This window comes from Shewanella oncorhynchi (genome assembly GCF_030848765.1).
GTDB classification, from domain to species: domain Bacteria; phylum Pseudomonadota; class Gammaproteobacteria; order Enterobacterales; family Shewanellaceae; genus Shewanella; species Shewanella oncorhynchi.
Genome location: NZ_CP132914.1, coordinates 1,095,756 through 1,153,426, shown reverse-complemented (window position 1 = coordinate 1,153,426; position 57,671 = coordinate 1,095,756). Strand labels below are relative to the sequence as shown.

Annotated in this window: 51 protein-coding genes and 1 tRNA gene (2 of these 52 cut by a window edge); 21 read left to right on the top strand and 31 right to left on the bottom strand. The window is 46.0% G+C overall.

The annotated features are described in order from the left end of the window. The 6 genes from mltB to lipA all read left to right on the top strand — a co-directional run. Positions 1 to 431, top strand: partial view of a lytic murein transglycosylase B gene (gene mltB, locus RA178_RS05185; protein WP_168822784.1) — the 3' portion only. 646 nt of this gene lie to the left of the window's left edge; 431 of the gene's 1,077 nt are visible here — the last part of the coding sequence; its start codon lies beyond the left edge, outside the window; it ends in the stop codon at positions 429 to 431. Next, positions 415 to 1,260, top strand: a complete 846-nt coding sequence (locus RA178_RS05180; RefSeq protein WP_131523223.1) for a septal ring lytic transglycosylase RlpA family protein — start codon at positions 415 to 417, stop codon at positions 1,258 to 1,260. The genes mltB and RA178_RS05180 overlap by 17 nt, the downstream gene beginning before the upstream one ends. Positions 1,261 to 1,401: 141 nt before the next feature. Beyond that, entirely contained in the window at positions 1,402 to 2,577 is a 1,176-nt protein-coding gene (locus RA178_RS05175; RefSeq protein WP_028761483.1) for a serine hydrolase, read from the top strand. A 121-nt stretch (positions 2,578 to 2,698) separates the two neighbouring features. Further along, positions 2,699 to 2,965, top strand: a complete 267-nt coding sequence (gene ybeD / locus RA178_RS05170; RefSeq protein WP_006082758.1) for a DUF493 family protein YbeD — start codon at positions 2,699 to 2,701, stop codon at positions 2,963 to 2,965. 93 nt (positions 2,966 to 3,058) lie between these two features. Continuing rightward, the gene (lipB, locus tag RA178_RS05165) at positions 3,059 to 3,712 is read left to right on the top strand and encodes a lipoyl(octanoyl) transferase LipB (protein WP_173243224.1); all 654 of its coding nucleotides are present in this window, start codon (positions 3,059 to 3,061) and stop codon (positions 3,710 to 3,712) included. After that, positions 3,709 to 4,674: a lipoyl synthase gene (gene lipA, locus RA178_RS05160; protein WP_028761485.1), complete on the top strand. Its 966-nt coding sequence runs from the start codon at positions 3,709 to 3,711 to the stop codon at positions 4,672 to 4,674. The genes lipB and lipA overlap by 4 nt, the downstream gene beginning before the upstream one ends. A gap of 172 nt (positions 4,675 to 4,846) precedes the next feature. Here lipA and rimI read toward each other — a convergent pair whose 3' ends face one another. Together rimI and RA178_RS05150 are read right to left on the bottom strand one after the other, a co-directional pair. Next, entirely contained in the window at positions 4,847 to 5,434 is a 588-nt protein-coding gene (gene rimI / locus RA178_RS05155) for a ribosomal protein S18-alanine N-acetyltransferase (protein ID WP_306684833.1), read from the bottom strand. Between the two features lie 47 nt (positions 5,435 to 5,481). Further along, the gene (locus tag RA178_RS05150; RefSeq protein WP_028761487.1) at positions 5,482 to 5,847 is read right to left on the bottom strand and encodes a hypothetical protein; all 366 of its coding nucleotides are present in this window, start codon (positions 5,845 to 5,847) and stop codon (positions 5,482 to 5,484) included. A 243-nt stretch (positions 5,848 to 6,090) separates the two neighbouring features. Here RA178_RS05150 and dpsA point away from each other — a divergent pair, with 243 nt between their 5' ends. Beyond that, the gene (gene dpsA, locus RA178_RS05145; protein WP_028761488.1) at positions 6,091 to 6,558 is read left to right on the top strand and encodes a DNA starvation/stationary phase protection protein DpsA; all 468 of its coding nucleotides are present in this window, start codon (positions 6,091 to 6,093) and stop codon (positions 6,556 to 6,558) included. 94 nt (positions 6,559 to 6,652) lie between these two features. On the opposite strand, the gene RA178_RS05140 is transcribed toward dpsA, so the two are convergent. The 9 genes from RA178_RS05140 to RA178_RS05100 all read right to left on the bottom strand — a co-directional run bounded on the left by RA178_RS05140 (position 6,653) and on the right by RA178_RS05100 (position 17,259). Beyond that, the gene (locus tag RA178_RS05140) at positions 6,653 to 7,909 is read right to left on the bottom strand and encodes an acetyltransferase domain-containing protein (protein ID WP_306684832.1); all 1,257 of its coding nucleotides are present in this window, start codon (positions 7,907 to 7,909) and stop codon (positions 6,653 to 6,655) included. After that, on the bottom strand, positions 7,899 to 10,070 hold the full coding sequence (locus RA178_RS05135) for a TonB-dependent siderophore receptor (protein ID WP_306684830.1): 2,172 nt from the start codon (positions 10,068 to 10,070) through the stop codon (positions 7,899 to 7,901). Before RA178_RS05135 ends, RA178_RS05140 begins: the two co-directional genes overlap by 11 nt. An 85-nt stretch (positions 10,071 to 10,155) precedes the next feature. After that, positions 10,156 to 10,446 carry a DUF2607 family protein gene (locus tag RA178_RS05130; protein WP_028761491.1) on the bottom strand — a complete coding sequence of 97 codons (291 nt, stop codon included), beginning with the start codon at positions 10,444 to 10,446 and terminating at the stop codon, positions 10,156 to 10,158. 154 nt (positions 10,447 to 10,600) lie between these two features. Beyond that, positions 10,601 to 11,602, bottom strand: a complete 1,002-nt coding sequence (locus RA178_RS05125; protein WP_306684828.1) for a siderophore ABC transporter substrate-binding protein — start codon at positions 11,600 to 11,602, stop codon at positions 10,601 to 10,603. Beyond that, on the bottom strand, positions 11,599 to 12,381 hold the full coding sequence (locus tag RA178_RS05120; protein ID WP_263172687.1) for an iron ABC transporter ATP-binding protein: 783 nt from the start codon (positions 12,379 to 12,381) through the stop codon (positions 11,599 to 11,601). The genes RA178_RS05125 and RA178_RS05120 overlap by 4 nt, the downstream gene beginning before the upstream one ends. Continuing rightward, positions 12,378 to 13,328, bottom strand: a complete 951-nt coding sequence (locus RA178_RS05115; RefSeq protein ID WP_306684826.1) for an iron chelate uptake ABC transporter family permease subunit — start codon at positions 13,326 to 13,328, stop codon at positions 12,378 to 12,380. The genes RA178_RS05120 and RA178_RS05115 overlap by 4 nt, the downstream gene beginning before the upstream one ends. After that, entirely contained in the window at positions 13,325 to 14,233 is a 909-nt protein-coding gene (locus tag RA178_RS05110) for an ABC transporter permease (RefSeq protein WP_306685397.1), read from the bottom strand. The genes RA178_RS05115 and RA178_RS05110 overlap by 4 nt, the downstream gene beginning before the upstream one ends. A 105-nt stretch (positions 14,234 to 14,338) precedes the next feature. Continuing rightward, positions 14,339 to 15,049 (bottom strand): TetR/AcrR family transcriptional regulator, encoded by a 711-nt coding sequence (locus RA178_RS05105; RefSeq protein WP_306684824.1) that lies wholly within the window; start codon positions 15,047 to 15,049, stop codon positions 14,339 to 14,341. A 92-nt stretch (positions 15,050 to 15,141) separates the two neighbouring features. After that, entirely contained in the window at positions 15,142 to 17,259 is a 2,118-nt protein-coding gene (locus tag RA178_RS05100; RefSeq protein WP_306684822.1) for a TonB-dependent receptor, read from the bottom strand. Between the two features lie 319 nt (positions 17,260 to 17,578). Between RA178_RS05100 and RA178_RS05095 the strand changes: the two genes are divergently transcribed. Both RA178_RS05095 and RA178_RS05090 read left to right on the top strand, forming a co-directional pair. Continuing rightward, a complete protein-coding gene (locus tag RA178_RS05095) occupies positions 17,579 to 19,180 on the top strand; it encodes an ATP-binding cassette domain-containing protein (protein WP_306684821.1) in 1,602 nt (533 codons plus the stop codon). After that, positions 19,177 to 20,754, top strand: a complete 1,578-nt coding sequence (locus RA178_RS05090) for an ATP-binding cassette domain-containing protein (protein ID WP_306684819.1) — start codon at positions 19,177 to 19,179, stop codon at positions 20,752 to 20,754. Before RA178_RS05095 ends, RA178_RS05090 begins: the two co-directional genes overlap by 4 nt. A gap of 285 nt (positions 20,755 to 21,039) precedes the next feature. Here the strand turns inward: RA178_RS05090 and RA178_RS05085 are convergent, their stop codons facing one another. The 3 genes from RA178_RS05085 to RA178_RS05075 all read right to left on the bottom strand — a co-directional run bounded on the left by RA178_RS05085 (position 21,040) and on the right by RA178_RS05075 (position 24,392). After that, a complete protein-coding gene (locus RA178_RS05085; protein WP_306685395.1) occupies positions 21,040 to 22,449 on the bottom strand; it encodes an ammonia-forming cytochrome c nitrite reductase subunit c552 in 1,410 nt (469 codons plus the stop codon). After that, on the bottom strand, positions 22,433 to 23,644 hold the full coding sequence (locus tag RA178_RS05080) for an NnrS family protein (RefSeq protein WP_306684818.1): 1,212 nt from the start codon (positions 23,642 to 23,644) through the stop codon (positions 22,433 to 22,435). Before RA178_RS05080 ends, RA178_RS05085 begins: the two co-directional genes overlap by 17 nt. A gap of 671 nt (positions 23,645 to 24,315) precedes the next feature. Beyond that, positions 24,316 to 24,392: transfer RNA gene (locus RA178_RS05075), tRNA-Trp, on the bottom strand. A 381-nt stretch (positions 24,393 to 24,773) separates the two neighbouring features. Here RA178_RS05075 and RA178_RS05070 point away from each other — a divergent pair. Continuing rightward, positions 24,774 to 25,112, top strand: coding sequence for a PBPRA1643 family SWIM/SEC-C metal-binding motif protein (locus tag RA178_RS05070; protein ID WP_028761503.1), 339 nt, complete (start codon positions 24,774 to 24,776; stop codon positions 25,110 to 25,112). A 107-nt stretch (positions 25,113 to 25,219) separates the two neighbouring features. Here the strand turns inward: RA178_RS05070 and RA178_RS05065 are convergent, their stop codons facing one another. Genes RA178_RS05065 through RA178_RS05050 form a run of 4 tightly spaced genes read right to left on the bottom strand, consistent with a single transcriptional unit; the run spans position 25,220 to position 28,260 of the window. Then, positions 25,220 to 26,164, bottom strand: coding sequence for a hypothetical protein (locus RA178_RS05065; protein ID WP_306684815.1), 945 nt, complete (start codon positions 26,162 to 26,164; stop codon positions 25,220 to 25,222). A 40-nt stretch (positions 26,165 to 26,204) separates the two neighbouring features. Continuing rightward, positions 26,205 to 26,363, bottom strand: coding sequence for a hypothetical protein (locus RA178_RS05060; RefSeq protein WP_219251175.1), 159 nt, complete (start codon positions 26,361 to 26,363; stop codon positions 26,205 to 26,207). Further along, on the bottom strand, positions 26,360 to 27,292 hold the full coding sequence (locus RA178_RS05055; RefSeq protein ID WP_306684814.1) for a 3'-5' exonuclease: 933 nt from the start codon (positions 27,290 to 27,292) through the stop codon (positions 26,360 to 26,362). The genes RA178_RS05060 and RA178_RS05055 overlap by 4 nt, the downstream gene beginning before the upstream one ends. A 35-nt stretch (positions 27,293 to 27,327) precedes the next feature. Then, positions 27,328 to 28,260, bottom strand: a complete 933-nt coding sequence (locus tag RA178_RS05050) for a DUF808 domain-containing protein (RefSeq protein ID WP_306684813.1) — start codon at positions 28,258 to 28,260, stop codon at positions 27,328 to 27,330. A gap of 251 nt (positions 28,261 to 28,511) precedes the next feature. Here RA178_RS05050 and rpiA point away from each other — a divergent pair, with 251 nt between their 5' ends. Further along, positions 28,512 to 29,174: a ribose-5-phosphate isomerase RpiA gene (rpiA, locus tag RA178_RS05045; protein WP_306684812.1), complete on the top strand. Its 663-nt coding sequence runs from the start codon at positions 28,512 to 28,514 to the stop codon at positions 29,172 to 29,174. A 186-nt stretch (positions 29,175 to 29,360) separates the two neighbouring features. Here rpiA and RA178_RS05040 read toward each other — a convergent pair whose 3' ends face one another. After that, positions 29,361 to 30,551 carry a class I SAM-dependent rRNA methyltransferase gene (locus RA178_RS05040; RefSeq protein ID WP_306684811.1) on the bottom strand — a complete coding sequence of 397 codons (1,191 nt, stop codon included), beginning with the start codon at positions 30,549 to 30,551 and terminating at the stop codon, positions 29,361 to 29,363. A gap of 280 nt (positions 30,552 to 30,831) precedes the next feature. Further along, positions 30,832 to 32,037, bottom strand: coding sequence for an endonuclease/exonuclease/phosphatase family protein (locus RA178_RS05035; RefSeq protein WP_028761508.1), 1,206 nt, complete (start codon positions 32,035 to 32,037; stop codon positions 30,832 to 30,834). A gap of 782 nt (positions 32,038 to 32,819) precedes the next feature. Here RA178_RS05035 and RA178_RS05030 point away from each other — a divergent pair. The 4 genes from RA178_RS05030 to RA178_RS05015 all read left to right on the top strand — a co-directional run bounded on the left by RA178_RS05030 (position 32,820) and on the right by RA178_RS05015 (position 37,271). Beyond that, entirely contained in the window at positions 32,820 to 33,527 is a 708-nt protein-coding gene (locus RA178_RS05030; RefSeq protein ID WP_306684810.1) for a hypothetical protein, read from the top strand. A gap of 19 nt (positions 33,528 to 33,546) precedes the next feature. Then, positions 33,547 to 34,920 (top strand): magnesium transporter, encoded by a 1,374-nt coding sequence (gene mgtE / locus RA178_RS05025; protein WP_105251666.1) that lies wholly within the window; start codon positions 33,547 to 33,549, stop codon positions 34,918 to 34,920. Between the two features lie 272 nt (positions 34,921 to 35,192). Beyond that, positions 35,193 to 36,281 carry a methyl-accepting chemotaxis protein gene (locus RA178_RS05020; protein ID WP_263172711.1) on the top strand — a complete coding sequence of 363 codons (1,089 nt, stop codon included), beginning with the start codon at positions 35,193 to 35,195 and terminating at the stop codon, positions 36,279 to 36,281. A 216-nt stretch (positions 36,282 to 36,497) separates the two neighbouring features. Further along, positions 36,498 to 37,271, top strand: coding sequence for a substrate-binding periplasmic protein (locus tag RA178_RS05015; RefSeq protein ID WP_306684809.1), 774 nt, complete (start codon positions 36,498 to 36,500; stop codon positions 37,269 to 37,271). Positions 37,272 to 37,344: 73 nt separating this feature from the next. Here RA178_RS05015 and RA178_RS05010 read toward each other — a convergent pair whose 3' ends face one another. From RA178_RS05010 to RA178_RS04975, 8 genes are all read right to left on the bottom strand, one after another. Next, positions 37,345 to 38,076 (bottom strand): RluA family pseudouridine synthase, encoded by a 732-nt coding sequence (locus tag RA178_RS05010; RefSeq protein WP_263202232.1) that lies wholly within the window; start codon positions 38,074 to 38,076, stop codon positions 37,345 to 37,347. 129 nt (positions 38,077 to 38,205) lie between these two features. Then, complete coding sequence (gene carB / locus RA178_RS05005; RefSeq protein ID WP_168822749.1) at positions 38,206 to 41,430, bottom strand: carbamoyl-phosphate synthase large subunit; 3,225 nt, start codon at positions 41,428 to 41,430, stop codon at positions 38,206 to 38,208. 27 nt (positions 41,431 to 41,457) lie between these two features. Beyond that, entirely contained in the window at positions 41,458 to 42,618 is a 1,161-nt protein-coding gene (gene carA / locus RA178_RS05000) for a glutamine-hydrolyzing carbamoyl-phosphate synthase small subunit (RefSeq protein ID WP_263197289.1), read from the bottom strand. Between the two features lie 168 nt (positions 42,619 to 42,786). Beyond that, positions 42,787 to 43,599, bottom strand: a complete 813-nt coding sequence (dapB, locus tag RA178_RS04995) for a 4-hydroxy-tetrahydrodipicolinate reductase (protein WP_105251661.1) — start codon at positions 43,597 to 43,599, stop codon at positions 42,787 to 42,789. Positions 43,600 to 43,670: 71 nt separating this feature from the next. Next, positions 43,671 to 44,288, bottom strand: coding sequence for a BamJ family beta-barrel-assembly machinery protein (bamJ, locus tag RA178_RS04990; protein ID WP_006083907.1), 618 nt, complete (start codon positions 44,286 to 44,288; stop codon positions 43,671 to 43,673). 219 nt (positions 44,289 to 44,507) lie between these two features. Beyond that, the gene (locus RA178_RS04985) at positions 44,508 to 45,317 is read right to left on the bottom strand and encodes a M48 family metallopeptidase (protein ID WP_028759303.1); all 810 of its coding nucleotides are present in this window, start codon (positions 45,315 to 45,317) and stop codon (positions 44,508 to 44,510) included. 149 nt (positions 45,318 to 45,466) lie between these two features. Next, complete coding sequence (locus RA178_RS04980) at positions 45,467 to 46,051, bottom strand: GNAT family N-acetyltransferase (RefSeq protein WP_306684805.1); 585 nt, start codon at positions 46,049 to 46,051, stop codon at positions 45,467 to 45,469. A gap of 137 nt (positions 46,052 to 46,188) precedes the next feature. After that, positions 46,189 to 47,520, bottom strand: coding sequence for a DEAD/DEAH box helicase (locus RA178_RS04975; protein ID WP_306684804.1), 1,332 nt, complete (start codon positions 47,518 to 47,520; stop codon positions 46,189 to 46,191). Positions 47,521 to 47,832: 312 nt separating this feature from the next. Here RA178_RS04975 and RA178_RS04970 point away from each other — a divergent pair, with 312 nt between their 5' ends. The 3 genes from RA178_RS04970 (at position 47,833) to RA178_RS04960 (ending at position 50,710) form a co-directional block, all read left to right on the top strand. Then, positions 47,833 to 48,111, top strand: coding sequence for a DNA polymerase III subunit epsilon (locus tag RA178_RS04970; protein ID WP_263191184.1), 279 nt, complete (start codon positions 47,833 to 47,835; stop codon positions 48,109 to 48,111). A 609-nt stretch (positions 48,112 to 48,720) separates the two neighbouring features. Next, positions 48,721 to 49,533: a hypothetical protein gene (locus RA178_RS04965; protein ID WP_306684803.1), complete on the top strand. Its 813-nt coding sequence runs from the start codon at positions 48,721 to 48,723 to the stop codon at positions 49,531 to 49,533. A 538-nt stretch (positions 49,534 to 50,071) separates the two neighbouring features. After that, positions 50,072 to 50,710, top strand: a complete 639-nt coding sequence (locus tag RA178_RS04960) for a hypothetical protein (RefSeq protein WP_306684801.1) — start codon at positions 50,072 to 50,074, stop codon at positions 50,708 to 50,710. A 424-nt stretch (positions 50,711 to 51,134) separates the two neighbouring features. Here RA178_RS04960 and dnaJ read toward each other — a convergent pair whose 3' ends face one another. Continuing rightward, positions 51,135 to 52,271, bottom strand: coding sequence for a molecular chaperone DnaJ (gene dnaJ / locus RA178_RS04955; protein ID WP_113941183.1), 1,137 nt, complete (start codon positions 52,269 to 52,271; stop codon positions 51,135 to 51,137). A gap of 110 nt (positions 52,272 to 52,381) precedes the next feature. Next, positions 52,382 to 54,301 carry a molecular chaperone DnaK gene (gene dnaK, locus RA178_RS04950; RefSeq protein ID WP_105251655.1) on the bottom strand — a complete coding sequence of 640 codons (1,920 nt, stop codon included), beginning with the start codon at positions 54,299 to 54,301 and terminating at the stop codon, positions 52,382 to 52,384. A gap of 288 nt (positions 54,302 to 54,589) precedes the next feature. Here dnaK and RA178_RS04945 point away from each other — a divergent pair, with 288 nt between their 5' ends. The 3 genes from RA178_RS04945 (at position 54,590) to RA178_RS04935 (ending at position 56,630) form a co-directional block, all read left to right on the top strand. Beyond that, positions 54,590 to 55,510: a DMT family transporter gene (locus RA178_RS04945; protein WP_131523197.1), complete on the top strand. Its 921-nt coding sequence runs from the start codon at positions 54,590 to 54,592 to the stop codon at positions 55,508 to 55,510. A 119-nt stretch (positions 55,511 to 55,629) separates the two neighbouring features. Continuing rightward, positions 55,630 to 56,106 (top strand): Cys-tRNA(Pro) deacylase, encoded by a 477-nt coding sequence (gene ybaK, locus RA178_RS04940; protein ID WP_263161682.1) that lies wholly within the window; start codon positions 55,630 to 55,632, stop codon positions 56,104 to 56,106. Between the two features lie 215 nt (positions 56,107 to 56,321). Beyond that, the gene (locus tag RA178_RS04935; RefSeq protein WP_212599364.1) at positions 56,322 to 56,630 is read left to right on the top strand and encodes a hypothetical protein; all 309 of its coding nucleotides are present in this window, start codon (positions 56,322 to 56,324) and stop codon (positions 56,628 to 56,630) included. 104 nt (positions 56,631 to 56,734) lie between these two features. Here the strand turns inward: RA178_RS04935 and RA178_RS04930 are convergent, their stop codons facing one another. Next, positions 56,735 to 57,671, bottom strand: the 3' portion of a protein-coding gene (locus tag RA178_RS04930; protein ID WP_306684797.1) for a glutamate-5-semialdehyde dehydrogenase. 341 nt of this gene lie beyond the right edge of the window; only the last 937 of its 1,278 coding nucleotides appear in the window; its start codon lies beyond the right edge, outside the window; its stop codon occupies positions 56,735 to 56,737.

The following is a 57,671-nucleotide window of genomic DNA, read 5'->3' as shown; positions in this document are numbered from 1 at the left end:
CAAGTTACCGCCATTACGCCGTCGATTTCGATAACAGTGGTAACCGCGATTTATTGCAAAGCCCAGAGGATGCGATTGGCAGTGTTGCCAATTATTTCCATGAACACGGTTGGCAAGCCAATGCACCCGTTGCTTTGCCGCTGGTCAATAGCAGCCAAACAGCGCCAAAAGCGAAAGTATGGGCAGGCGAAAAGCTCAATTATAAAGTCGCCAATATTCTAACGCCAACCTTGTCCTTGGCTGATGCGAGGGACTTGGATGTCTCGCAAAAAGCCTTACTCATTAAACTGGAACAAGCCGATCACGATGATTATTGGCTTGGCTTAAACAATTTTTATGTAATCACTCGCTATAATCGCAGTCCTTTGTATTCAATGGCCGTTTATCAATTTAGCCAACAATTAAAGGAACAGCATGCCGCTAAAAAATAATCTTTTACAGCTTGTCGCTTTGGTTGCGTGCTTCACACTTGTTGCGTGTTCTTCGAGCCCAAACCAAGCTAGCTCCAGCACAAACAAAAAAAATATGGACCCCAACAAGGGGCGCTATTCGCTAAAGAATGACAAGTTGCCACTCAATCCACCCAATGTGGACCATGTGCCAAATGCCACGCCTAAGTACGAGCCCTATAGTCGCCGCGGTAACAAGCCCTATACGGTTTACGGCGAGTCTTACACTGTGATGAACACAGGCCAAGGTTTTAGTGAAACGGGCCGTGCCTCATGGTACGGTGAAAAATTTCATGGCTATGAGACATCCAATGGCGAACCCTATGACATGTATTCCATGTCAGGTGCCCATAAAACGCTGCCACTGCCAAGTTATGCTCGGATCACTAACTTAGATAACAATAAGCAAGTGATCATTCGTATCAACGATCGCGGGCCATTCCACTCAGACCGCATTCTCGACGTCTCCTACGCCGCCGCCTATAAACTCGGCATGCTCGGCAAAGGAACCGCGCGGATCAAACTCGATGTGGTGTATGTCGGCAGTGTCGCGGCCACTAATTCGGCTATTGCCAGCGCGCAAGATACAGGTAATCATTACATTCAGTTAGTCGCATCGAAAGATAAAGCCAAACTCAATACCATGGCGAAAAATCTGGAGCGAAAATATCAGGTCAAGACCCGTGTACAAGCCGCAAACAATATGTTTAGACTACAGCTGGGCCCCATAGGCCAACCTGAGTTAGCAGACAAACTGCTCAATAACGTCCAGCAAAATGGCTTTCCTGAGGGCTATATAGTCCATGAGTAATGACTGTTTGCTCGGACCAGAATTGATTTAAAAATAGAGATGAAGGAACCTTCACTAAAACCCACAGTCAGAAAGTGGTACACTGTTGGAGATCTTCTCGAATCCTTTCCATTTAATACAACCAAAAGACGTGCCAAGTTAATGATGAATTTTGTAAAAAGTCCCATTAAAACATTGCTGCTAATTTCCAGTGTGTCTCTCCCCGTTTATGCTGCGCAGCCTATTATTACACCTGATGCACCAGCAGTGGCCGCCAAGGCTTTCGTCTTGATGGATTATAATTCGGGCCAGATTATCGCTGAGAGTAACGCTTATGAAAGCCTTAACCCAGCCAGCCTAACTAAAATGATGACCAGCTATGTCATAGGTCAAGAAATCAAAGCGGGCAATGTCTCGGTCGATGATGATGTGACTATCAGTAAAAATGCCTGGTCTAAAAACTTCTCTGACTCCTCTAAGATGTTCATTGAAGTCGGAACTACCGTTAAAGTCGGGGATTTAAACCGCGGTATCATCATCCAATCGGGTAACGATGCGTGTGTGGCTATGGCAGAGCATATCGCTGGCACCGAAGGCGCCTTCGTTGACATGATGAACTCATGGACAAAACAGCTGGGTATGCGTGATAGCTACTTCGAAAACTCCCATGGCTTAGACTCAGAAAACCACAAAACAACTGCCTATGATATGGCATTGTTAGGTGCAGCCTTAATCCGCGACGTTCCAGAAGAATACCGCATCTATAGCGAAAAATTTTATACCTTCAACGGTATCAAACAATATAACCGTAATGGTTTGTTGTGGGATAACAGCATGAGCGTGGACGGTATCAAGACAGGCCACACCTCTGGTGCAGGTTACAACTTAGTCGCATCTGCAACCAAAGACGGCATGCGTTTGATTTCTGTGGTTCTGGGTACTCAAAGTGAATCAGCCCGTAAAGCTGAAAGTAAAAAGTTACTGACCTATGGCTTCCGTTTCTTTGAAACTGTCACGCCTTACAAAGCGGGTGATAGTTTCACAACCCAACAAATATGGTACGGTGACAAGAGCACTGTTGATTTAGGCGTCGCAACTGATACACCTATTACGATCAGCCGTGGCCGCGGTAAAGACTTGAAAGCAAACTTCGAATTGACTAAGCCATTAGATGCACCGTTGAAAAAAGGTGAAACTGTAGGCCGTCTATTCTTCCAACTTGATGGTAAAGACATTGCCCAGTTCCCACTGGTGACGTTGCAAGAAGTCAACGAAGGTAGCTGGTTTAGTAAATTAGTCGATTACTTTAAGCAGATGTTTTCTGGATGGTTTAGCTAAGCTAAGTCCCATAAATAAAGCCACCTTCGGGTGGCTTTATTTTTTTGGGGAGTGCATCGCCCTTGAATCGGGTATAATCGCCACCATATATATCCCAATATAGCCGCTAAGAGTACTGAGTATGTTAGACACTAAATTTGATGAACTGATGGATTTCCCTTGCGCATTTCCTTTTAAGGTCGTCGGTGAAGCCCACGAAACGCTAACTGACAAAGTCGTGGCTGTGGTACAAAAACATGCACCGGGTGATTATTCACCTTCGACAAAAACGTCGAGCAAAGGTAGCTATCACTCCATTACTATCCGCGTGACAGTGACCAGCAAAGACCATATCGAAATTTTGTACACTGAACTTGCCGCCATCGAAGGCGTACGCCGCGTACTATAAATATTCCTCAAGGCCATGAAATGTGATCTGTCTTACATTTATGGTCAAGAGGCGTATAATAGCGCCACTCAATTCTAAGGGGAGAGGTTGCCCTTGCAAGACACGACTTTGCACATTCGGCATCTTGGAAAACAAGATTACGAATCAGTGTGGCATGCTATGCAGCACTACACTGACACGCGTAATAGTGAGAGCCCAGATGAGCTGTGGATAGTAGAACACCCACCCGTGTTTACCCAAGGCCAAGCTGGTAAAAGCGAGCATATTTTGAATGCTGGCGATATTCCTGTGATCCAAGTGGACCGTGGTGGCCAAGTCACTTACCACGGCCCTGGACAACTAGTGGTATATCCTCTTCTCGACATAAAACGTAGTAAAGTCGGCGTGCGTCAACTCGTTACTCATATAGAGCAAAGCATTGTCGATATGCTCGCCAAGTACGAAATTAACGCTTATGCCAAGGCCGATGCGCCGGGCGTATATGTGGACGAACGTAAAATTGCCTCCCTCGGATTACGCATCCGTAAAGGCTGTTCATTCCATGGATTAGCCCTTAATGTCGATATGGATTTAGCACCATTTCGCCGCATCAACCCTTGTGGTTATGCCGGTCTTGAAATGGTGCAATGCAAAGCACTTGGCGGACCACAAACCGTGATTGAAGCGGGCGAGCAACTTACTATTACTTTTAGCCAATTACTGGGCTATCAACACCTAGTTCATCATCAAGGATTAGCAGCGTCATGAATAGGCCTGAACGTTTACAACCCGGAGTAAAACTAAGAGATGCCGATAAAGTGTCTCGTATTCCGGTCAAAATCGTCCCATCAGAGCGCGACACTATGTTGCGTAAACCCGATTGGTTACGGGTTAAACTGCCGGCATCGAATCAACGCATTTTAGACATCAAGCAAGCGCTGCGTAAAAATGGCCTGCACTCTGTCTGTGAAGAAGCCTCTTGCCCTAACCTCGCTGAATGCTTCAACCACGGTACAGCAACCTTTATGATTTTGGGTGCGATTTGTACTCGTCGTTGCCCGTTCTGCGACGTGGCCCATGGTCGTCCGCTTAAACCTGATGCTGAAGAGCCAGTTAAATTGGCGCAAACTATCCGCGATATGAAGCTGAAATATGTGGTGATTACCTCTGTAGATCGTGACGATTTACGAGATGGTGGCGCCCAGCATTTTGCCGATTGTATTCGCGAAATTCGCAAACTAAATCCGGACATCAAGATCGAAACCTTAGTGCCTGATTTCCGTGGTCGTATCGATGCAGCCTTAGATATTTTATCGACTGAGCCGCCTGATGTGTTTAACCACAACTTAGAAACGGCGCCCATGCATTATCGTAAAGCGCGCCCAGGTGCGAATTACCAATGGTCGCTCGATCTGCTAAAACGTTTTAAAGAACGTCATCCAAATGTGCCCACTAAATCAGGCCTGATGATGGGACTGGGTGAAACCAACGAAGAGATCGCTCAAGTACTGCGTGATCTGCGAGAACATAAGGTTGAAATGCTGACCTTAGGCCAATACCTACAGCCGTCTAAGTTCCATTTGCCGGTTGAACGTTATGTGCCACCAGCCGAGTTTGATGAGCTTAAAGCCTTAGCCGATGAATTAGGTTTTACCCATGCAGCCTGTGGTCCATTAGTGCGCTCAAGCTACCATGCGGACCTGCAAGCCCAAGGTAAAGAAGTGAAATAACCTTCTTGCTTAGATGCAGAGCTTAGGTGATGTAGATTTCAAGGTTATTAAAATAGAAAAACAGCGCTTAGGCGCTGTTTTTTATTGGCTGTTTTTATGACTGTTTTTATGACTGTTGTTTATGAAGAGTGGTTCGTATAGCTGTCGTTATACGACATGAACGCTAATGCTCTTATTCTTGGGTTATCGCTAAATCCATCAAGATAGCATCTTCTTTACCGCCCTCTATCGGGTAGTAACCTTTACGACGTCCCGACTCAATAAAGCCAGCCTGTTGATATAAAGCACGGGCGGCAAAATTGGACTCTCGCACTTCTAACATAAGCACCACAGCGCCCGATACCTTGGCCGATGCCATCACAGCCTTGAGTAATAACTTACCGTAACCTTTGCCCTGCTGACTCGGTAATAGGCAAATATCCAATAAAGTCACTTCATCGATAATTTGCTGCACTATCGCAAACCCTAAGAGTCCTTCGATGTGATAAGTATCTGAATCCGAAACGACGTCAATATTTGCCTCAGTATTTGCATCCATCTCTAAGTGAGTACTCAGCTTTAAACCTAGGACACGGTACAAGTGACCAAAACAATCGGCAAGATTCCCCTCACTCATGGGATGGCTATGGGCCAAGGATTCAAGCTGCACCATTTGGGGAACATCTTCAAGTGTGAGGGGCACAAGCTCAACAGGCAAACCTGCTGTCAATTGTGCTGCAAATTGTGTTGTGAATAGACTATCTACTGGTAGGATGTTCAACGTCGGTATTCCAAAGTATTGGTTATTAATGTATTTACGAGTAAAGCTTAAGACTTGCTTGGCGCTTGGCCGCTAACTTGGTCGCGCCATTGGTAAATCTGCTGCCAGAGCGCGCTTTTAGCCTGCCAACCCACCAATAAATCAGCCAACGGCTCAGACACTAACCATGCGGTACGTGGCCTGACTTTGTGACGTCGCAGATCCCAAACGATCTGTTTACCTGTATGGGGCTCACAGTCAAAATCACATTCATCCCGCTTTATGTCGATAAGCGTTAGCACAGCGTCGATAAGCGGCTCTGCTTCTGGTAACTCACCGTTTTCATCCCAAATCACTAAATAAGGTTTCACCTTAGTGTCGCGCACTCGCCAAGTTGTCACATTCATGGCGGTTAAATAGGCTGATTTATTCATTAGGGTCAGTTTTATTCAATTAAAGTATCGACTCACAATATGCCGCTAGGATAGCAGTTCTGCCATGGCATTGTTACTGCAGCACGGCGAAAGGAGATGATATCTGGCTTTATCGCTTACGAGATTTAACACTCGAAAGTTCAATCGGATTTATAGATTTACAAAATCTAATTTACTCATTTTACATTTAATATCAGAAGATTAGACTAAACACACTCAGTAAGACAATAGAAGGAAAACGCCATGATTAACATAGGTATCAATCAAGCTCACAGAGAAGAAATCGCCGCAGGGCTAAACCAACTATTGGCTGACAGCTACAGTCTTTACCTTAAGACCCATAGCTTTCACTGGAACGTTACTGGCCCAATGTTCACTAGCTTACACTTGCTATTTGAACAGCAGTATACCGAACTTGCCCTTGCGGTCGACCTTATCGCAGAGCGTGTACGTGCATTAGGCGCCAGAGCACTCGGCTCATATTCAGCCTATGCCGCGCTGACCGAGATAAAAGAAGATCAAGGTGTCACTCAAGCCGAAACCATGATCCGCGAACTATTAAGCGATCAGGAACTGGTGATCCGCAATGCCAGAGCCTTGTATCCGCTGGTGAATCAAGCGAATGATGAGGCAACTGCGGACTTGCTCACCCAGCGCATCCAACTGCATGAGAAAAATGCCTGGATGCTACGCAGCTTACTCGCAGAATAATCGCTAAATAGATGATTGCTCTAACCAAAACAAAAAGTCGCCAAGTAAACACTTGGCGACTTTTTGCCTTTAAAGCTTGATCACGCAAAATAGATTAGAGGTACTTAATCCAAGCCTGAGTGCTGTGTTTTTTATACTCGCTAAATCGCTTAACGGGATAATACAACGCGATGGCTAACACGCCCGCAATGAACCAAACCCATCCTATATTGCTCACGCCAAAGTACTCACCATGGTTTGCGCCAAAGATGAATTTCGCTAAAGTATAAAGCAGTAACAGCACGTACAAATGTAAGATATAGAAGAACATAGGGACTGAGCCAAACACAGACAACCCATGGCCCACTCGCGCGAATCTCCCACCCACTTTCCCACTTGATGCAAAATACCGCTCAAAGGCCACTAAGCAAAAGAACATGCCGCCTAAGGTCACCAGTAAAAAGCTTAGTGATGGCGGGTATTTCGTTAAATTGAATACCGACATCAAGGTTTCACCCAAATGTGCCCCCGACAGCCAAGGCAAGGTTTCGCCATAAAGGTTAAACCCACGTAGCACCGCAAAAAGTACCCAACAGCTGATCCCTAAAAACAACAGCTTTTGCTGGCGAGCCGATGTATCAAGATGGCTTCCGTTCGGCTTATTACTAAAAAGTGGCCCTACAGCATAACCCAGTAAAATCACCCCAATCCAAGGCAGCACGGGATAACTCACCTTAACCCTAAGCGCACCTTCGCTGACGAGATAACCGCGGTCGTGCAATATGGTCCACAGACCGTAAGCCCACTCACTGGGCTGAAAACCAATTGGCGTCAACAGATTATGGCCAAAAACAATCGCAAATCCTAAAAGGGCCATCCAAGGTCTAGGCAGGTTTATCATCGCAGCGAGCGCTAACATACTCAGGCCAATCACCCAAATCACCTGTAACCAGAGGGTGTAATAGCTGACCATCCAAGAGAGGTTAGAGAAGTTAATCACTAAAATTTCCAGCGCGATTAAAAACAGCCCGCGTTTAATCAAAAACATACGTGCTGAACGTGGCTCGCCATGGCTACGATTGGCATAAAGCCATGCAGAAACCCCAGTTAAAAACACAAAGACTGGCGCACAAAAATGGGCGGCAAAGCGACTCACAAAAAGCCCCCAAGAGGTCGAACTCAAATCCATAGGATCGCTCACCTGCATGTGAAAGAAAAACCGCTCCCGCACATGGTCGAGTAACATGATAAGCATCACGGCGCCGCGCATCATATCGATACTATTGATCCGGGTGCGGCCAATAGAACGACCCAGTTCTTGCTCGGCAAAACCTGAAGATAACGCTGGGTTAGCACTGATATTAGAATTCATAGCTGACACTCACTTTAATGCTACGTGGTTCACCCGGCACGGCCCAAAGAGCGGAATAGCTACTCGCGATGTAATGTTCATCCAGTAAGTTATCCAGATTCACTCCAAGGCTTAAGTTGTCGCTTAAGTGGGTGTTCATAAACAACCCAACTAACTGATAAGAAGGCAATTGAAAACTCGGATCGGCAGAATCACCGAGGCGCGAATCCACATAACGCCAGCTAAGCCCTAGATGACCATCAATAGAAAGCCTATTCAAATCCTGTTTCAGAATCACGCTCGCGGTATGCTTTGGCACATTAACCAGTGGACTGCCTGCAGGAATGAGCACGCCCCAATCAGGATTCAAACTGTCATTGGCGGTACGGGTATTAAGATAGGCATAGGATAATTTTGCTTGTAAATCCTCCGTCAGTTCGGCGGCTAAATCGAGTTCAACCCCGCTACTTTTAGCTTTACCTAAGGTGGCAGAAAAACCAACATTGATAGGATCTGAGGTCAAGATATTGCTCTTTTGGGCATCGAACACGGCTAAACTACCGTTTATAGGAAGATCGTTTAACCAAGTACCATTAAACTTCATCCCCAGTTCAACCGACTGACTCTCTTCCGCTTCGAAGGGCTTACCCGCAAAGTCGGTTCCAGAAAGCGGTAAAAAGCCTTCAGAATAAGAGCTATAGAAACTTAAGGCATCGGACCATAAATACACCAGACCCACCTTGGGGCTGACTCGACTATCGGTTTGCTCTGACAGAGTATCTTTCGCGACTTCACTGATATCTTGCTGATAACTATCGAACCTCAACCCAAGATGCAGCTTCCACTTTTCAGTGAGATCCATTTGATCTTGCAGGTATGTGCCCCACGCCTTTTGGGTTTCGTTATTCTCATACAACAAACTCACCTCAGGCTGAGGCCCACCATATTGAGGCTCATAAATATCAATGGCATATTCGCCCTTTTTGCCGCGATAGCGATACAATCCTGTCTTTAAACTGTAGTGATAGGCGTCAGCACCGAGCAGCAAATTGTGGCGAATAAAACCCGTATCCACATGACCACTTAACTCTAGGCGCAGTGAATTATCCTCGGAGGCATAATCTCGGTATCTGTGCTGCCGGGTAAGCGTGCGACCATCATCAAATAGCGATTGTCGACCCTTTGCTAACTCGGCATCAGACGAATACCCCTTCAAGCTAGAGTCTCGGTAGTTATAGCCAGCAGTTAATGACCAATCATCATTTAATTCATAGTCATAGGTCAGCTGATGCCCTGTGGCATTCACCTCCGTTGCGCCATCATTAGGCTCACCTAAATAACGCGAGCGGGGTACGGTATTAATATCGTTATTGAGCACAATAATGCCGCGATCGAATAGCTGTTCCTGCTTGAGGTATTCCATTTCATACAGCAAGGAAGCTTTTTCGGAAATCTGCCAACGCACAGACGGCGTAACGATTTTTTTATCGCTAAACACATAATCACGAAAACTATCGTGTTCCTGCCAAGCGCCATTAATCCGAAATGCCAAGTTATCGGTTAAACCTGAGGTCACATCACCTTCTAACCGATATTGGTCGAAACTCCCAGCCGATGCTTTTAAATAACCACTGGTTTCATATTGGGGTTTCTTAGTGACGATATTAACTGTGCCACCGGGCTCCGAGCGGCCATAAAGTGCCGAACCTGGGCCTTTTAAAATCTCGACATAGGCAACGTTTGATAAATCTCTATGACCACTAAAACCTCGGCCACCATTAAAGCCATTGATTAAATACCCCGATGGCATGTTTTCGTTGCCCGGAAAGCCGCGTAGGGAAAAACTATCCCATAAACCGCCGCCATTGTTTTGCCGCGCCACACTCGCGGAATAGTCCAGTACATCTTGAAACCGCGTCAGCCCCGCATCTTTTATCAATTGCTCGTCTAACACACTGATCGCTTGGGGAAGTTCAGTTGAGGACACATTGCCACGATAGGCTTGGCGATAGTGGATACTTAAACGTTCAATGTCAGTGTCAAGCACTGCGTCACTCACAGTATCAATAGCTTGTGAACTCGATTGACTGCTTTCTGCGGCCAACAACATTGAAATAGGATTGAGCACAAACAAGGCGCCCAGCAACAGCGCAGTGCGCTTAGGGACATAAAAAGAAGTCATTTTCACTCCGAAAATAAACAGCATCGGCGCCTTAGCTAAGCCAAGGCGCTCAAAGTTAATTAAGATAAATTGAATAAACAGTAACTTATGCTGTTATGGGCGGAGCACGACTATTGAAGAAACGACTAAAAGGTCGCTTAAAGGAAACGGCCTGAAACTCAACCGAGATATAACCCTGCTGAGCGAGTTGAAAATGAAAGGGGGTACTGGTTAGCGCATGTTGCAACTGGTGCTGATGTAAGCACAGCGAACAATTGGCCTTAGAGTCTTCACTAGCATGGGAAACACTGTGAACAGCAATGGCAACAGACAATAGCACCAATATGGCAGCAAGCCATATCGCTAGGGTGCGTCTTGTTTGTATCACACTATTCAAACCCTACTTCCTCAGATAATTTGGCAGGCGATTGTATGTTAAGCACTACTAAAGTTGCAAACCGATTTACCTAAGCCGTAGGGCTTAAATGTTACAAGAGGTAACTTATCTCATGAGTCATTAGCTATGCCGTCCATAGACTATTTGCAGCCATCTACTTTACATAACCCTTTAACACATCATCAATCATAATATTAAGGGATGTTATGCCCGCCCCAGTTATATACCAAGCCTCGGGATCCACAAAAATAATGTTCCCCGTCTTCCAAGCGTTAGTTTCACGCAAAAGAGGATTATCAATAGATTGTTTATCCAATACGGGGCTTCGCTCCATCACTGCGGTTCTGTCAACCACGTAAATGATGTCGGGATTGTTTTCAAGAATAAACTCGCTTGATACAGGTTGACCGTGCAATCCCATCTGCTCTGAAAGGCTAGCGGGTTTCACCCCTAGCGCGCTGTAAATAAACCCATAGCGAGAACGAATACCTAAAAATCGAAAAGCGCCGTTATTATGTAGCACCACCAAGGCTTTTTCAGGCCTGTCCTTAATCACCATTCTGGCGGCTTGGATCTTAGTTTCCAGTTCATCCACTTTATGTTTTGCCAAGGTTTGCTTATCGAATAATTTACCCAGCATCAATAAGTGTTTTGTGACTATATCAAAGTAATCGCTGCTGCTGTCTTGATAATCAATATCCAAATGAATGGTTGGTGCCAAATTGGAAAGCGCTTGATAATGACTAGCTTGAACGGATGACATCAGCACCAAATCGGGTTTAAGTGCATAAATACGTTCCATATTGGGTTGAACGATAGCACCTAAATCAACGATATCACTATTGTTGCTGTAGTCTTTCAGGTAGTAAGGAACAAAATCCTTTGGCATACCGACAATCGGAACACCCAACTGTTCGAGATAGTCGACTTCATTCATATCTAGGGCCGCAACGCGTACTGGCCGTTTTGTAATAACAGTAGTGCCCAACTTATGCTCTACCTCTATCGGGGCAAACTCCAACTCAACCGTTGAAGCACTCGTATCCGATGATGCAGGCTGTAATGACTCGGTTTTATTGTCGCAGGCCAGCAAAAAAGCCGAGCTAAATAACAGAATCGCTACCACTTTAGTCCCACTTCTACATTTCGACGTCACTTGTATTCTCCTTGTAAGTTGAAGTTGAAATAATTACATACAGTTCCTTGACTCGTTTTCAGCACCTCAAGATCCAGTTCGTACAGTGCTTTTAACCTTTGTGCTGTGACGACCTCTTCAACGGGTCCAGCGCAGTGCACAACGCCTTGCTTCATACCGACAATATAGTCGGAGTAGTTAGCCGCAAAATTGATATCGTGAACCACTAACACTACCGTTCGTTTGTAATCGTCACACAGATGACGAAGCGCCCGCATTATGCTAACGGCATGTTTCATATCCAAATTATTGAGCGGTTCATCTAACAATAAATAATCCGTTTGCTGCGCAATCGCCATTGCCAGAAAAGCCATTTGGCGTTGTCCGCCACTAAGTTCATCAATAAATACATTGGCTAATGACTGTAAAGCTAAAAACGACAGCGCTTCATCAATGGCGCAATGATCTTCCTTTGTGAGTGCCCCTTGGCTATAGGGAAAACGACCAAATGCCACTAACTCCCTGACCGTCAGGCGTAAATTGAGGCTGTTAAACTGACGCATGGTTGCCACTTGCTTGGCATAATCCTTCAAGGGAATATTGTGGATAGCAGTACCTTTGAGTAATACCTCGCCCTGCTGGATATTCAGTAACCGACCAATCGACATCAGTAAGGTACTTTTGCCGGCACCGTTAGGGCCGATGAGAGAAGTCATCTGATGTTCGGGAAATTGTGCAGTGACATTTTTTAGCACAGGTTTCGCGCCATAAGACTGATATAAGTTATTGACGGTTATCACACTGCGCTCCGAGGTTTAAGAATTAAGACAAAGAAATAGGCGCCACAAAATAGATTAATTAACAGCCCAACACTGGTTTGATAATTAAACAGATGCTCAACGAGCATTTGCGCGATCAGAAAAACCGAGATAGCAACGGCGTATCCTGTTATCAAAGTAAATGAGTGCGACGGATGCCTTGCCAGTGCATAGGCCATGTTCGCGACAAATATCCCCATAAAAGCAGTCGGCCCCACTAAACTGGTTGATATTGCGACCAATACCGCGATAAGACCCAATAGCAGGCGCACCACTTTTTGATAATCAATACCAAGAGAGATAGCTTGCTCCCGCCCCATCAGTAATACATCAAGTACAGCGCGCACTCTCCAAGCGGCAATACACACGGCACTGACAAGCACTAGAGAGATAAGCAATTGCTCTGGTTGAGCGCGGTTGAACGACGCTAAGCTATAGCTCTGGAAAATAGAAAACTCACCGGGACTGATAGAATATTGGATTAACTGAGTAAAACTGCCTAACACCACAGTGAGCACTAAGCCCACAAGCAGTAGGAAGAACACATCATGTCGATCTCCACTAAATAGCCAGCGGTGAATCGCCGTTGAGTAAAGCAACATCACCACGACTGAGACAAAGAAATTGCTGTTAGCGGTGATCAGAATACTGCTGCCCGTCCCTAAGATAAGGATCAACAGAGCCTGCAAAATCAAGTAAACCCCTTCATACCCCATGATAGATGGCGTTAAAATGCGATTTCCGGCTAAGGTCTGAAACAGTATCGAAGAAAACGCAATACAGACACCACCAAGGCAAATAGTGCCCAAACGCACCAATCGATTCGGTATGACATAGTCAAAATCAAAGCCTGAGCCCATCAATAAAAATGTGACTGCCAACATAATAGGCAGCCCCCAGCTCAAAAAACGCCATGCACTGTCTTTCATTTGATTTTCCAAACGATAACTAAAAATATGAGTCCACCTAAACAGCTTGCCGTTAGACCTATAGGAATTTCAAAGGGATACAAAACAAGCCGACCAAGTAAGTCGCAGATAATCAGTAGTGTTGCGCCAGCAAAGGCGATAATAGGCAAGGTACGTTTTAAATTATCGCCGTAACGCATAGCGACAAGATTAGGAATAATCAAACCAATAAATGGAATGCTCCCGACTGTGATAACTGTGGTCGCTATGGTCAGGGAAACCAGCACTAACCCTAAGATAACTAGGTTGAAATAACTCAGGCCTAGTGTGGTAGCTAAGCCTTCGCCCATTCCTACAATGGTAAAGCGCTGTGCATAAAGGTAGGTCAGTATGACTACGGGAAGGATCAGATAGATGATTTCGTAGTTACCCTGCACGATTTTTGAAAAATCACCCAGCATCCATCCCTGCATACTCTGCATCATATTGTTTTGATAAGCATAAAGTTCCGCTATCGCACTGAGTACACTGCCAAACATAATCCCAATAATTGGAATGAGCACCGGACTCTTATACCGAATACCACGAATAATCAGAATAAAGGCTAAACTCGCAAGCAGGCAAAAAACCAAAGCCCCCAACATTCTGGCGGTAACCCCCATACTTGGGGCATGAATAATTGAAATTAATATGCCTAGTTTGGCGGCATCAAGCCCGCCACAAGTAGCAGGTTCAACAAACTTGTTTTGCACAATCTGCTGCAATATCACGCCACAGACTGCAAGCCCTACACCTGAGCAAATCAAGGCAAAGAGCCGCGGCAGACGACTCGCAGATAACACCAACCAGACATCATCCGAGAACGTCAGCATCTGCGCCACAGATGCATACTTTGCGCCTAGCAGCAATGAGGCAAAACAAAGCACAAAAAAGCACGTCAGTGCATAAACCACCTTCACAAACTGATACTTCCTATACGCAATAAATCTTGTACTAATCTGCAGCCGCTATGAGGTTTTCATATCGACGCGCTATGTTTGAGCCTTATCAGATCCCCCTGCCTTTTGGGCATGGGTAACGGCAATACCCGCTAACACTAAGTCACGTTTTCGCTCCCACCATTTGCGGGCGCCCACCTTCATAATGTCTACCATCGCATTTATCTGCTCAGCTTTATCAGGGAGCTTGGTGGCTTCATCTTCCCAAATTGCGATAATTCGCTCTTTACGTGTCCGACCATCGGCTTCTGGTTTAGTGGTTGACCACCATCCCAAAAAGCACTCCCCCACCATGTCAACTAAGATATCAACGGCCAGCACTGCTTCATCGAGGGAGAAGCCTTTTTGTTGCAGCTTTTCGACCGATTCAGCAAAAGAACGTATACCCGATGACGGCGTAACACTGGCCTGATGGATAGACTCAGCGAGGCCAGGATGACGCTCATAGAGTGCCCAAATGGCATCGGTCAATATGATCAATTCGCTCCGCCAATCTGTGGCCACTGGCGCTCGCCAGTCCAGCTCATTAATTGCAAGCTCAGCGGCAATGGAGATAACATCATTCCGACCTGCTACGTGATGGTAGAGGGAAGAATGATCGACCTTTAAATGCGCCGCTATAGCTGGGATGGTCGCTTGATCAACCCCAATCTCCAACGCAGCTCTGGCGATAGCCTCACGGGAAATACGGCTAGGTCTACCACGCTGGCGTTTTTGAGTGGGTTGATCCGGTACTTGTGTCATATCGATAAGGTTTCCAAGGCAAAAAAGCCATTCTAACCGCTCTTGCTACCCGCTGCATGGCAATAGCCAATACCGCGGGTAGAAGCTAGCCGCTAAAACTTCGCCCTGACGCCTACACCTATTTCTCGAGGTTCAAGTAAATATGCATCCACGCCTCCGGTACTTCTGTCAGCCATTTTTGCCACAGGTGCACGTTCATCCAGCAAATTGCGTGCATAAACAAAGGCTTCAAAATATTGGTTGATTTGATAGGAAGAATTCAGGTTTACCGTAGTGTAAGATCCCACTCTTAACTCTGGCTCATTGGTATCCGTTGAAAAGTATCCATCTGTATGGCGCACATCACCGCTCAGTTTGATAGTGTCTGTAATTGAATAGTCAAACCCTATATTGAACATATATCCCGGCGCTTTACTAAACTCGTTGCCAACAAACTCCTCGCCACGGTAGTCATTAAATTCACTTATCTCAGTTTCAAGTAAACCCAGCCCACCATATAGGCTAAAACTATCGGCAACTTTAAAGTTCCAATCTAATTCAATCCCATAGCTTTGCGCTTCATCGGCATTAATAATGACAGAACCAAAGGGACGTCCATCGAGGTAGTCAGTAACTGAACGTTGTGAATCCTTAAAGCGGGTGTAGAAGAGATTGCTATTTATGATTAAGCGTTGTTCAAGCAGATCGATACGGGTAAAAAGTTCATAGTTCCATGCCGATTCGGCATCAAAGGTATAATATTCGCCGCCGCGGAAGTTAATACCTGTGCCCCCAGGAATGTTACCTTCACTGATCATAGCGCCGATTAAGACGTTATCTGTCAGATCATAGGACAGGGCAACCTTAGGTAACAAAGCCGTAAACGTCTCTTCATATTGATGGCGCACACCTGGGATGTAGCTGGCAATACCATCGTGGCTAATTTCATCAGACTGATAACGAAGAGCGCTGGTGAATGCCCACTTGGGTGAGAAGCGCCATATGACTTCACCGTAGGGGGCAAAACTGGTATGTCTCAGGTCTGCGTCGGCATTACCAAATACGTTGTTCAGCTTGTTGTTGGTTTTATCATCCCAGTAGAAGACACCGGCAACCCCACTAAACTCTGAACTCTTGTCACCAAAGTTCAGCCTTATATCATTCGAAAAGTTTTCATTATCTCGTTTTGCAATCCCTTGATAAGGTGCTGCGAAGCGATAATCAAACTGCCCTTCTGAATACTGCAGTTGGTTATGCAACTTCATCCCATTGTCGAACACATATTCAAGATCAAAAATTCCAACATGATTGCTGACTTCTTGATTGTCCTGAAAAATTGAACGATTTTCTAAGTCATCATAGGGTTCTGATACCACCTCGTTTCTGGGACGTTTAGCCTCAGTGGAGGAATAAGTCAGCATGGTGGAAAAGTTACTGAATTTTTCGGGTTCCCATAGTAACTTCGCCCGTAGATTTTGGTTTTTAAACTCAAAATCCAAATCATGGGCAGTAAATTCTGGGTTAACGTAATCAACAAAGGTATCTCTAGCGCTGTAATCTGCGCTAATTCTTGCGGCAAAGTCACTACTTAGCGCACCGGACGCCATGACCGAAAAGCGCTTCTTATCCCGACTGCCATAAAGTGCTTGCGCTGCAAATTCTGGCGTATAAGTGGGGTTATGGGTATGGATAACTACAGCGCCAGCAATACTGTTGGCTCCTTGACTGGTCGTTTGCGGACCACGGTAGACTTCAATAGACGACACATCCCACACGCCTGCGGCGCCTAAATCCAGTTCTGCGGGGCTCAGATATTTACCATCCACACTGATAGTTGCACCCGGCACAGGCTTAGATAAGTAGGCATTACCCGCTGCAACAGGCCCTTTAGTATCCGTACCGCGGATAATGGGCGCATCGGTATTTCCGGCATAAATTAAGTTTGGCGTACCGCCGAGAATTTCAGAAATCGTTGATTGGTCGGCATTTTTCCTCAACTGTTCTTCAGTGATCACTGTCACTGAGCTAGCCGTTTCTTTCAGCGTGCGCTCGATTTTCTGACCGTAAACTGTGATGACTTCAATATTTCCCGCTGCATCTTGTTGCTTGGATTGCTTATCTGGAGCAGTTCCACTGTCAGCAATAGTTGAGCCGGAAATAGCGCTAAGCCCCAGCGCAAGAGAACCGATAACCCACTTTGATTGTGGGTAAAACTTACCAAATCGGGGCATATGTAATAACTCCTTATACGAAAGATTTGTTGCCAATGAGAATAGTTATCAATTATATTATCGCCGTTCAAAACATTTATCAACACTGTGTTGATAAATAAAAGTGACCGCTTAATATGGTCGCCATCTCATGGCGGTTCAATTTTTATGAAACAAGGAATTTGGCTCGTGGATGTTCATTTACCCATAAACTCTGGCACTCAGACTATTTTTTACTCTGCAATATCAAGACTTCATCGCTTCATTGGCCTTGTGTTAATCACACTTTCCAGACCGAAGCCCAGCCTGTTCCACTTCGATTTTTTAGGTGAGCATTAAAATGCAGCGACTTTTCAGTCCCACTTCAACATTAGCCTTTACCCTACGTCCGGCGATTCCCGCACTCACTTTCGGAATGCTGCTAGCGGCAGGTGCTGGCGTGACGACACTAGGTGCACTCTGGTGCATGATTCAACTTATTGCAGGCCATCATTCGCTATGGTTAGCGGGGGCGCTCATATTTGGGGTCGTGTCAGCGCTGCTATCAGCTGGCGCATCTTGGGTTAACCACAATGCTGAGGCGCAATTTTCTGGAAGATTAAGGCGTCATATTGCAGCGCATCTTGTTAGGTTGCCACCAAGCACCTTGGTAAAATATAAGGGCGAAAAGTTAAAGCGATTAATGGTCGATGACATAGCGTCATTGCATCATATGATCGCGCATTTACCCTCTGAGCTAGCGACCTTTATCATTGTCCCTGCCATCACTATCGGTTTGCTGATCTTAAGCGCGGGCTTAGTGGCATTACTTGCCCTTATCCCAGGCCTAGCCGCCGCACTTTTCTATTTGGTGGTGATCCCAAGGCTTGCAGCAAAACAGGGGGAAGCACGAGTCAATGTGATGGGAAATATCACTGCAGCAGTAGATGACTACGCCCGTGGTGCGCCTGTATTTCGCATTTATGGCGTACAAACTGGTACTATGGCCGATTACCAAAAGGCAACGACACATTTTATTGGGGATATTCTTGAGCGGGTAAGCAAGGTATCCACTTCAGTCGCCGTGGCCACATCACTACTGCAGGCTGTCTGTACTTTTGCCATTGTCTATGCCATCGGGTATGAATGGCCCCCAGAAAACCTTGCTGCCGCCTTGTTCTTCAGTCTGGCCATAGTCACGCCAGCCCTAAAGCTCGGGCATGGGCTTGATTATCTCGCCACGGGCCGCGCTGCCGCTCAGCGGCTAACGGATTTTCTTGAGCAATCGAGAGTTCCTGTTGGTAACGGCAATATTGAGCTTAATACACCTATGCCGCTCACTCTCACCGATGTCGTGCCTTCAATGTCTACAAGCAGTAAAACAGTGCCCATTAACTATCAATTTAGATCTGGCAGAGTCACGGCAGTTACAGGGATCAGTGGTGTTGGCAAATCCACATTACTGCGCTTATTAGCTGGCATGGAGCAGCTAAATGCCGGAGATATTCGACTCGCTGGTATGGCACTCAAAGAGATGGATGAAGCCTCGATTAATCGCGCGATCATGCTATTACCACAAAGTGCGGGACTACTGGCAACCTCCATCGCCGACAATCTCGCGCTCACCGCACCTGATGCCACGGATGAAGATTACTTAGCAGCATTACACTGCGCGCAATTGGATAAACCCTTAAATACTCATGCAAGCGCGCTCTCTGGCGGTGAAATACAACGGGTTAATCTTGCCCGTGTGTTTCTTTCACCCGCTAGGGTGATATTGCTTGATGAACCCACATCGGCCCTAGACAGCGAAACGGCATTTAACGTGTTCACAGCGCTACGCCATCACGCAAAAACAAACCACAAAACGATTGTGATGGTCACCCATGACTTAACGCTTGCCGAGCTGGCGGATGACAAACTCACACTCAAGCATCATCACAGGGAAGGAGAAGGCCAATGATAAATCGTCCCCAAGATTACGCAGCCATAAAGCACTTAATACCTGTTGCCTGCGGTTGGGCTGTGACGGCCATATTGGAAGCGGCATGCTACATTCAACTGGCTTTAGCCATTATTGAGCAGCAATCACCGCAAAAAGTGCTATCGATTGCCACAATAACCATACTCACCACAATACTGGCTTCGCGTTCAGGTTTTTGGGCTGGCGCAAGGCTGGCCAATGCGCTCTACAGTGCATTAGGCACGACCATGCAACAAGCTAAACTATCTTGGTTTACACCGAGTGTCAGGACACTACTCATAGAAACTGTCTCTCGGAGTATTCCTGGCTTTATGAGTATTCCGGCACATCAATTTCAGGTATTTATTCATGCACCGCTTATTCCGCTCTGCATTACCTTTGGCATAGGATTGATCGGTGGCATACCACTGGTACTGATGTTGGCTAGCTTGTTGCTCGTGTCATTTGTGATTCAGAGTATGGCGCAACGAGCCCTTGCCCGCGCAGATATGGACCGAAACAACACTGAATTGGCAGCAGATCAGTCAACCCTTGAACTGATCGACCACTTAGAGTTACTGCGTACAGCAGCAGGATATAGCGGCGCAACAACACGGTTAGAGCAAAACTGGCAAACACAAGAAATCGCATTAGAACGAACTAATCGCGCCGCTGCTATAGCAACATTACTGTCGGCTATCGCCAGCTTTTTACCTATTGCAGGCATGGCACTCTATCTGGTGCTATCCGGTATAAACAATACGACAATGCTGCTCGCTGTTTTGATGTTGACCATGCGCGCGGCGGCGCCACTTGAGACTCTCGCCGTGGCGGCAATAAGCATTAATGATCAGCTAGCGGCTATTAAACACTATCGACAAGCGACTCATGCGCCAACGCTCAAAGAGCCAAGCCAAGCGCAGCAAAAGACACCGAACAATCATACAATCGAATTGAATAACGTAACATTTCCCCCTGCGGTGCAAAATATCAATGCCACTATCGAATCAGGTGAACGCGTGCTGATTGGCGGCCCGAGCGGTTCAGGTAAAACCAGCTTACTTAAGTTATTGATGCGCTTTGATGATCCCACCCTAGGCTTGATCACTTTGGGCAAGGTGCCACTCACGTCAGTCCCCGCTGCTGAACTTGCCCGCTTTTTCGCCTATGTGCCGCAGGATCCACTCATCTTTACCGGCACCATTGCCAGTAACATTCGTATTGGTAACCCTGATGCCGACGATCAAGCCGTAGATAAAGCGGCACGTCAAGTGGCACTGGATGAAGTATTAGATAGATCAGAACAGGGCATTTACCAAGAAGTCGGCTTGCAAGGCGCAGGGTTATCGGGAGGGGAACGCCAAAGGCTTGCCTTAGCACGCGCGCTTATCAAAAATGCGCCGATTCTGATAATGGATGAGGCCACCTCGGCATTGGATGAAGAGACAGAAAAGCGTGTAGCCAAGGCTATTTGCGAACAGAGTTGTACACTGGTTTTAGTTTCGCACCGAAACCAATCAGTTTGGCAGCCAACCAAGATAATAGAATTTCATCAATCACTTGCCTCAAAGTAAGATCGGATTTCTATGCATTAAAAAACTGAATTACAGATGTCTGACACAGATTATAGTGATTAATTTGTCGTTACAGACCAATATCTCAATGAGTTATGTACTGCAGCCGAAATGACATGAATCATTTCGACTGCAGTTATTGCTCGTGCAAAGAAGATGAGCATTACTGTAGAACCGACCAAGCCTTGTTGGCATAACGCTCACTGAATCAAAGCATAAATACTCGAGCTTCCTCTCGCTTTTGAGCTTTAAAATCCCTCAAATTATCAGCTACCCGTTAATAAACTAGTAACCATATTTTGCGACAGGGTGCCAGTTTTTATTAACATCCTCTTCAATAAACTTTTGTTTTTCTTTGATTAAATCCGATTCAACTAACCCTATCGCTTGATGGGCCTTTTCCTTAGTACTGATATCTGGATAAGTAACTTGAGTCACGTTAAGTTGCTTCAATATTCCAGCGAGCAGATGACGTGCTTCGTTCGCTTGTTCGATGGCTTTATCTAAAAGCTGCTTACCTTCTTGTGGATTATGTGCATACAAACCATGTGAGGACATGGCAAAGTCCCAGCGCCACTGACTGTGTCGTATCGCCATAATTGGCTCATTCATATTCTCCCATTTAGCACCTGCATCCCATGCCGCTTTGGCTTCATAGTGGGCTTTGACGAGCAGAGCTTCAACTTCGCGAGCTTTGGTCTCAATCGTTAATTTATTGGCCGCTAGCTTGGTTTCAATTTTGGTTTTACTGCTATGGCAGCCACTGCAACTGTTATCAAAATGCGGTAAGGCTTTATCAACTTTATGGCTAGTAAATTCAACACCTTTTGCATCCTGCTGGGTAGGCATATGGCAGGTAATGCAAGTGACACCGACTTCGGCATGTTTACTGCGACTCCAGTGTTCAAACTCAGGATGACGTGCTTTGAGTATGGGCGTTTTCGAAAGAGGATGGATCCATTCGAAGAAGCGGCGAGTGTCATAATATTTTTCAATATCGTCGGCTGTGCTGCCAAAAATCCAGGGAATATTAACAACATTACTTTTTTCCGGACGGAAATAGTAAGTGACATGACACTGACCACATACCTGCGCACCTTGCATATTAGTATCTTGTTTATCGAATGGCAGGTGAATTTTAGCCATAGCCTCTTGGGCATGGGGGCGAGGTAAAGTTAACTTATTAGTGCCAGATTCATGGCAATCACTGCAATACACTACGCTTTGGATCTCTTTGCCCAGATCAGTAAAGTTTTTAGCGGAGTATCCTTCAAATCCTAGTTGTTCAATCAATCTAGGGGCATCCGGTGTCTTGCAGGTCCAACAACTGGCGGATAATCCTTTCTCTCCTGCTTTAGGGGGGACACCTGTACGTAAAGTATGCGTCACATCAGCAACGGCAAAATGGTGCCCACGTGGGCTATGGTACTCTTTGGCATAGGAAGATCCTGCCCAGAGTATGATGCTGGCGGGATAATTGGCGAGCATATCTTCGCGTTCAACTTGTTCAGAGGTGGCTTGCCAAGATTGATATTGGTTAGGATATTTTTGTTGATTGCTAGTATCGGAAGCCGCTACAGATGTACATATAGTTATGGCGAGCAAGCAAATCATTTTTAGCAATGTGACTATTTTAAAATAAGTTTTCACTTTGTATCCTTTTGTCCTAACATCAATATTAACCTGGGCGCCCATCAATACGGGGGCGAGAAAGTATCGGCAAGTAATGCCATACAAACAGTGCAAATGCGATAAACCAGCAACTGCCAGCCAACCATAACCAGACTTGGGTGTGGGCCGGAAACCAGATGGGCATTAGCGCCCTGAGCAGTGCCGCTAACGGTAGGCAAATAAATGCCAAGATCATCTTAGGGCCCTCATAAATATTTCGACTTGTGTGCCCGAGTGACACTCTGGAAATCATCGAAAGACACAGGGTAGCCATACAACCAATAGCAAATAGGTGAAGCAGACTGCGATAGGCATATTCATTATCGAGATACCAACTCATGGCTAACAGGCAAAGAGGCAACATTAAATAGGCAAGATGCAAGGACCACAGCATAGGTTCTTTCAGTGTTTTATGGGGTAACCAGCGTGCAAATCGGACCAGCTGCAAGAGCCCCGCAATGAGCAGTAAGCCTCGCTCGACTTCCAGAGGTATAAGGTGGATGAGTGATTGAATGACGAGCAAGATCATCGTCAGGATCAGCGGGTATTCAATCCAAGTTAAGGGATCTGCTTTAGTGGCCTTAATGCGCATCGCGGTAAAGAATGGAATGACACGCCCACCGACTATGGTGATAAGTAAGGCTAACCACCATAACATCGCCTGCCAGATCTGGTTGGCAAGGATAAAATCGCGTTCAAATAAAGCGTAATAGCTGACATTGTTAATCACGAGTGCGGCAAACAACATGATCGGAAAACCAATATTGCGCCATTGCTTCACCTTATAAATGCAGCGCCATAGGGTAAGGCTTGCCATACCAAGGAACAATGAATCAAACAAGGCGGGCAAAATGAGCGGAACTTGTATTGGGAGTAAGAGTAATAATCGTGCCAGTAACCAGCAGCTAAAGGTCAATGCGAGTGGCCATCCCTTTAATGTGGGTTGGTTGGTCCAATTTTGAACGGCAGTCAGCAAAAATCCACACACAATTGCCATAGCGAAACCGAACAGCATTTCATGTGGATGCCACCATAGCGGCAATATCTTGCTCCAAAAGGATGAAGGGAAAAAGCTATATTGGGGAGTAAACCAAGTTAATAGCCACAAAGGGATATATAGCGCAGCTAATATGGCTCCCCCAAGGAAAAAAGGTCTAAAGCCTAAGCGCCATAATGCGTGAGTACATTCGGTTTGTGTAGGATCATCAATATTTAGCATAGTTGTTAGCCGAGTTGCAGAACGATGATGAACACACTTAAGATGCATTCAATATAGTCCTTATATTGTACTGTTATGACCTTCAATTCAAACTAAATCTTAGATTTTGGAACTAAGATCCCAAAGATGAACAAAAAATAAAGTGTCGTGGAATAATCATTTCTGACGGCTAATAGGCTTAATCAATGTACTGCGGGTTCATGACGGACAAAGGTTCAATGCAAACTTTTACACAGGTAACGGCACAAACAGTCACACATTGGTAAATTTTAGATGGGAGAAATACCGTTTTGATTTAAATAACCGTGGCTTTATTGGCCTATCTTATTTCGAACATAGCCAAGACTTTGATAGCACAGGCAGCTCGATTTATAACGGCGATAACAGTTGCAGATGATTATGTGGTAACTCGCTTTAGCGTCGATTATCAGGCTAAAAACTGACGGATTAGTGGCTTCGCCAACAACCTATTTGATGAACAAGCATTGACAGTAAATAGCCTACAAGCCGCAGTTATGTTGGAGGGTTACGACAGAAAAATGGAAATAGTACCAGCAATTGGTAGCGTTAAAAAATGGCGAGTTATTCAATCCGAGTAAAATCATTTTCTACGTTTTATTCTACGCAAAAGAAAACGGCTCGCATATTTCTATGCAAGCCGTTGTTTTATTTGGCAGGGGTGGCAGGACTCGAACCCGCAACCATCGGTTTTGGAGACCGCTGTTCTACCAATTGGAACTACACCCCTGTTGACGTGGGGCATTATGCTAAAAGCACTTCCAAAGGTAAAGTACTTTTTATGGCAAAACTCATTAACTGAAGGTTTTTCAAACAAGTTAGGCTATTGCAGTTGATTTAACTGCCGCTGAGATTAAAAAGCCATCGCATATTAGCGATATGACGTAGTAGATACTTAGTTTAGAGCCCATAGGTTAATAGTAACTCGACTAAATGATCCCACAACAAATCAGTTTGATGAGACCAAATAAGTGTGCCGTTTCGGCCATTTTGAGGTGCTTAAGGGTTAAAGACGCGCATTTATCGAAAAAAGATCTGAGTTCGATTTATAAAATCGGCGTTTTATAGTATAAGCATCGTCAATTTCATACACTGCTCGACGGAACCACTCATGTCTGACAAATTTTTCTTCAAGGGTCGTAAAACCCCTAAGCCGAAGCACGAAAGCTATGGCTACAACACTAAGCGTGCTGCTAAACCGGGTACAGAAGCATTACCATTACAATTAATTGTTGCCGACGAAGCGCGTAAACTCGAAGTTGCCGCGATTGTTGCCGAACACCAGCTGTTCGCCAATATCGAAGTCAATGCCGACGTCGCTGAAGATATTGTTGAATTAGAAGGTTTATTAAATAAGCCTAAGACCACGACTTTCGAGAAAAAACCGAATCGTAACGAGCCTTGCGTGTGTGGTAGCGGTCAAAAATTCAAGAAGTGCTGCGGCAAGTAAGCGCTTTCATCAGCGTGATATAGATAGGGACTTTTGCTGTAACGCTTTTGTGCGTCGGGAATCGCCCCTTTTCTCCCCTCTTTTTAGTTTCTCTCCCCCAAAGCCAATTAATCTTCCAACTTTGAGATAAAAATCCGCTGCAAATCGTTATTCCATAGCTGAATAATTTTGCGGGTCTTTTCTTTATTCCAAAAACATTTACCAAATAAAATCAAACCAGCACCTTCAAAGCAGCGTTTATCTTCTATTTCAAATTGCGCTAATAATGGCTGTTTTATCCCATCGATAGGAATGCCGATATCTTTGCTGTCGGCGGGGTTAAGCCAACTCATCGACGGGTCAGTGTGGGATATCGTGCCCCAATACATGTGGGGTTTATTGTCGCTTGGGTCCGCATCGGCAAAATTGACAAACAGGTTCTTCGCCCGCCAACGGTATTTTCGCTCAGCGTCTGTGTATACCCAGAGATCCGATTTCGCCAAATCTGTACCGCGCAATAAACTGTGGAGTAACTTTTCGAGCCCTTGGCTGGGCACTCGTTTTTCAGTGGTATGTTCAGCGGTGTTAACTTGGTAGCCTGTTTTCGACTCTTGTATCCGATCATCCACTGACGATGCAACAGACGCTTTCGATGACTCAGGCATAGAGGACAATTTAGGCGTTGGCTCAGTCTTGCTGCTTAATGCCTGTGTTGTCGAAACTTTGTTTGCAGGCGTATGGCGACGAGGTTTACGGCTAAAATCGATCATTAAAGCATCGGCGTCCACCAGCTGTTGCTGCACTTCAATGGCATCTTGCTCCTCACGGGACTTTTGTGCCGAAGGTTTAAATTCAATGCAATCGGCTTGGTGATATCGCGAGCCAAAACAAGCGGCTTTACCGTCTTTTGAGGCTTTACGGAAATATGCTTTACCACCGCAGGCAGGGCAAATTAACCATTGCCGCAAACGCTCGATATCCTCATCGGGTAATTGTTGAAACTTAAAAACACTATAAGTCGTTCTCGCAATTAAATGATCCTCTGTTTCGAGTTCACAAATAGCATCTAACATAGTGTTCTCCTTTATTTTCAACTGCTGGCAATACCGCTATCTATGCCCAAGCATTAATCCCAAAAGTGATAACACTTAACAGAAGCAAGATGCCAAGTACGCGATAAATCAAACCTAAAGTACTGGTGCCTTGCGAGCTCGCATCCGAATGTAATGGCATGATTTTAACTTTTGCGGCATCTTGGGTTTTGTGTTTCATTCTGCATCCTTAAAATATTTCGCCAATGGCATTATCAAACTTGAAGGAATTAATAATGCGGCTTTTACGGCACTTGATGCATGATAAAAGGGTGTCAGTTGAGTGATTAACGCGTTGAAGCATTTGAGTGCGGCCAAGGCATCGGCTGCGGCATAATGAATTTGCGCACTGGATAAAGGCACGAGCTGCCAATTCGATAAGGTGACTTTTTTAGGTTTGTCGATACGAGCACCCAAAAGCGCCGCAACTAATTGGCGCGTCCCCATTTCCTTCTCCGCTCCAAGTTGAGCCAGTGCCCAATTTAAATCTAATGTTGAGGCGACATTAATGCCCCATTGCCGCCTGAGAGCGTGTGCATCACTGCGTAAACCAACCCCGACTTTGAGTATGGTTTCATCTTCTAATAAGGCTTTTAACTGGATGAATTGCTCTCCCAAAATGGCATGCTGAAATAAATAACAGGTATTCGCTGTCGCGATTTGGATAAGACTCAAGGGGTGTTGCACGCCGCGCTCAAAGCTTGCACGGGTTTCAGTATCAAAACCTAAGACTTGCTCAGCCTGTAATAGTGCTAATACTGTATTAAACTCCGACGGCTCAACTACCTCGATGCGGACATGTTGAAATTCAAAAACAGCTAACGCTGCAAGTTCAATATCATCAATACGTGTAGTCAAAGCGATACGTTGCTGCAGCCACAAATATGCCCACTGACGCTGCGCTTGAAGCTGAGTTTTAGCTTTAATCGCATTTTCAGCCTCGGCCGATACCCGCTCACTTTTCTGCAGCTCGGTCAAGGCATTGAGGTTATCAAGATAAGCCGTGCCAGCAGCATCCATTGCCGCCATTAACCCATCGGCATCTTTGCCAAACTCTTTACGTAACCAAGCCAGCTTACTCGGGGAGACACAGTACTTCATTAACTTCATTGTGCTCATCCTTGATGGTTGATGCGCGCAGCTAGTTAACTACGCAATTTCTGTATTCCTGTCATCGCAATAAGTGCAACAGCGCCAGCAACGACACCAAATAAGCCATTAAGAATACTTGGCGTCAGCACAGCAAACACAGGCCCAACAACACTAATGGCAGCAACCGCTTGTTCAGCATGGTGGATTTGCTCGCCGACTAGGTGTAGGCCATGAGTTAAAATCCCACCACCCACCATAAACATGGCTGCCGTGCCAATAATCGTTAAACTTTTCATTAATACGGGAGCTGCGCTCAATAAACCAAAACCTAATTTACGGTTCATTTGAGTTAATACAGAGGCACCTTCACGTTGACTCAAGTACAAACCCGCATCATCCATTTTCACAATCGCCGCCACTAAGCCATACACGCCTATGGTCATGACGATCCCTATGACAGCTAACGTAAAAAACTGTGTCGATAGGGATTTGTCCGCCACGATACCAAGGGTAATGGCAATAATTTCCGCCGATAACACAAAGTCGGTACGAATCGCCCCTTTGACTTTTTCGGCCTCGTAGGCGGCGAAATCTTTAATCTCAGGTAACTCATTCTCTACTTGGGTTTCGTGTTGTTGCTGGCCTTTTCTATGGCTATAGCTGTGATGCAGTTTTTCAAACCCTTCGTAGCATAAAAACAGTCCACCAAACATTAATAAAGGGGTGACAGCCCAGGGAATAAAAGCACTGATAAGCATTGCTGCTGGCACTAAAATCAACTTATTACGGAATGATCCCTTGGCCACCGCCCACACTACAGGTAATTCACGATCGGCGCTTACGCCCGTCACTTGCTGGGCATTGAGGGCTAAATCATCCCCCAATACACCCGCGGTTTTCTTTGCCGCCACTTTACTCATTACCGCTACGTCATCCAAAATCGATGCGATATCGTCGAGTAAGGTTAATAAACTCGCGCCTGCCATGCTAAATCCCTCTACAAATCATCTATAAACCATTCTGCTTTTGCCATAGTAGCTTAGTTAGATTAGTTGCGTATAGCGAAATGCTTTCCAACTTAACTGCTTAAGTTACTTACGTTATTGGGACTGCTTGCTAATGTGAAAATGCCAGCAATCTAGATCACACCCACGGTGGAATTGCGCCACATTATTTATCGGAAAAGAGTATACTAAGCCCAGAATTTTTTACTCATTTGCCGTTACAGGATGTCAACATGACTCAAGATGAAATGAAAAAAGCTGCCGGTTGGGCCGCACTTAAGTACGTTGAAAAAGACAGCATTGTTGGTGTTGGTACGGGTTCGACTGTGAATCACTTTATCGATGCACTGGCGACCATGAAAGCCGATATCGAAGGCGCAGTCTCTAGCTCTGAGGCATCAACTCAGAAAATGAAAGCGCTGGGTATTCCCGTTTATGACTTAAACAGCGTCGATCGTTTATCTGTCTATGTGGACGGAGCCGATGAAATCAACGACCGTATGGATATGATCAAAGGCGGCGGCGCGGCATTAACTCGCGAGAAAATTGTCGCGGCTGTGGCTGAGAAGTTTATCTGTATCGTGGATAACACTAAGCAAGTCGACATACTAGGCGAATTTCCACTACCCGTAGAAGTCATTCCGATGGCACGCTCTTATGTGGCGCGTCAACTCGTTAAACTTGGCGGCGATCCTGTGTACCGTGAAGGCGTTGTTACCGATAACGGCAACATGATCCTCGATGTGTACAATCTTAAGATCCTTAATCCAAAAGAATTAGAAAGTCAGATCAATGAGATAGTCGGTGTAGTGACTAACGGTTTGTTTGCCAAACGCGGGGCGGATGTGTTACTCGTTGGCACCCCTGATGGCGTAAAAACCTTTACCGCCAAATAAGTTCTGCGTTTAAAGAATCCATCGCAGTCACAAGGCTGCTGATTGTAAAAATGCACAGTAAAAAATACGCTGTAAAAATGCCAGCCACTTTATTCAAAGTGGCTGGCATTTTTTATGGTTCTATTTAGGGTTCAATGTTATCTGACTCAGCAGCCCATCGCAGACAGCTGATATCAAACGCTTGGCTTACCAAGCTCTGGCGACTAGACCTTTTAAGTAGAATCCTTCAGGGAAGGCGCTACCGATAGGGTGATCGCTCGCTTGGCTTAAGCGTTCAATAAACTGGATTTCACGTTTCGCATCGAGCGCGGCATCGGCCACGATTTTTTGGAACAGATCCGCAGGCATTAATCCTGAGCAAGAGAAGGTCAATAAAACGCCGCCTGGATTCAATAACTGCAATGCAATCATGTTGATGTCTTTATAACCACGGCAAGCCCCGTTTAACTGCGCTTTGTTATCGGCAAACTTAGGTGGGTCGAGCACAATCACATCAAAGGTTTTGCCTTCATCACGGTACTGGCGCAACAACTTGAACACATCGGCTTCGTTGTAATGCACATTGTCATCACTAAAACCGTTCACTTGCATATTGAGGCGCGCTGTCGCCAAGGCTAGAGAAGACACATCGACGTTTTCAATACTGGCAGCACCTGCTTTCGCAGCGTACAGACCAAAAGTCCCCGTGTAGCAAAAACAGTTCAATACCGATTTATCTTTGACAAAACGGGCGGCAATGGCGCGGTTATCACGTTGATCGAGATAGAAACCTGTTTTATGGCCTTTAATCACATCGACAGCGATCTTGATGCCGTTCTCTTCGATAATCACCGGCATTTCTGGCAGAGTGCCGTGCAGTAAACCCGTAACAGGCAGCAGGCCTTCTTTCTTACGGGAATCCACATCAGAACGCTCATAAATAGCGCAATCAGGATATTGCTCAGCCAATAGCTCAACTAAGGTATCGCGCCATAAATCAGCACCTGTGCTCAGTAACTGGCACACCAGCACATTGGCATATCTGTCGATGGTGATCCCAGGTAAACCATCGGACTCAGCAGCCACTAAACGGTAACCTGTTAAGCCTTGCTCGCGGATTAAATCGTTACGGCCGATTTGCGCCCGCTGTAAACGTCTGGCAAAAAACGCGCGATCAATTTCCTCTTCGCGATCGAAAGTCCAAATCCGCACTTGAATTTGCGACTCAGGCGACCAAGCACCACGACCTAACCAATGACCATCATGCGCGACCACATCGACTGTCTCACCCGCTTCAGGTTTTCCCTTAATGTTATGAATAGCATTGGAAAATACCCAAGGATGGCGACGCTCAAGTGACTTCTCGCGGCCGGGTTTAAGTTTGATTCTGATAGCCATAGTTGCCTTTAAAAATAGGGCCGCCACTAAAAAAGGGCTGCTGTCTAAAAATGGGAAACGGATGATATACCCAATGCCACCTAAGTGCGAGTACCGAACACGCCGAAGCGCTTATTTATCATCATCCACGGGTGGCCGATCATACCTTATTTTAACGGTTAATTCTGAATGATATTCATGCGAAATGATGTTGGAATAGTTAATGAAACAACGCTAACAAAACCGTAAAGACAACTGACATGATTTGAAATAAGACGAATTAATCAGTAAACACGAGAACTTAGCTACGTAGCGCTAACTCAACAATGACGGGCGCATGGTCAGTACTGTAGGCGTCGCGTTCATATTCAGGTCTGATTAAGTGTCTATCGCAGGTCTGATAATCTACGACTTGCGCTAAACTGCGGCCATGGCTCGCATCAAACTCACTCGAAAGCAAAATATAATCCAGCACTGAACCTTTAGGGCCATAGTAATGGGTCGCCGCTCTGTGTTCCCTATGGTAAGCGGTATTACCCGTCAAACTGTCCCTCAAGTTCGCTTCAATAAATAACTCATAGGCATCCTTAAGTTGATACTGAGCAAACACCGCCGCTAACGCCGCATCCGATAAATGCCCAAGGCCAGCGGCTTTAATGTCATTACTGTGGATACTCTCGCCCTGTATCATTAACGCATCTAAGGCGCCCATTGTCAGACTGTCATTAAAGTCCCCCATCACGATAACGGGATGTTTAGATTCTTGCCTGCGTACCAATATGCCATTGAATAATAATGCTGCTTCTGCGCCGCGCTGCATGGTAGATGCCCAGCGGCCTAAGGCTTGCTCTGTGAGTAATTGGGTTTCTGAATGCAGTTTCATGCTCGCTGCGGGCGCTAAATTATCTAAACTAAGTGGCTGATGTTCGAGAGGTTGATGTTCAAGGGACTGATGTTCAAATAGCTTAGGTTCAAGTGCTAATCCGGCGCGTTTTGACTTAAAGTGCACCACATAATAGTCACACTTGCCGATATGTGGCACTTCAACGGTTGCGCGCAGCACCTTACGGCTAAAGGCAAATTCACTCGATAATCCCATGGCTGCCACTAAACGCGTATCAGGTTCGACACTGCTGATTTCCACTATGGGATACCGGGAGGCAAGCGCGACCACAGGGCTGCGATAAATGTAATCACTGATAAGAGTTGGCTCATCAACGACCGCAAAATACCCTAGACCTTGCTCGCGAGCGATTCGTTTGAGCGGTTCAGGGCTAAACACTTCTTGAAATCCCACAATATCGGGCTGGCGATGTGCGAGAAACTCACTCAACCACTGACACTTTTTCTGCCATTGCCCATGGCTATAGATATTTTCAAAATCATAGTAAGCCAAAGGCGGCTCAATAAAGTTAAACAGATTGATACTGGCGATCTTGATATTCGCGGTGCACTTATGATCGATAGGTGCAGCCATTGATTCCAACTCATCAATATTGTGTGCCACAGCTTAATCCCCCAAAATCTGAATACAGCAATCTATCTTAATCTGACTTAATCTGACTTAATCTGACTTAATCTGAATGAGCACAATGACTCACCGCAGGCACGACAAGGGTATACCCGAAGTGCACTAATGCCAAATCCCCCAATGGATAAAGTGTTAACTCATCTCTGGCGACTCAAACACAGCTTACTGAGATAAGTCATACCGTTAAAAACCACAATTCAATATCAGAGTTAAATCCGACAACAAAAATCAACCGCTACCAGCCAAAAAATAAACAATCAAACAACAATGATTAGCACGCAAAACCACCAGCATCCCCAACAAAATCACGCAAGCCCAGGAATGATCATAAAATTAACTTTTACTTAAAGTGTAAATTCAAACAAAAACATATGTAATAACATGTGCGGTTGACTTTACATTTCAGTCCCTTAGAATGTGGCGACTTTAATCATTGCGGAGACCCACTGTGGGCACACACATAAGCGACAGTAGATGCCCTGTCCAAAAGACAGGATTTAACGCCTAGCACTAGCCCGCAATATTTGCTGCTACCTGCTAAGCAGGGTAGTAGTGTGAACCATTCTTCACTCAGCCTCCCCCAAAATATCAATCACAGACAATAAGCCTGAGCCTATGGCTGCGCTTTAGCAATTCCAGCATTTTGCTGGGGTTCAGTTATGTGTATTTATTGCATCTCAAAGCAAGTTTTTTGCCTCAGTGGACTTCGTTTTCCCTATGGATTTACATCTATGGGTTTACATCTGAGGAGCCTAAATATGGCTTACATAAACAACACATCAATTTTGCGATCTTTATCCTGTGCAAGTATCAGCTTGTACTACAGCATGAGTGCGGCGGCATCCCATCTCGAAGTGGATGATCCTGTCCTCGCAGAGCGCTGTGAATTAGAAATGGGCTGGCAACAACCTAGGTCGGATCATGCTCGCCCACAATTAAACGCGGCCACGACTTGCAGCCGCAATCAATGGGAATGGCATTTAGGATTAGCGTCCAATGCCAATGACGATATTCGTGAGGAGCAAGCAGAGGTCGGCATTAAGCTACCGCTCAACGTAAACTCCCACTCAGATTCAGAGCAGCAACAGGATGATTGGCACAGCACACTGGTAATCAACTTGCAGAAAAACCTCGATGCCAGTAACGAATTAGCCACCGAAGTCTTCGGCATTTTTGGCAAAACCTTAGGCGATTCTGATGTCAGTCTCTATACCAATGTAGGTTTTACCCATGAATTTAATCAATCAACCCAATTACTTGTGGGTATCGCGGCAGCGTATGAACTCAGTAGTCACCATCGCGTGATAGCCGAGATTTATCAAAAAGAATTGAGCGAGACTACCTATCAGTTCGCTTATCAACACACGCCACAACAACAGCTACAGCTCGAATTGAGCTTAGGCAATGCCCTTCGTGGCAACGCGCTGCAACTTGGCGCAGACATCACCTTTTACTTTGGTCACTAGATCGTTGAGAGAATGAACTATGAACATGAATAACAGCACAAACAACACTAAAAAAATCATCCATAACCTGCAAATGATTATCGAGCAACGCAGTGCCAGCGCCATGGCTGAATTAGCCGAAAAACGCCACCCTGCCGATATTGCTGCCGTATTTAACGTCTTTAATCAAGCTCAACAAGTCCTATTATTGCAACTGGCCTCACCTAAGGTTTGCGCCAATTTGTTTCGCTATCTGACCGATGAATTGCAAGCCAGCTTAGTACAGCAATTAGATAAAACTACGCTATCTGCGCTGCTGGTTCACATGGCAGCAGATGAACGTGCCGACCTCTATAATCTGCTCGATGAAACCCAGCAAGCGGCCATTTTACCTGCGCTAGCATTGGCCAAACGGGAAGATATGCGCACCCTCGCCGCCTATGATAAAGCTAAAGTCGGCGCGGTCATGACCTCGGATTACACATTACTGAATAGCCGCCATACTGCGGCAGAAGCCATCGATACTTTGCGTACTGAAGCGGCAGATAAAGAAACGATTTATCAAACCTATGTGGTGGATATGTTAGGCCGCTTAATAGGAACTGTATCTTTAAGGCAGTTATTGCTGGCGCAGCCGCACGAGCGAGTGGTCGACTTTATGAAACCCGACCCTGTCGCGCTCGATGCCAATGCCTTTCGCGAAGAAGCGGTGCAGATGATCGCCCATTACGACTTAATGGCGCTGCCAGTAGTCAATGGCAAAGGCCAGCTCGTCGGTATCGTCACCTATGATGATGCTATGGATATCGCCAGCTCACAGGCGGATCTTGAGTTCACAAAAACTGCGGCCATCGGCAATATTGACCATAACCTCAAGACTGCCAGCATAGGCTTACTTTACCGTAAGCGCGTGGTTTGGCTGGTAATCTTGGTTTTTGGTAATATTTTCTCGGGAGCGGGGATCGCCTTCTTCGAAGACACCATTGCCAGTTATGTCTCTTTAGTCTTCTTCCTACCTCTGCTGATCGATAGCGGCGGCAATGCGGGCTCACAATCGGCGACCTTAATGGTACGCGGCCTAGCCACAGGGGAAGTGGTTCTCAAGGATTGGTTATCTATGCTAGGGCGCGAGTTATTTGTCGCCGGATTATTAGGAGCCAGCATGGCAGCTGCAGTGTCCTTGCTAGGATTTTGGCGCGGCGGACCTGAAATCGCGCTAGTTGTGGCACTCACAATGCAAATTGTGGTGATTATTGGCAGCTTGATTGGTATGTCATTACCCTTCTTGCTGAGCAAGTTAAAGATGGACCCTGCAGCCGCGAGTGCGCCACTCATCACCTCCATCGCTGATATCATAGGTGTACTCGTGTATTTCAGCATAGCCACAGTGGTGCTCGACTTACCTATGCCATAGGCCTAAGACCTAAGACCTAAGACCTCAAAGTGAACCAAGCTAAGTTAACCTTAGCGTGGTTCACTTATCATTCGATAGTACTAACCCATTTATGACAAAGCATAAAAGCTTCAATAACCTTAAAAAAATTAAGAATAAAGCTTAAAGATCAGTTAATATTTCCATACCTGAATCGTTTTACTTTTTATTAACATTGCAGTATTTACCGCTGAGCCCAGTCACAGTAAGTCGATAAGCAATAGTGATAGTCCTAGCGACTTGAGAGGTTTTATATGTGGTTTAATTCCCAGCTCAAAGCTGAAAACCAGGCGCTTAAAGAGCGACTCATCCAACTAGAACGCCAACACCAAAATGAAGTAGATGAACTGCGTGGCATGATCCGTGAAAATGAGACTATGCAGCAACAGTCGCGCCAAAATGCAGACCACTACACTGAAGTGATCGCCTGCCAAAACCTAGGCGGAGATATGCTTAATGCCGTGCGCGAAGGCTTAGCCAGCAGTGCCGAATTACTCTCTGCGGAAAAAGAATCACTGTCTGAACTCAATCACGTTTTTGATCAAACCCGTGTGGCCATTGCCAATTTAGGCACTAGAGCGACTTATATTAATGATCAAGCATCGAACAGCATGAAAGCTGTCACAGAACTCGATGCTACGACCTCTTCAATCAATCAATTTGTCGCGGCAATTCAAGGAATTTCAGAACAAACAAACTTATTAGCATTGAATGCCGCCATTGAAGCCGCCCGTGCAGGCGAAGCGGGACGGGGGTTTGCCGTGGTGGCCGATGAAGTGCGCCAGCTTGCAAGCAAAGCCCATGAAGCCAGTAGCCATATTGAAAAGCTCGTGAAACAAATCGTCGCGCAAGCGGCTGAGATTAAAGAAATTGTTCATAACAATCAAAGCAGTGCCGTTGATGTAGCCACCTCCTCAACCCAAATTGGTCAAGTCGTTGAAGATGTCCTGCAACGCTCAAAACAAATGCAGCACGTTATCCATAACGCAGCCACAGCGTCATTCTTGAATACCACTAAGCTCGACCACGCAGTCTGGAAAAGTAGTGTTTATCAATTAATTGAAAAACCACAGCATAACCACAATGTGAACTCACACACTGAGTGCCGCCTAGGGCAATGGTATTTCAAAGGATTTGGTGCAGAGAATTATCAGCATTTAAGTAATTTCAAAGCATTAGATGCACCACATAAAGCGGTACACGAGGCAGGAAAAGCGGCGCTCAATGCGAGACAAAAAGGTAATTTGCCTGAGATGGTCAAACAACTGCACTCAATGGAAGACGCCAGTATGCGTGTTGTGCATTGCATTGATAACCTTATGCGAGATGTATATCGAGCGTGATATACAGGCACAGAAAGATAAGCTATCGCCCATAAATAAGCCTACCTAAGAGCGCCATACTCGCGCTCTTTTTTTATCGTTCAAAACGGTATAGTAAATTTAATCTTAGAAAATGAACCCCTAGCTATACTTGATTTAAACACAGCCTTCATCTTTAATCGTTTCAAGAGCAAGCAGTGAGACTCAATTATAACATTCTAATTTTTAGGGTTATTAATGAAATTAGTCACAAGTTTATTGTTATCACTCACCCTTAGCAGCGCAGTTTCTCTTCGCGCGCAGCCGCTCAACATCTATACCGAAGAATGGTCACCAATCAGCTTTTCTGTCAATGGCAAACCCGATGGTTTAGCTGTACAGGTAGTACAAGAAATTCAAAAGCGCATAAAGAACCCAGATCCAATCAAGGTCGTACCTTGGGCTCGCGGCTGGAAAATGCTGACCGAGCAACCTAATACTGTGTTGTTTACTATGACGCGCACAGCAGAAAGGGAGCAAATGTTTACTATGATTGGGCCTGTTGCTGTCGGCACGACTAATTTTTATGCCTTAAAAAATAGCGGTATAAAAATAACCACTATAAATGATGCAAAGACAGCTAAGGCAATTGGTGTCTATCGTGCCTCGGTGGAAGAACGCCTATTGCTCGAACTGGGATTTACGAATGTTGCGGCCTCATCCGAGCCCTTATTGAGTGCCAAACAATTGATGAAGCAACGTGTCGATCTTTGGTGTAATGCCAATCTCACCGCGCCGAGTATTCTGTCGGATGCGGGCGCGAGCATTGATGATGTAGAGTCGCTCTTCACGATTAGTGCTAATCATCTTTACATTGCCTTCTCACAAGGCACACCCAATGATGTGATCGAACAGTGGAAAAACAGCCTAGAAGCGATAAAAGCAGATGGCACCTTCGCAACGATTTACCATACTTGGCTCCCCAACGATGCGCCGCCAATGAAGACCGAACGTATCGGGTTTAGCAACTAAACCCATTGCTCTAAATTCTACGTGCTAAGTGATGAGTGCTGAATGCTGAGTTTTATGACTATTAAGAAAGCACTTAGAAAGGACACTCACAAACCCAGTCAATACGCTCACCCGTGATAGGATGATTAAACGCTAAGCAGGTCGCATGCAGCATTAATCTGCTGCTCGTCGTATTAGTGATATCAGCTTCATCTGCATCAGCCTTATCAGTCACGCACTCACCCACGCCGCCGTAGAGATCGCACCCCAGTATTGAGTGACCCAATTGCTGACTGTGGATCCGCAGTTGATGGGTTCGGCCAGAAACAGGGATAAATTCGACCCGCGTGGCGAAAGGTTCGGTTAATCGTTCCAGCACCTGATATTCACTGATCGCAACTTTGCCTGTGCTATGGCAGATCTTCTGCAGTGGGAAATGCTCAACATCTTTAGCGATCGGCAGATTAATCACCCCGCTGTCAGCGGCTAAATGCCCGTGCAGCAAGGCGGTATAACACTTTTCAACCGTGCGCGCCTGAAACTGTTTTGTCAGCAAACCATTCACGCTTTTATTCAGCGCCACCAGCATGATACCGGAAGTGCCAAAATCGAGCCTGTGCAGCAAAGTGGCCGTCGGAAAATCCTGCACTAAACGATAATGCACCGAGTCGAGATTCAGCGGATTCTTTCCCGACAAACTCAATAATCCGCTCGGCTTATCAATCAGTAGAATATCGCTATCTTGATAGAGCACGCGTATTTGCCCGAGGCAAGGCGGCGCAATAAAAGTATCGACTTTGGCAAGGCTATCGGCTGGCGCTGACATAATTTTCTCAGGCAACATAAGTAGAAGATAAAATGAACGAAGCGCTCAAAATTGACGAAATAATAAGGCCGCATAACCTAAGTTATGCGGCCCTCTAATTAACGACATTAACAGCATTAACGCTATGGCTTATTTAGCCAGTACGCGCAGATGCAGTTCTTGTACTGACGTCACGTTAGTACGGTCATCGGCGGCATGGGCCATACAAGTGGCGAATGCAGCATTCATGGTCGTCGTGTAGTTAACTTTGTAACGCAGTGCACCGCGGCGCAATTGACGAGAATCTTCAATCGCTTGGCGACCTTCGGTAGTGTTCACGATATAAGTGTATTCACCATTCTTAATGCGATCGAGAATGTGTGGACGCCCTTCGTGCACCTTGTTCACTAAACGTGGATTGATACCCGCTTCGCCTAGGATAACCGCAGTACCATGAGTCGCATCGATTTGGTAACCGAGCTCAATTAACTTAGCCGCTAAATCGGCAACGCGTTTCTTATCGCTGTTACGCACAGACAATAATGCACGACCCGACTTAGGCACCTCAGAAGTCGCACCTAACTGCGCCTTAGCATAGGCTTCGGCGAACGTATCGCCCACGCCCATGACTTCACCAGTAGAGCGCATTTCTGGGCCTAACAGTGGGTCAACACCCGGGAACTTGTTAAAGGGCAACACCACCTCTTTTACTGAGTAGAAAGGTGGGATCACTTCTTTAGTGAAGTTTTGCGATGTTAAGCTTTGACCCGCCATCACACGCGCGGCGATCTTAGCTAAAGGCACACCCGTTGCTTTGGACACAAATGGCACTGTACGGGCAGCACGTGGGTTAACTTCAATCATATAGATTTCGTTATCTTTCACGGCGAACTGTACGTTCATCAGACCGACAACGCCGAGTTCCATCGCCAACTTGCCGACTTGAACGCGCATGCGATCTTGGATTTCTTGGCTTAGCGTGTAGGGAGGTAAAGAACAACCTGAGTCACCTGAGTGAACACCCGCTTGTTCGATATGCTCCATAATCGCGCCAATCACCACGATTTCACCGTCACATACTGCATCGATATCCACTTCAATCGCATCATCTAAGAAACGATCGAGCAATACTGGTGACGCGTTCGATACGCTCACGGCTTCGTTGAAGTAACGCAGCAAATCTTGCTTGTCGTAGACGATTTCCATCGCGCGGCCGCCCAGTACATAGGATGGGCGCACAACTAGCGGATAACCGATACGCTCAGCGGCAATCACAGCACCTTCAACCGTAGTCACGGTATCGTTTTCAGGCTGCTTCATCTCTAAGCGTTGAATCGCTTGCTGGAAACGCTCACGGTCTTCGGCGCGGTCGATTGCATCTGGGCTAGTACCAATGACAGGTACGCCAGCGGCTTCTAAGGCACGGGCCAATTTCAATGGTGTTTGACCACCGTACTGCACGATAACGCCTTTTGGCTTCTCGATACGGACGATTTCGAGTACGTCTTCCAGTGTGACGGGTTCGAAGTACAAACGGTCTGAAGTGTCGTAGTCGGTTGAAACGGTTTCAGGGTTACAGTTCACCATAATGGTTTCATAACCGTCTTCACGTAGCGCTAACGCCGCGTGTACACAGCAATAATCGAACTCGATACCTTGACCGATACGGTTTGGCCCGCCACCTAACACCATGATTTTGTCACGGGTCGATGGGTTAGCTTCACATTCTTCTTCATACGTTGAGTACATGTAAGCCGTGTCTGTCGCAAACTCTGCCGCACAGGTATCCACACGCTTATAGACTGGGTGCAGGTCGAACTTATCACGCAGCTTACGCACTTCGGCTTCGTTCACGCCTAATACATCGGCCAGACGCGCATCGGCAAAACCTTTACGTTTCAGCTTACGCAGTAAGTCGATATCCAGACCCGCCAGACCCGCTTCAGCAACAACGCCTTCGAGCTGAACCAGCTCTTCGATTTGCACGAGGAACCAAGGGTCGATATTGGTCAGTTTAAAGATTTCATCTAAGCTCAGCCCCGCACGCATCGCATCGGCTATGTACCAAATACGGTCGCAACCAGGCTCTTTCAGCTCGTGGCGAATACGCGACATCGCCTCAGGTTTAGACATGTCTGTGACAGGATCTAGACCGTTACGGCTAACCTCTAAACCACGTAAGGCTTTTTGTAGTGACTCTTGGAAAGTACGGCCAATCGCCATCACTTCACCCACAGATTTCATCTGTGTAGTTAAGCGATCATTGGCGCCGGCAAACTTTTCAAAGTTAAAGCGTGGCACTTTAGTCACAACGTAATCGATAGCAGGCTCGAATGACGCTGGCGTGCGACCGCCAGTAATGTCGTTCATCAGCTCATCAAGGGTGAAACCAACTGCTAACTTAGCGGCGATTTTCGCAATCGGGAAACCCGTTGCTTTTGATGCTAATGCTGAAGAGCGCGATACACGTGGGTTCATCTCGATGATAACCATACGGCCATCTTTCGGATTGATACCAAACTGTACGTTCGAACCACCCGTCTCAACACCAATCTCACGCAGTACGGCCATAGAGGCGTTACGCATGATTTGGTATTCTTTATCAGTCAGGGTTTGTGCTGGCGCAACTGTGATAGAGTCGCCCGTGTGCACACCCATAGGATCGAAGTTTTCGATGGCGCAGACGATAATGCAGTTATCGTTGCGGTCACGGACTACTTCCATCTCGTATTCTTTCCAACCGATCAGTGATTCGTCGATCAGCAGTTCACTCGTTGGCGATAACTCTAAGCCCTGTGAACAGATCTCTTCGAACTCTTCCCTGTTGTAAGCGATACCGCCGCCTGAGCCACCCATAGTAAAGGATGGGCGGATAATGCAAGGGAAACCCACTTGATCGAGCACGCCATAAGCTTCTTCCATATTGTGGGCAATGCCCGCGCGTGGACAGTCAAGACCAATACTTTTCATCGCTTTATCAAAGCGGCTTCGGTCTTCAGCTTTATCGATAGCATCAGCAGTCGCGCCAATCATCTCGACGTTAAATTCTTTCAGTACGCCTTTGGCTTCAAGTTCTAATGCGCAGTTCAGTGCGGTTTGGCCGCCCATGGTTGGCAGAATCGCATCTGGGCGTTCTTTAGCAATAATGTTACGGACCACTTCCCAGTGAATCGGCTCGATATAAGTAGCATCGGCCATTTCTGGATCAGTCATAATGGTGGCAGGGTTAGAGTTCACCAGAATGACACGGTAGCCTTCTTCACGCAGCGCTTTACACGCTTGTGCGCCAGAATAGTCAAATTCACATGCCTGACCAATCACGATTGGGCCGGCGCCTAGGATAAGAATACTCTTTATATCTGTACGTTTTGGCATTGCTTCTCTCTTCTCCTAGCTAGCGTACTACTTGGCGTTCTGACGGTATATGTCGATTAGCTCGATAAAGTGATCGAACAACGGGGCGGCATCGTTAGGGCCTGGGCTCGCTTCAGGGTGACCTTGGAAGCTGAACGCGGGCTTGTCCGTGAGATGGATACCTTGGAGTGAACCATCAAACAGCGACTTATGCGTCACCTTAATGTTGGAAGGTAAGGTCGTTTCATCGGCAGCAAAACCATGGTTTTGGCTGGTGATCATCACATTACCTTTCTCGATATTGCTCACTGGGTGGTTTGCACCATGGTGACCAAACTTCATCTTCAAGGTTTTTGCACCTGAGGCCAGCGCGAGTAGCTGATGACCTAAACAGATACCGAAAATCGGCGTGTCGGTTTTCAGAATTTGTTGAATCGCTTCAATCGCGTAATCGCATGGCTCTGGATCGCCGGGGCCGTTCGAAAGGAACACACCATCGGGATTCATCGCTAACACTTCGGCAGCTGAAGTTTTAGCAGGCACTACGGTGACGTCGCAACCGCGGTCCACTAACATACGCAGAATGTTTTGCTTAACGCCGTAGTCGTAGGCTACTACTTTGTATTTAAGCTCATTTGCTGGCGTATCTTCTGGTAAGCCGCCCACTAAACGCCAGCTACCTTTACGCCATGGATAGGCAGTTTTAGTCGTGACTTCTTTAGCGAGATCCATGCCTTTTAAACCGGGAAAAGCTTTGGCAGCGGCGAGCGCTTTTGCTTCGTCTAAGTCTGCACCTGCCATAATACAACCGGCTTGAGCACCTTTTTCACGGAGAATACGAGTTAACTTGCGGGTATCGATATCTGCTATGCCAACGACATTGTTCGCTTTGAGATAATCACTTAAGCTTTGTTGATTACGGAAACTACTTGCGATGAGCGGAAGATCACGAATGATAAGACCACAAGCGTGAACCCCATCGGATTCAATATCTTCATCATTGGTACCAGTGTTGCCTATGTGTGGGTAGGTTAATGTTACAATCTGGCGTGAGTAGGATGGATCAGTTAAAATTTCTTGGTATCCTGTCATGGAAGTGTTAAAAACAACTTCACCAACAGAGAGACCATCGGCACCAATTGCTGTGCCAGAGAATACAGTTCCATCTTCGAGTACGAGTAAGGCAGACTTTGTCAACGCGACCTCCATAAAGAGCCAAGCCACTGAAATATAATGTTTTTATGTTATGTTAAGATACCAATTTCCGCTAATTTACGAAATTTTGACAAATTCCAGCGAGTTTACAGTAAAAACGCGAAACCGTCCACCCACTGGTAACTGGGTGCAAAAAAAAACGCCATATCGGCGTTTTTAATATTAATGCAAACCTAAAACCTGCTGCATATCATACAAGCCCGGCTTTTGCTCCACGAGCCAGTGAGCGGCACGCATAGCACCATTAGCAAAGGTCATACGACTCGAAGCTTTATGGGTGATCTCTAAACGCTCACCGATATCGGCAAACATGGCCGTATGTTCACCAACGAGATCACCGGCACGAATAGTCGCAAAACCGATAGTTTCACGGTCACGTTCACCCGTGATCCCTTCGCGGCCATATACGGCACATTTTTCAAGATCGCGACCTAAGGTCTTAGCAATCACTTCACCCATTTTCAGGGCTGTACCCGACGGTGCATCTTTTTTGTGTCTGTGGTGGCCTTCGATAATTTCGATATCCGTGTAATCACCCATGACTTCGGCAGCCAGTTCGAGTAATTTCCACATCAAATTGACACCCACAGACATATTCGGCGCCATCACGACCGGCGTTTGCTCGGCAAAGGCATTGATCTGTTCTTTTTGAGCATGATTGAAACCCGTTGTGCCAATCACCATGGCTTTCTTATGGCGAACACACCAATCTAAATGGACAATACTGGCATCTGGCGCGGTAAAATCGATCAACACATCAAAATCATCGGTCGCATAATCGAGCGAATCCATGATCATGACGTTTAATTTACCCACACCAGCTAACTCACCCGCATCCACACCCACTAAACTTGAGCCTGCACGCTCAATGGCGGCACCCAGTAAAATATGGTCGTGATTGTAGGCCGCTTCAATAAGAGTGCGTCCCATACGACCACCGGCACCGACGATTGCCACTCTCACTTGTCCACTCATTTCAATCTCCTCAATCTTTCTTTGTATTCCATAAGAAAACGCCTAAGACAGGCTTAGGCGTTTTTTCAATATTAGATGATATCTAATAATTCAACTTCGAATACCAAAGTTGAATAAGGAGGAATCGATGCCCCCGCGCCGCGCTCACCGTAAGCTAAGTGATGTGGCACAAATAATTTCAACTTAGTGCCTACTGGCATCAGTTGCAGTGCTTCAGTCCAGCCAGCGATAACGCCAGAAACTGGAAACTCAGCAGGTTGGCCACGAACTACAGAGCTGTCAAACACATCACCATTGATGAAAGAACCATGGTAGTGAGTACGAACAGTATCTTCGTAAGTTGGAGTAGCACCGTCACCTTGGACTAATACTTCGAACTGCAGACCAGAGTCAGTCACAGTCACGCCATCACGCTTAGCATTTTCAGCTAAAAAGGCATCGCCTTCAGCAGACGCAGCAGCAGCAGCTTGCTCTTGAGCAGCTTGAATACGACCGCTAATTTCAGTGAAAGCAACTTGCAGATCTTGCATAGACACAGCACTTTCTAAACCGGCAAACGCATCGGCTAAACCCGCTTGAACGGCTGGAATATCCACACCATCAAAAGAATTGGCGGCCAGTTGCTCACCCATTTGACGGCCTACACCGTAGCTTGCTTGCTGTTCAACAGTACTGAATTTATCAGACATAATTAACGACTCTCAATTATCAGTGGAATTTTGCGCGCCAGTTTACCATAGTTCAGCGAGCTATGCTGATAAACTGACTGCTTATTTAACTAAGGAGGCTTTTTTACACACTTATTGCGTATTTATCCAAAAGCATAAATAGGTTAAGGACACGTATCTCTGCGCAAACGACAGCGAACACTCACCAAACGGGCACTTAGATCTTAAATAGACTTCAGCTTATTTCGGCGCCACACATTGATTCTTCACCTGCGCTTTAGCACTGGCATAAAGTGGCTGCATCTGTGCCTGCAATTGTTGTAGCTGAGCGATACGATTACTGTTCGATGGATGGGTCGATAATAATTCCGGCCCTTGGCTACCGCCCACCTTCGACATATTCTGCCATAACTCAACACTCTGAGCCGGATTGAAACCCGCTCGAGCCATTAGCTCTACGCCCATAATATCGGCTTCGCTCTCTTGTGCGCGGCCAAAGGGCAGAATAACCCCTACCTGAGCACCGAGTCCCAATGCCGACATATATAAGTCGCGATTCGACACACCACTCGCCCCTAGCGCTGCATCGGCAATCTGCATTCCAACGCCCGTTAACTGTCCACGGGAAACCTGCTCGTTACCATGTTGCGCCAACACATGCGCGACTTCGTGACCGAGCACAGTAGCAAGCTGATCTGGCCCCTTAGCGACCTTAAGCAATCCGGTATAAACCCCAATATGCCCACCCGGCAGAGCAAAAGCGTTAACTTGTTCAGAGTCAAACAAAACCACATCCCAGCGCTGGGTTTGGTCCGGCAGCACTGCGGTAATACGATTAGCGACACAATTGACGTATTGTGTCAGCTTTTTATCACTACTCACTTTTTGCTGTTTTTTCATTTCCTCGAAGGAGGAATCGCCCATCTGCTGCATTTGCGCCGCTGAATACAACAAGGTCTGCCCTCGCCCCGTTGGCGATTGCGTGGTCGCACAGGCCGATAATCCGAGCGCGACCGCCATCCCCACTAAGCCTAAACGCATTGATTTCATGTGGCACTCCTTAAATCCTATGACGGGCGTGAAGATCTTTGAGCCAACACGGGCTCAACTAATGGAAAGATTTTACTGAGATAGACAAGATAAGCCAAATAGAGAAACACTGGCGGCGCGCGTTAGCGATACTTTGCACCTAAAAGGAATTAATACTCCTCCTTTAACAAGGCATAGACGAACTCATCGCCCCACGCGCCTTTAAAGAAGATGTTTTTCACATAATGGGCTTCGCGCCTAAAGCGGAGTTTTTCGAGTAAGCGACAGCAGGCAAGATTTTGTGCATCGGTGAGGGCAATAACTCTATGCTTATGCAATTCAATAAAGAGGTAATCCAGCAATGCGCTGACGGCCTCAAAAGCAATATGTTTACCTTGATGTTCAGGCGCAATCGTAAAGCCAATTTCTACCTGCTGCTCATCAATAAAGTGCAGCGCCAGATCGCCAACTAATTGGGTTGGTGTAGTTCCCGACGCGCCACTGACAATCGCAAGCTGAAACCAAGTATCAACCGCACCAAATTGTGCATAATCCATCTTCTCGAACAACGCGAGTGCATCGCTATAGCTGTAATCTGTCCAGCTTTGATATTTGGCGACCTTAGGGTCGGCTCGATAGGCGGTAAAAGCCTCAAGATCCGCTCGCTGGAATGGCCTAAGTACAAAGTGCTCGGTCGTTAAACCGTTATTCACCACTTTATGAAGTGCTTTGCTTAACGCCAATGTCGATCCCATGACTTAGCTCCTTAATGTAAATAAGTCACTAAGTTACACCCAGAGCGAAAGTGATAACAGCGGCCAATGCGCTTTATTCTGTTATCTGTTTAGTGATTGTGGCACGCCAAACTTGAACGCTATGAATAGCTTCAAGCTCAGCGCTTACCTTTAAACTCTTTGGCGCTGTGCTTATTGATGCTACGGCGATTCGCCTGCTTATCCCGTGGTGGTCGCTTACGCTCAACTTGGATCTCAGTGGCGCCATCAGTGATTTTTTCACTCGGCTTATCCGTTACCGGAAACTCAGCCAATAATGCCAGCGGTAACTCCCGCGCGGTTAAACTGCGGATCGCCGTTAAAGTTGCCATTTCACCGTGGCACACGAGGGAAATCGCCAGCCCTTTTTCGCCAGCGCGGGCGGTGCGGCCAATGCGGTGCACATACACAGGCGCGCTCATGGGCAAATCCAAATTAATGACCACAGGCAAGGCATCAACATGAATGCCGCGCGCCATCAAATCTGTCGCCACTAATACTTGGATCCGATTGGCTTTAAAGTCGGCCAAGGTTTGGCTGCGAACGGTTTGCTCTTTTTCACCGTGTAGCGCGGCGACTTTCATCCCCGCTTTGGCGAGCCGTTTAGCGACGGCATCGGCATCATCACGGGCGCTGATAAACACAAGCACCTGCGGCCATTGATATTGTTTTAACAGCGCAATCAATACCGGCGCTTTACTGCCCTTGTTGACTAAATAAAGCTGTTCTTCGATTTCACCAGCTACAGAATTCACTTTGTGGGCTTCGACCCGCAGCGGCTCATTCACCAGCAGTTTTTCGGTTAATGTATCCAAAGCCTCGGGCAAGGTGGCAGAAAACAACGAGGTTTGCTTAAGCTTAGGCATAAACGCCATCAGCTTTTGCACATCAGGCCAAAACCCCATTTCCAGCAGGCGGTCAGCTTCATCAAGCACGAGATGTTTTATCGAATCGAGGCTGATGTGAGATTGTTTACATAAATCCAGTAAACGCCCAGGGGTTGCCACTAACACCTGCGGCTTGGCAGTGAGTTCGGCCAATTGGTCTTCCAATGCGACCCCGCCACACAGAAGCTGAATGTTCAACGGAGTCGATAATTGACCAGCCACGGTTTGCAGCGCCTCAGTCACTTGCAGCGCTAATTCCCGTGTAGGCACCAGCACTAACGCCAGTGCATTTGGAGGCTGTACAGACTTTGTGCCCTGCAACTGTGTTTGCTGTTGCAACAAAATTTGTTGTAGGAGTGGCAAACCAAAAGCTAAGGTTTTCCCGCTACCGGTTTGTGCTAAGGCTAACAAATCCCGTCCTGCAAGAATGGCCGGAATCGCCAATTGCTGCACCTTTGTCGGATGTTTAAGACTTGCAGGCAAGGCCTTAAGTAGCGCCGAATTTAAGCCAAGCTCAGCAAAAGTTAACGACTCAGGGGAAGAAGAAAGCTCGGGAAAGGTCATCACAACACCGGATCAAAACATGGGAGCGAAAGTTTACTGAGAGTTGCCTTTGAATACCAATGTTGTTTCGGCTTTTACGCAAGCTGTCGCTTCGGTGTTCGTGGTTTATCTTAAAAGTGACTCTAGCCGCATCTTTCTTATGTGCGCAAAGTTAACGCAGGTGATGGGATGGTAGATTTTAATCCCACAGCTTTCGTGAGCGCTTATGGTAGAATCCCGCCCAATCAGCTTTATGAATGTGCAACACAACTCATTTGTTTAACTGAACGTAGTGGAACACTACCGTGATTAACTAAATGAGGAGAACAGATTATGAGTAAGTTAAATGCCGAAGAACGTAAAGCCCGCGATAACGCCCGTTTTTCACAACGCGTCGATGAACGCCGTACAAAAGGTGAAGACGTGGTCGCCTACGTACTAGGCAACAAGCTCGCGTTTAAGTTTCTGACTAAACCAGAGAGACACGAATTTAAACAAAGAGAAGCCGCACTTGAAGAAGAAGCCAAACTTAAAAAGCAACAAGCGTTTCAGCTGAAAACCGAGCAAGAGTTAGAGAAAGCCGAAGCCGCATTTACTGTTTCAGAAGAGTAACCTCTTAGGTTTCCAAACTTCGTTTGGATTTTCGAATCAAAGTCAAAATCTACATCAACGTCGTGGCGCTTCACCCCTGATTTTTTATTAAGAAATCGACCAAGGAGGACTGCTCGTTATATCCTCCTTGGATGCTCCATGACGAAGAACCTCCATGTCTAACTGCCTGTTCACCATTCCAGACTCTCGTTCGAAACGCTGCTACGCAGCACTCACCCTAGCGAAGTTACATGCATTGCTCATTCATTAATAACAGCAAGGTCTCATACTCCAACAAAAATCGCCTAACGGCTCAGATGGCACATCCATGTGCCCCCGAGCCTGAGCCATCATCCATGATGTCGCCACGGCATTTTTATCTCCGCATCTCGACAACTTCGCAGGGAATAGGTGTATTCCGGCCACTTCAACATGGACTGTCGCATGAAAGAATTTAAAACAAGTATTTCCCAACTTTCTGTTTAACACACAACCTCGGTTTGATTTGGCGTTTAAAAATAATCAATTTGCTTTACATCAAAGAGAAATAAAATATAGGATGATATTAATCAATAACTTAAACGGCAGACTTTATCGAGCTTGCCGTTCAATAAGCTGTTAGGCTCACATATGGAATTAGATATAACCTTTTCCTGCAAATGCAGTGCGTTTCTTGATGAAGTTGTGTATTGCGATGGCCCAGATATTTCAGCAGCTACAGACGAAGAAAGTCTTCGCGAGTATTGGAAAACATTTATTTGTGATGGTTGTGGCCAAGAATATGATGCTCATATAGTATCCAGAATGTCAGAAACAGATATTTTTATCCCTAATATTATTGATTTAACATTTGATATTCTCGACCATTTTGGACAAGAAGAAGTCACAGCAGAAATTGAAAGTACGCAACAACTTGATATCTATAGAAAGGTTTCTACTGACGTTATTGCACTACTTCGCTATCAACATCACCAAGAGCATAAAGCAACGCTCAATAACATACTTTTCGCACAAGTAGTAACTGCAATTGAGGCCTATCTCGCAAGCAGCTTTATCTCAACAGTTGTGAATTCTGACTTACTAATCAGAAGGTTGGTGGAAACGGATCCTGAGCTTGCAAAGAGACAGTTTTCATTAAAGGAAATTTTCACACAGTGGGAAGACTTGAAATTCCTAGTTGCACGCTACCTTAAGGATCTTATCTTTCACGATTTAAAGAAAATAAAGCCGATGTACTTTTCTGTACTCGACATTGATTTTGGTAATATCGCGTGGCTTTTCAAAGCAATCCTCATCAGACATGATTGCATACATAGGAATGGCTTCGATAAAGATGGAAATCAGCATCAGATTGAGTCGAATGAGATCATCGAATTAGTAAAACAGTGCACGCATCTTGTTTCTCAGATAGAGGAGCACCTGAGTGCTCGGAAAGAAGCCTAACAATCGGTTAAAACCGTTAGCTAAACTCACTCGGACGGGCAAAAAACGCCCCTTAACCAAACGTTAGCTTTAAGGAGCACCATGCAACTTATCTTAATTGATAAAATAGAAGTTGCTAAGTGGCAGATAAAAGAAGCAGTAACTCTATTTTTAATAGTCGCGCTAAAATTCGGGCAGGCATAACTTTAATTCCTAAATAATTTACCTATAACATCAGAGTCTAAAGAAGACACCATCCCCTCGGAGTTGCCGCAAGGCGAATGAAAATCAGTGATTTTCGCGCTTATGAGCGAGAGGCAGGAATTGCCAAACTGGAGTGCTTTATATGGATGTAAAGCGAGGACTTCGGAAGCGATAGCAAATTTGGCAATGAGCATAAGGGGCTTTCAACTCCGTTGGGGGCGTCATGGAGCATCCTAGAAGGATAGAAAAAGATGTGGCAGTCCTTGCTTTCTAAGTAATTATTCGCTTGAGCACAAGCTGAAATAAAATTATCTTATTTTTTATAATCAGTATTAAAAGTTAAGAGAAGCAATTGATGGAAGGAAAACTAGAAGAACAGTTGGAGCTACTTCCAAAGAAGCAAGTGGATCTTAGGCTGCAGTTTATTCATCGCCCTATTAAAAAACGATGGTATGCAAGGCAATATCCATTTTTGATACAAAATGAACCCTTTGAGTATGGCCTAAGAATAAAAAACATTGGAACAGAGCCATTTTCTGGAGCGACAATATCTGACTTTGAGATCAGAACAGGTAGTTCGTTTGATGGTTTTGTACAACATGCTCTTTCTAAACCGAAAATTAAAGCATTAAACCCAAATGAAGAGTTTGAACTGTTTTTTGATAGATATACACTTTGGCATGATGGCTCTATAGGTACACGATGTTTTTTGATTCCAGATAAAGAAGGTGAAGTAATTAAAACTTATCAACATCATAAAGATCACAATATTGATGAACCGTATAGAAATGAAAACGAATGGTGGCACGACTACTATTGCCAAAGTCAGCAGCAATTACTTCAGACTCGAACCAATAATTTAATTTTAATGCTAACAATAATTACAGTGATAGAAGCTATATTTGGACTAAAGCACTCCCTAAAATTCCTTTTAAGTATGTTCGCTATAGGTCTCAGTCAAGTTGTAACTTTTTTACAATGGCTATCAAGTTAACAAAACCATCAAAAAAGATGGGAGATGCACAACTCTTTCAGGATTTACAGCCAACACCGAGACCACAGAAGTGCCCCCCTCGGAGTTGCCGCAGGGCGAATAGACAAATTGCGTGAGTCTCGCCATGGATGGCGAGCTAGCTTTCGCAGGTGCAGGGACGCATCCTTCGGAAGCGATAGCAAATTTGGCAATGAGTACAAGGGGCTTTCAACTCCGTTGGGGACGCCGGGGGATATCCAAAAGGGGAACAGGCGCTTTTCCCCTTTTGGTCGGGTGTGGGGTGAAGCCCCACGACTTTGACTTTTCTTTTAAAAAGAATCGAAATCTCACACTAGATTTGTGACATAAAAAAGCCCTGCAAGGTTAACCATTGCAGGGCTTTTTTCTTCTAATGCGCAGCTAGCCGCTGCGCCACTAGACCAAGTTAGCTATTCAGATCTTGAAAGAACTTTTTCACGCCATCGAAAAAGCCCTCAGCCTTTGGGCTGTGTTTTTTCGACTCACCAGTTAAGGTGGCTTCAAATTCGCGTAACAGTTCTTTTTGACGATCGTTTAAGTTAACTGGGGTTTCCATAACCACTTTGCAGAGCAAGTCGCCTACCGCATGGCTGCGAACCGACTTGACGCCTTTGCCACGTAAACGGAACATACGGCCCGTTTGCGTTTCGGCTGGGATCTTAAGGCTCACTTTACCATCCAGTGTTGGCACTTCAATCTCACCGCCTAGGGCTGCTTTACTGAAGGATATCGGCACTTCGCAGTAAAGGTTGTTGCCATCACGGACGAAAATCGCATGCTCACGCACGCTGACCTGAACGTATAAATCCCCTGGAGGCGCACCAAACTCACCCGCTTCGCCTTCACCCGCTAAACGAATACGGTCGCCCGTATCGACGCCAGCTGGGATTTTAACTGATAAGGTTTTGCTCTTTTCAACACGGCCATCGCCATGACACTTAGTGCAAGGATCTTTGATGATCTTGCCGCGGCCATGACAGGTTGGACAAGGCTGTTGCACCGCAAAGAAACCTTGGCGCATTTGGACTTGGCCTTGACCATGACAGGTGCCACAAGTGGTTGCAGAGGTGCCTTTTTTAGCGCCGCTGCCTTCACATAGATCGCAAGTCGCCAGTGTTGGGATACGCAGTTCTTTGGTTAAGCCTTTAACGGCTTCTTCCAGTGATAATTCTAGGTTGTAACGTAAATCTGAGCCGCGGGCCGCTTGGCGTTGACCGCCACCACGACGTCCACCGCCGAAAATATCGCCAAAGACATCACCGAAAATATCACCGAAATCGCCTTGACCACCACCGTAACCACCGCCACCGCGATTAGGATCCACACCCGCATGACCAAATTGGTCATAGGCCGCTTTTTTGTCGGCGTCGGTTAGGATCTCGTAGGCTTCTTTAATTTCTTTAAAGTTAGCTTCTGCGGTTTTGTCGCCTGGGTTGCGATCTGGGTGAAATTTCATGGCCAGACGTTTGTAGGCCTTTTTAATTTCACGTTCGCTGGTGTCACGACTGACACCTAATACTTCGTAATAATCTCGCTTTGACATAATCTCATGCTTCTCAGCTGGTGTTGAACAAACGGGCGTTAGGGTTGCCCCGTAACGCCCGCCTAGAAATTAACGCTTTGAAATCAATCTATTTGATTGAAAACAAGTCATTATTTCTTGTCGTCTTTCACTTCTTCGAATTCAGCATCGACAACGTCATCGGCAGCAGCGTTAGCCTGTTTGCCCGCGTCGGCATTGTCGCCGCCTTGAGCTTGAGACTTAGCTTGAGCGATTTCCATCAGCTTAGCAGATGCTTCGATCAAGTTTTGAGTTGCCTTTTCAATGGCTTCTTTGTCATTGCCTTTGCTGGCAGTGTCAACAGCGGCCATAGCAGCTTGGATTTTCTCTTTATCTTCGCTTGGCAATGCATCACCCGCTTCTTCCACTTGTTTCTTAGTCGCGTGGACTAAGCCGTCAGCTTGGTTGCGTGCTTGCACTAACTCTTCAAACTTCTTGTCTTCATCTGCGTGAGCTTCGGCATCACGTACCATTTGCGCCACTTCTTCTTCGCTTAAGCCAGAAGAGGCTTTGATGGTGATGTTTTGTTTCTTGCCGGTTTTCTTGTCTGTCGCAGACACATGCAGAATACCGTCGGCATCGATGTCGAACATCACTTCAATTTGTGGCTGGCCACGTGGAGCTGGCTCAATACCGTCTAAGTTGAACTGGCCTAATGACTTGTTCGCGCTCGCTTGCTTACGCTCACCTTGCAGTACGTGAATCGTCACTGCGTTTTGGTTGTCATCGGCTGTTGAGAACACTTGCTGCGCCTTAGTAGGAATAGTAGTGTTCTTTTCAATCAACTTAGTCATCACGCTGCCCATGGTTTCGATACCCAGAGACAGTGGTGTTACGTCTAACAGTAATACGTCTTTCACGTCGCCTGACAGTACGCCCGCTTGAATTGCAGCACCTACGGCTACCGCTTCGTCAGGGTTCACGTCTTTACGAGGTTCTTTGCCGAAGAAGTTTGTCACTGCTTCTTGAACCTTAGGCATACGTGTTTGACCACCCACTAGAATCACTTCGTTGATGTCTGTTACAGATAAATCTGCATCAGCCAGGGCAACTTTTAGTGGCTCTAATGTACGGATAATCAAGTCTTCAACCAGTGATTCCAATTTAGCACGAGTGATTTTAATCACTAAATGCTTAGGACCTGTTGCGTCTGCCGTGATGTATGGCAGGTTCACTTCAGTGTGGTTGGTGCTTGAAAGTTCAATTTTCGCTTTTTCTGCTGCTTCTTTCAGACGTTGCATTGCTAATGGATCTTTACGCAGATCTAAGCCTTGCTCTTTCTTGAATTCGTCAGCTAAGTAGTTGATCAAACGGTTGTCAAAGTCTTCACCACCTAAGTGGGTGTCACCGTTGGTTGCCAACACTTCAAATGTTTGGTCGCCATCGTTGCTGTCGATTTCGATGATAGAGATATCGAATGTACCACCACCTAAATCGTATACTGCAACAATGTTGTCGCCTTGTTTCTTATCGATACCGTAGGCTAATGCAGCAGCCGTTGGTTCGTTGATAATACGTTTAACATCAAGACCTGCGATACGACCCGCATCTTTAGTCGCTTGACGTTGTGAATCATTAAAGTAAGCAGGAACAGTAATAACCGCTTCTGTTACTTCTTCACCTAAAAAGTCTTCTGCGGTTTTCTTCATCTTTTTCAAGATTTCTGCAGAAACTTGTGGTGGAGCCATCTTGTTGCCACGCGATTCAACCCATGCATCACCGTTGTCGGCTGCAATGATTTTGAATGGCATGATGTTCACGTCACGTTGGACTTCGTCATCTTTAAAGCGACGACCAATCAAACGCTTAATCGCGAAGAATGTGTTAGTCGGGTTAGTCACAGCTTGACGTTTTGCTGGCGAACCGACAATGGTTTCATCATCTGTATAAGCGATGATTGACGGGGTTGTGCGATCGCCTTCAGCGTTTTCTAACACACGTGCTTTGCCACCATCGAGGACAGCTACACAAGAGTTTGTTGTGCCTAAGTCGATACCAATAATTTTACCCATGAGGTCCTCCGAAAAATTTCATTCAATCTAAATTTGTTTAGTTGGTTTTGATATGGGGCTAGACGGTTTAAATATCAAGTCCATCGTTGGCCACCTTCTCTGCCTTGATACCTATATTGGGACAGGGAATTTAATTACAAGGGCGAACAAAAAAATTTTCTGATTTATCTTTCTCGCATCTACAGCGGGATAAAATATCCAATCACATAAAATAGTCTTGCTTATCAACCAAAGCTGTTATTCAATCTGCCCACATTTGGCGGATGTTTATCCTAGTAAGGTAGCAGAGTGAAGTCTTCGAATTTAGCGTACGTGTATGGCATGGCGGCGGTCTTTCTCTGGTCTACAGTGGCCACGGCCTTTAAGATTGCCTTGAGTTACTACACACCGCTGCAGCTGGTGTTTGTTGCCGTACTCACTTCGATTATTGCCCTTGCCGGAATCCTTGCTTGGCAAAAAAAGCTTTCCTTACTCAAGCAACAGTTTTTACGCCGCCCCATGTTTTATCTGGTGACTGGACTCATCAATCCCTTCCTTTACTATGTCGTGCTATTTAAAGCGTATTCCTTACTGCCTGCGCAGCAAGCTTTGTCACTTAATTACACTTGGGCGGTATTACTGCCGTTACTGGCCGCGCCTTTGTTAAAGCAACATTTGCGTAAGAGCGACATAGCTGCCGCGCTGATTGCCTATACAGGCGTGTTTATCATTGCCACCGGCGGCGATATCAGCGGCTTTAGTTTTGATAGCCCGCTCGGTATCGGCCTTGCCCTCACCAGCACCTTACTCTGGTGCCTATATTGGATCGTCAACACCAAAGATCAAGGCGATCCCGTGGTGAGTTTATTATTGAGTTTTCTTATCGGCTTACCTTTTATTGCCGTCACCTTATTGCTGACAGATACCCTGCCCAGTTTTAGTCTTAAGGCGATATTTGCAGGTATGTATGTGGGCTTATTTGAGATGGGCATTACCTTCGTGCTCTGGTTAATGGCGCTGAAAACCGCCACTCGCACCGCGAACATCAGCACTATGGTGTTTTTATCCCCTGTGATGTCGATTGGTTTTATCGCGTGGATTTTGCAAGAAACGATTGCGATGGCAACCTATCTCGGCCTAGCCTTTATTTTATCGGGGATGATGTTGCAGCAACTTCTGCCCCGTTATTTAGAGCGTAAAAACAAGATAAGCACAAAGCTAGCGGAATAATCGTTGAGTAACAGCCTTAAATAATGTTAGCTCACGGCAATGAGCCAATTAAAAGAGCTGGCTAACATTTTAAGCCAAGATTAAACGCTAATATCCCCCATTTTGTGAAGGAGTATAAAATGACCCCGGCCGTCCGATTGGCGAAAAAAGCCAAAATTGCGTTTGATATCCTAGAGTACAGTCATGATCCACACTGCGCCGCCTACGGCGAAGAAGCCGCTAACACCCTAGGGCTTGAACCCGCGCAAGTATTTAAAACCCTTTTAGTTGCCATCGACAAAGCTCATGCGCCGATTGCCGTCGCGCTCGTGCCCGTCGATCATCAGCTTAATCTAAAAGCCGTAGCTAAATGCTTAAGACAAAAGAAACTACAAATGGCCGATGCCGACCTAGCACAAAAATCCTCAGGCTATCTGGTTGGCGGTATTAGTCCCTTAGCGCAAAAGAAACAATTGCCAACCTTGATTGATGCCAGCGCTCAAGGCTTCGACAGGATTTATGTCAGCGCGGGCAGACGCGGTTTAGAGATAAGCTTAGCGGCCACAGACTTAGCTCAGCTTTGCAAAGGCGAATTTGCCGATATCAAGACACTTTAAGCTATCCAGGCCACATTAAGCACAAGTCATTCGACGTTAAGTAAGTAATTCACTCCACTTTAAGTTGTACGCACTCATGTTAGATAAATGGTGAACAAGGCTCAAACGGCAACAAACTGGCCAGCGTACTGAGTCTAACAGTGGAAAGCGTTTGATAAAGCCGTGATATCCGTCTATAAATTGTACTGAGGTACAAATCGACTAAGGATAGTCAGATGGAAAAATCAACCCAATGGAATCCAGAAAATAGCATCAGCCCTATCAGTTGGTGCGCCATGCTACTCTGCATCGCCTTATTTATTTATGAGCATTTCTGGGGAAACAGTTTTACCACTATGGTAGTCATGCTCTATTGCAGTTTTATGCTGCCTTCGGTTTTACTCACTCGCAGAGTACAAGAAAAGTACTTTATTTATACCTTGGAATACATCAAGGCCTTTCGTAAATTCACTGTCGTTATGTCGACGATATTTTTCTGTATCTGGTTACTTGTTACTTATACCCCGCTCACCATAAGCAGCTAAACTCGTTAGCCAAACATATTGATGTCGCTATTCAGTTGGATACCGCAAACAAAAAAGCCGTCAACTCAATGCGTTAACGGCTTTGGGTTTATCAGTATTTACCGCTAAACACGACTGGTGTAATCACCCCAAGCTAACCACTTATATGTGGTTAATGCCTCAAGCCCCATTGGACCGCGGGCGTGCAGTTTTTGCGTGCTCACCGCCACTTCAGCGCCAAGACCAAACTGACCGCCATCGGTAAAACGAGTACTGGCATTCACATACACGGCGGCTGAGTTCACTTCATTCATAAAGTGCGCCGCTGCATGAATATCATCGGTCAAAATGGCTTCCGAATGGCCGCTAGAATACTGGCGAATATGGCTAACAGCGGCATTGATATCGCCCACGACTTTGATACCTAAGGTTAATGACAGCCATTCAATGCCAAAATCCTCAGACTTAGCAAGCGTCACATCGAACCCTAAACCATCCAGCAGACTAAAACTTGTGTCACAAACTGAAAAACGCACGCCTAGACGATGCAGATATTCGGCAATTTGCGGTACAAAACTGCTAGCCACGCGCTCATCCACCAGCAAGGTATCAAGGGCATTGCACACAGTTGGACGCTGCACTTTGGCATTAGCGATTACGCCTAAGGCACGCTCAAGGTCGGCATTTTTATCGACATACAAGTGGCAAATACCAATGCCGCCTAAAATCACTGGAATCGTCGCTTGCTCGGCACATAAGCGTTGCAGCGCTTGACCGCCACGCGGCACTATCATGTCGACATATTGATCGAGCTTAAGTAAACCTGTCACTAGGGCTCTGTCTGAAGAATCAATAAATTGCACCGCATCTATGGGCAAACCTTGGGCGACAATCGCGCCGCGGATCACTTCGCTGATAAGCTTATTCGATTCAAGGGTTTCTTTACCGCCACGGAGGATCACCGCATTACCCGTTTTAAGGGCGAGTACCGCGATATCAACAGTCACATTCGGGCGCGCCTCGTAGATAACCCCAATCACGCCCAGCGGTACGCGGCGACGA

What these genes read in the sequence shown, in the direction of transcription:
- ybeD (WP_006082758.1), top strand. Translation starts at nt 2,699, where the DNA reads ATGTTAGACACTAAATTTGATGAACTGATGGATTTCCCTTGCGCATTT.
- RA178_RS05115 (WP_306684826.1), bottom strand. Translation starts at nt 13,328, where the DNA reads ATGAAAGACAGTGCATGGCGTTTTTTGAGCTGGGGGCTGCCTATTATG.
- dnaJ (WP_113941183.1), bottom strand. Translation starts at nt 52,271, where the DNA reads ATGTCAAAGCGAGATTATTACGAAGTATTAGGTGTCAGTCGTGACACC.
- RA178_RS05055 (WP_306684814.1), bottom strand. Translation starts at nt 27,292, where the DNA reads ATGAAGTTAATGAAGTACTGTGTCTCCCCGAGTAAGCTGGCTTGGTTA.
- RA178_RS05085 (WP_306685395.1), bottom strand. Translation starts at nt 22,449, where the DNA reads ATGGGCGCCCAGGTTAATATTGATGTTAGGACAAAAGGATACAAAGTG.
- RA178_RS04980 (WP_306684805.1), bottom strand. Translation starts at nt 46,051, where the DNA reads ATGGGATCGACATTGGCGTTAAGCAAAGCACTTCATAAAGTGGTGAAT.
- RA178_RS04975 (WP_306684804.1), bottom strand. Translation starts at nt 47,520, where the DNA reads ATGACCTTTCCCGAGCTTTCTTCTTCCCCTGAGTCGTTAACTTTTGCT.
- dapB (WP_105251661.1), bottom strand. Translation starts at nt 43,599, where the DNA reads ATGAGTGGACAAGTGAGAGTGGCAATCGTCGGTGCCGGTGGTCGTATG.
- rpiA (WP_306684812.1), top strand. Translation starts at nt 28,512, where the DNA reads ATGACTCAAGATGAAATGAAAAAAGCTGCCGGTTGGGCCGCACTTAAG.
- RA178_RS05020 (WP_263172711.1), top strand. Translation starts at nt 35,193, where the DNA reads ATGTGGTTTAATTCCCAGCTCAAAGCTGAAAACCAGGCGCTTAAAGAG.
- RA178_RS04985 (WP_028759303.1), bottom strand. Translation starts at nt 45,317, where the DNA reads ATGAAATCAATGCGTTTAGGCTTAGTGGGGATGGCGGTCGCGCTCGGA.
- RA178_RS04970 (WP_263191184.1), top strand. Translation starts at nt 47,833, where the DNA reads ATGAGTAAGTTAAATGCCGAAGAACGTAAAGCCCGCGATAACGCCCGT.
- RA178_RS05175 (WP_028761483.1), top strand. Translation starts at nt 1,402, where the DNA reads ATGATGAATTTTGTAAAAAGTCCCATTAAAACATTGCTGCTAATTTCC.
- RA178_RS05095 (WP_306684821.1), top strand. Translation starts at nt 17,579, where the DNA reads ATGCAGCGACTTTTCAGTCCCACTTCAACATTAGCCTTTACCCTACGT.
- RA178_RS05150 (WP_028761487.1), bottom strand. Translation starts at nt 5,847, where the DNA reads ATGAATAAATCAGCCTATTTAACCGCCATGAATGTGACAACTTGGCGA.
- RA178_RS05180 (WP_131523223.1), top strand. Translation starts at nt 415, where the DNA reads ATGCCGCTAAAAAATAATCTTTTACAGCTTGTCGCTTTGGTTGCGTGC.
- RA178_RS05030 (WP_306684810.1), top strand. Translation starts at nt 32,820, where the DNA reads ATGGCTTACATAAACAACACATCAATTTTGCGATCTTTATCCTGTGCA.
- dpsA (WP_028761488.1), top strand. Translation starts at nt 6,091, where the DNA reads ATGATTAACATAGGTATCAATCAAGCTCACAGAGAAGAAATCGCCGCA.
- RA178_RS04960 (WP_306684801.1), top strand. Translation starts at nt 50,072, where the DNA reads ATGGAAGGAAAACTAGAAGAACAGTTGGAGCTACTTCCAAAGAAGCAA.
- RA178_RS05050 (WP_306684813.1), bottom strand. Translation starts at nt 28,260, where the DNA reads ATGGCAGGCGCGAGTTTATTAACCTTACTCGACGATATCGCATCGATT.
- RA178_RS05135 (WP_306684830.1), bottom strand. Translation starts at nt 10,070, where the DNA reads ATGACTTCTTTTTATGTCCCTAAGCGCACTGCGCTGTTGCTGGGCGCC.
- dnaK (WP_105251655.1), bottom strand. Translation starts at nt 54,301, where the DNA reads ATGGGTAAAATTATTGGTATCGACTTAGGCACAACAAACTCTTGTGTA.
- carB (WP_168822749.1), bottom strand. Translation starts at nt 41,430, where the DNA reads ATGCCAAAACGTACAGATATAAAGAGTATTCTTATCCTAGGCGCCGGC.
- RA178_RS04935 (WP_212599364.1), top strand. Translation starts at nt 56,322, where the DNA reads ATGGAAAAATCAACCCAATGGAATCCAGAAAATAGCATCAGCCCTATC.
- RA178_RS05065 (WP_306684815.1), bottom strand. Translation starts at nt 26,164, where the DNA reads ATGTTAGATGCTATTTGTGAACTCGAAACAGAGGATCATTTAATTGCG.
- RA178_RS04965 (WP_306684803.1), top strand. Translation starts at nt 48,721, where the DNA reads ATGGAATTAGATATAACCTTTTCCTGCAAATGCAGTGCGTTTCTTGAT.
- RA178_RS05040 (WP_306684811.1), bottom strand. Translation starts at nt 30,551, where the DNA reads ATGGCTATCAGAATCAAACTTAAACCCGGCCGCGAGAAGTCACTTGAG.
- mgtE (WP_105251666.1), top strand. Translation starts at nt 33,547, where the DNA reads ATGAACATGAATAACAGCACAAACAACACTAAAAAAATCATCCATAAC.
- RA178_RS05060 (WP_219251175.1), bottom strand. Translation starts at nt 26,363, where the DNA reads ATGAAACACAAAACCCAAGATGCCGCAAAAGTTAAAATCATGCCATTA.
- RA178_RS05070 (WP_028761503.1), top strand. Translation starts at nt 24,774, where the DNA reads ATGTCTGACAAATTTTTCTTCAAGGGTCGTAAAACCCCTAAGCCGAAG.
- bamJ (WP_006083907.1), bottom strand. Translation starts at nt 44,288, where the DNA reads ATGTCTGATAAATTCAGTACTGTTGAACAGCAAGCAAGCTACGGTGTA.
- RA178_RS05105 (WP_306684824.1), bottom strand. Translation starts at nt 15,049, where the DNA reads ATGACACAAGTACCGGATCAACCCACTCAAAAACGCCAGCGTGGTAGA.
- RA178_RS05140 (WP_306684832.1), bottom strand. Translation starts at nt 7,909, where the DNA reads ATGAATTCTAATATCAGTGCTAACCCAGCGTTATCTTCAGGTTTTGCC.
- RA178_RS05010 (WP_263202232.1), bottom strand. Translation starts at nt 38,076, where the DNA reads ATGTCAGCGCCAGCCGATAGCCTTGCCAAAGTCGATACTTTTATTGCG.
- RA178_RS05090 (WP_306684819.1), top strand. Translation starts at nt 19,177, where the DNA reads ATGATAAATCGTCCCCAAGATTACGCAGCCATAAAGCACTTAATACCT.
- RA178_RS05015 (WP_306684809.1), top strand. Translation starts at nt 36,498, where the DNA reads ATGAAATTAGTCACAAGTTTATTGTTATCACTCACCCTTAGCAGCGCA.
- RA178_RS05100 (WP_306684822.1), bottom strand. Translation starts at nt 17,259, where the DNA reads ATGCCCCGATTTGGTAAGTTTTACCCACAATCAAAGTGGGTTATCGGT.
- lipA (WP_028761485.1), top strand. Translation starts at nt 3,709, where the DNA reads ATGAATAGGCCTGAACGTTTACAACCCGGAGTAAAACTAAGAGATGCC.
- ybaK (WP_263161682.1), top strand. Translation starts at nt 55,630, where the DNA reads ATGACCCCGGCCGTCCGATTGGCGAAAAAAGCCAAAATTGCGTTTGAT.
- RA178_RS05080 (WP_306684818.1), bottom strand. Translation starts at nt 23,644, where the DNA reads ATGCTAAATATTGATGATCCTACACAAACCGAATGTACTCACGCATTA.
- carA (WP_263197289.1), bottom strand. Translation starts at nt 42,618, where the DNA reads ATGGAGGTCGCGTTGACAAAGTCTGCCTTACTCGTACTCGAAGATGGA.